The organism is Halorubrum amylolyticum (assembly GCF_004114995.1).
Lineage (GTDB): Archaea > Halobacteriota > Halobacteria > Halobacteriales > Haloferacaceae > Halorubrum > Halorubrum amylolyticum.
This window is the reverse complement of record NZ_SDJP01000001.1, coordinates 1-55,886: the sequence shown is the minus strand read 5'-3', so window position 1 is coordinate 55,886 and position 55,886 is coordinate 1. Positions and strand designations below refer to the sequence as shown.

Annotated in this window: 57 protein-coding genes and 1 tRNA gene (1 of these 58 running past the window's edge); 37 read left to right on the top strand and 21 right to left on the bottom strand. The window is 70.3% G+C overall.

All coding sequences use genetic code 11. From position 1 onward, the window contains the following. From ESO89_RS00275 to ESO89_RS00265, 3 genes are all read left to right on the top strand, one after another. On the top strand, positions 1–335 hold the 3' end of the coding sequence (locus tag ESO89_RS00275; protein WP_128903694.1) for a methyl-accepting chemotaxis protein. Its footprint begins 2,122 nt before the window's first position; the window shows 335 of its 2,457 coding nt (coding positions 2,123–2,457); its start codon lies off the left edge, out of view; it ends in the stop codon at positions 333–335. A 105-nt stretch (positions 336–440) separates the two neighbouring features. Further along, the gene (gene hisS / locus ESO89_RS00270; RefSeq protein ID WP_128903693.1) at positions 441–1,763 is read left to right on the top strand and encodes a histidine--tRNA ligase; all 1,323 of its coding nucleotides are present in this window, start codon (positions 441–443) and stop codon (positions 1,761–1,763) included. 88 nt (positions 1,764–1,851) lie between these two features. Then, positions 1,852–3,003 (top strand): CobW family GTP-binding protein, encoded by a 1,152-nt coding sequence (locus ESO89_RS00265; RefSeq protein ID WP_128903692.1) that lies wholly within the window; start codon positions 1,852–1,854, stop codon positions 3,001–3,003. 10 nt (positions 3,004–3,013) lie between these two features. On the opposite strand, the gene ESO89_RS18330 is transcribed toward ESO89_RS00265, so the two are convergent. After that, positions 3,014–3,166 (bottom strand): hypothetical protein, encoded by a 153-nt coding sequence (locus tag ESO89_RS18330; protein ID WP_164932720.1) that lies wholly within the window; start codon positions 3,164–3,166, stop codon positions 3,014–3,016. Positions 3,167–3,305: 139 nt separating this feature from the next. Here ESO89_RS18330 and ESO89_RS18325 point away from each other — a divergent pair, with 139 nt between their 5' ends. Continuing rightward, entirely contained in the window at positions 3,306–3,473 is a 168-nt protein-coding gene (locus tag ESO89_RS18325; protein WP_164932719.1) for a hypothetical protein, read from the top strand. A gap of 59 nt (positions 3,474–3,532) precedes the next feature. On the opposite strand, the gene ESO89_RS00260 is transcribed toward ESO89_RS18325, so the two are convergent. Next, positions 3,533–4,702: a glutathione-independent formaldehyde dehydrogenase gene (locus tag ESO89_RS00260; protein ID WP_128903691.1), complete on the bottom strand. Its 1,170-nt coding sequence runs from the start codon at positions 4,700–4,702 to the stop codon at positions 3,533–3,535. Positions 4,703–4,843: 141 nt separating this feature from the next. Beyond that, on the bottom strand, positions 4,844–7,324 hold the full coding sequence (locus ESO89_RS00255) for a methyl-accepting chemotaxis protein (RefSeq protein ID WP_128903690.1): 2,481 nt from the start codon (positions 7,322–7,324) through the stop codon (positions 4,844–4,846). 274 nt (positions 7,325–7,598) lie between these two features. Here ESO89_RS00255 and ESO89_RS00250 point away from each other — a divergent pair, with 274 nt between their 5' ends. From ESO89_RS00250 to ESO89_RS00240, 3 genes are all read left to right on the top strand, one after another. Next, entirely contained in the window at positions 7,599–7,916 is a 318-nt protein-coding gene (locus tag ESO89_RS00250) for a DUF5785 family protein (RefSeq protein WP_128903689.1), read from the top strand. A 153-nt stretch (positions 7,917–8,069) separates the two neighbouring features. Then, positions 8,070–9,161: a DUF1611 domain-containing protein gene (locus tag ESO89_RS00245; RefSeq protein ID WP_128903688.1), complete on the top strand. Its 1,092-nt coding sequence runs from the start codon at positions 8,070–8,072 to the stop codon at positions 9,159–9,161. Next, a complete protein-coding gene (locus tag ESO89_RS00240; protein ID WP_128903687.1) occupies positions 9,158–10,204 on the top strand; it encodes a dipeptide epimerase in 1,047 nt (348 codons plus the stop codon). Before ESO89_RS00245 ends, ESO89_RS00240 begins: the two co-directional genes overlap by 4 nt. 48 nt (positions 10,205–10,252) lie before the next feature. Here the strand turns inward: ESO89_RS00240 and ESO89_RS00235 are convergent, their stop codons facing one another. Both ESO89_RS00235 and ESO89_RS00230 read right to left on the bottom strand, forming a co-directional pair. After that, positions 10,253–11,149, bottom strand: a complete 897-nt coding sequence (locus tag ESO89_RS00235) for a PspA/IM30 family protein (protein ID WP_128903686.1) — start codon at positions 11,147–11,149, stop codon at positions 10,253–10,255. Positions 11,150–11,322: 173 nt separating this feature from the next. After that, positions 11,323–11,772 (bottom strand): hypothetical protein, encoded by a 450-nt coding sequence (locus ESO89_RS00230; RefSeq protein WP_128903685.1) that lies wholly within the window; start codon positions 11,770–11,772, stop codon positions 11,323–11,325. Positions 11,773–11,987: 215 nt separating this feature from the next. On the opposite strand from ESO89_RS00230, the gene ESO89_RS00225 reads away from it, so the two are divergent. The 7 genes from ESO89_RS00225 to ESO89_RS00195 all read left to right on the top strand — a co-directional run bounded on the left by ESO89_RS00225 (position 11,988) and on the right by ESO89_RS00195 (position 21,069). After that, positions 11,988–13,895 (top strand): cytochrome D1 domain-containing protein, encoded by a 1,908-nt coding sequence (locus ESO89_RS00225; RefSeq protein ID WP_128903684.1) that lies wholly within the window; start codon positions 11,988–11,990, stop codon positions 13,893–13,895. Positions 13,896–13,905: 10 nt separating this feature from the next. Further along, positions 13,906–15,042, top strand: coding sequence for a beta-propeller fold lactonase family protein (locus ESO89_RS00220; protein ID WP_128903683.1), 1,137 nt, complete (start codon positions 13,906–13,908; stop codon positions 15,040–15,042). Beyond that, complete coding sequence (locus tag ESO89_RS00215; RefSeq protein ID WP_128903682.1) at positions 15,039–16,223, top strand: YncE family protein; 1,185 nt, start codon at positions 15,039–15,041, stop codon at positions 16,221–16,223. Before ESO89_RS00220 ends, ESO89_RS00215 begins: the two co-directional genes overlap by 4 nt. Then, positions 16,220–17,431 carry a radical SAM/SPASM domain-containing protein gene (locus ESO89_RS00210; protein WP_128903681.1) on the top strand — a complete coding sequence of 404 codons (1,212 nt, stop codon included), beginning with the start codon at positions 16,220–16,222 and terminating at the stop codon, positions 17,429–17,431. Before ESO89_RS00215 ends, ESO89_RS00210 begins: the two co-directional genes overlap by 4 nt. 8 nt (positions 17,432–17,439) lie before the next feature. After that, positions 17,440–18,789, top strand: a complete 1,350-nt coding sequence (locus ESO89_RS00205; protein WP_128903680.1) for a glutamyl-tRNA reductase — start codon at positions 17,440–17,442, stop codon at positions 18,787–18,789. An 81-nt stretch (positions 18,790–18,870) separates the two neighbouring features. Then, on the top strand, positions 18,871–19,839 hold the full coding sequence (locus ESO89_RS00200; RefSeq protein ID WP_128903679.1) for a sugar phosphate isomerase/epimerase family protein: 969 nt from the start codon (positions 18,871–18,873) through the stop codon (positions 19,837–19,839). A gap of 105 nt (positions 19,840–19,944) precedes the next feature. After that, entirely contained in the window at positions 19,945–21,069 is a 1,125-nt protein-coding gene (locus ESO89_RS00195; protein WP_128903678.1) for a Gfo/Idh/MocA family protein, read from the top strand. A gap of 16 nt (positions 21,070–21,085) precedes the next feature. On the opposite strand, the gene ESO89_RS00190 is transcribed toward ESO89_RS00195, so the two are convergent. Continuing rightward, the gene (locus tag ESO89_RS00190; RefSeq protein WP_128903677.1) at positions 21,086–21,541 is read right to left on the bottom strand and encodes a type IV pilin; all 456 of its coding nucleotides are present in this window, start codon (positions 21,539–21,541) and stop codon (positions 21,086–21,088) included. A gap of 153 nt (positions 21,542–21,694) precedes the next feature. On the opposite strand from ESO89_RS00190, the gene ESO89_RS00185 reads away from it, so the two are divergent. Together ESO89_RS00185 and ESO89_RS00180 are read left to right on the top strand one after the other, a co-directional pair. After that, a complete protein-coding gene (locus ESO89_RS00185; protein ID WP_128903676.1) occupies positions 21,695–22,309 on the top strand; it encodes a YIP1 family protein in 615 nt (204 codons plus the stop codon). Between the two features lie 175 nt (positions 22,310–22,484). Next, positions 22,485–24,779, top strand: a complete 2,295-nt coding sequence (locus ESO89_RS00180; RefSeq protein WP_128903675.1) for a DHH family phosphoesterase — start codon at positions 22,485–22,487, stop codon at positions 24,777–24,779. A gap of 33 nt (positions 24,780–24,812) precedes the next feature. Here ESO89_RS00180 and fer (ESO89_RS00175) read toward each other — a convergent pair whose 3' ends face one another. Continuing rightward, complete coding sequence (fer, locus tag ESO89_RS00175; protein ID WP_128903674.1) at positions 24,813–25,469, bottom strand: ferredoxin Fer; 657 nt, start codon at positions 25,467–25,469, stop codon at positions 24,813–24,815. A gap of 74 nt (positions 25,470–25,543) precedes the next feature. Beyond that, positions 25,544–26,011: a hypothetical protein gene (locus ESO89_RS00170; RefSeq protein ID WP_241686079.1), complete on the bottom strand. Its 468-nt coding sequence runs from the start codon at positions 26,009–26,011 to the stop codon at positions 25,544–25,546. A gap of 134 nt (positions 26,012–26,145) precedes the next feature. On the opposite strand from ESO89_RS00170, the gene fen reads away from it, so the two are divergent. The 4 genes from fen (at position 26,146) to gcvPB (ending at position 30,589) form a co-directional block, all read left to right on the top strand. After that, positions 26,146–27,123, top strand: a complete 978-nt coding sequence (fen, locus tag ESO89_RS00165; protein WP_128903673.1) for a flap endonuclease-1 — start codon at positions 26,146–26,148, stop codon at positions 27,121–27,123. 163 nt (positions 27,124–27,286) lie between these two features. Beyond that, positions 27,287–27,670, top strand: coding sequence for a glycine cleavage system protein GcvH (gcvH, locus tag ESO89_RS00160; RefSeq protein ID WP_128903672.1), 384 nt, complete (start codon positions 27,287–27,289; stop codon positions 27,668–27,670). Positions 27,671–27,820: 150 nt separating this feature from the next. Then, positions 27,821–29,158, top strand: coding sequence for an aminomethyl-transferring glycine dehydrogenase subunit GcvPA (gcvPA, locus tag ESO89_RS00155; RefSeq protein ID WP_128903671.1), 1,338 nt, complete (start codon positions 27,821–27,823; stop codon positions 29,156–29,158). Continuing rightward, positions 29,159–30,589, top strand: a complete 1,431-nt coding sequence (gene gcvPB / locus ESO89_RS00150; RefSeq protein ID WP_128903670.1) for an aminomethyl-transferring glycine dehydrogenase subunit GcvPB — start codon at positions 29,159–29,161, stop codon at positions 30,587–30,589. Between the two features lie 6 nt (positions 30,590–30,595). Here gcvPB and ESO89_RS00145 read toward each other — a convergent pair whose 3' ends face one another. Beyond that, positions 30,596–31,357, bottom strand: a complete 762-nt coding sequence (locus ESO89_RS00145) for a helix-turn-helix domain-containing protein (RefSeq protein WP_128903669.1) — start codon at positions 31,355–31,357, stop codon at positions 30,596–30,598. Between the two features lie 238 nt (positions 31,358–31,595). Beyond that, a complete protein-coding gene (locus tag ESO89_RS00140) occupies positions 31,596–32,072 on the bottom strand; it encodes a cupin domain-containing protein (protein ID WP_128903668.1) in 477 nt (158 codons plus the stop codon). 177 nt (positions 32,073–32,249) lie between these two features. Here ESO89_RS00140 and ESO89_RS00135 point away from each other — a divergent pair, with 177 nt between their 5' ends. Both ESO89_RS00135 and ESO89_RS00130 read left to right on the top strand, forming a co-directional pair. Next, positions 32,250–33,176 (top strand): decarboxylating 6-phosphogluconate dehydrogenase, encoded by a 927-nt coding sequence (locus tag ESO89_RS00135; protein WP_128903667.1) that lies wholly within the window; start codon positions 32,250–32,252, stop codon positions 33,174–33,176. A gap of 158 nt (positions 33,177–33,334) precedes the next feature. After that, positions 33,335–33,679, top strand: coding sequence for a DUF5802 family protein (locus ESO89_RS00130; protein ID WP_128903666.1), 345 nt, complete (start codon positions 33,335–33,337; stop codon positions 33,677–33,679). 84 nt (positions 33,680–33,763) lie between these two features. Here the strand turns inward: ESO89_RS00130 and ESO89_RS00125 are convergent, their stop codons facing one another. Both ESO89_RS00125 and ESO89_RS00120 read right to left on the bottom strand, forming a co-directional pair. Then, on the bottom strand, positions 33,764–34,348 hold the full coding sequence (locus ESO89_RS00125) for an NAD(P)/FAD-dependent oxidoreductase (protein ID WP_128903665.1): 585 nt from the start codon (positions 34,346–34,348) through the stop codon (positions 33,764–33,766). 108 nt (positions 34,349–34,456) lie between these two features. Further along, positions 34,457–35,335, bottom strand: coding sequence for a hypothetical protein (locus ESO89_RS00120; RefSeq protein WP_128903664.1), 879 nt, complete (start codon positions 35,333–35,335; stop codon positions 34,457–34,459). A gap of 140 nt (positions 35,336–35,475) precedes the next feature. On the opposite strand from ESO89_RS00120, the gene ESO89_RS00115 reads away from it, so the two are divergent. Further along, positions 35,476–35,549 (top strand) — tRNA-Tyr (locus ESO89_RS00115). 259 nt (positions 35,550–35,808) lie between these two features. Here ESO89_RS00115 and ESO89_RS00110 read toward each other — a convergent pair. Continuing rightward, entirely contained in the window at positions 35,809–37,383 is a 1,575-nt protein-coding gene (locus tag ESO89_RS00110; RefSeq protein WP_128903663.1) for a heme-binding protein, read from the bottom strand. Positions 37,384–37,546: 163 nt separating this feature from the next. Here ESO89_RS00110 and ESO89_RS00105 point away from each other — a divergent pair, with 163 nt between their 5' ends. From ESO89_RS00105 to ESO89_RS00100, 3 genes are all read left to right on the top strand, one after another. After that, positions 37,547–38,743 (top strand): UbiA family prenyltransferase, encoded by a 1,197-nt coding sequence (locus tag ESO89_RS00105; protein ID WP_128903662.1) that lies wholly within the window; start codon positions 37,547–37,549, stop codon positions 38,741–38,743. 38 nt (positions 38,744–38,781) lie between these two features. Continuing rightward, on the top strand, positions 38,782–38,922 hold the full coding sequence (locus tag ESO89_RS18725) for a hypothetical protein (protein WP_206731708.1): 141 nt from the start codon (positions 38,782–38,784) through the stop codon (positions 38,920–38,922). Between the two features lie 94 nt (positions 38,923–39,016). After that, entirely contained in the window at positions 39,017–39,223 is a 207-nt protein-coding gene (locus ESO89_RS00100) for a hypothetical protein (RefSeq protein WP_128903661.1), read from the top strand. A gap of 16 nt (positions 39,224–39,239) precedes the next feature. Here the strand turns inward: ESO89_RS00100 and ESO89_RS00095 are convergent, their stop codons facing one another. After that, positions 39,240–39,470, bottom strand: a complete 231-nt coding sequence (locus tag ESO89_RS00095; protein ID WP_128903660.1) for a hypothetical protein — start codon at positions 39,468–39,470, stop codon at positions 39,240–39,242. A 95-nt stretch (positions 39,471–39,565) separates the two neighbouring features. Further along, positions 39,566–40,339: a GTP cyclohydrolase III gene (locus ESO89_RS00090; protein ID WP_128903659.1), complete on the bottom strand. Its 774-nt coding sequence runs from the start codon at positions 40,337–40,339 to the stop codon at positions 39,566–39,568. A 164-nt stretch (positions 40,340–40,503) separates the two neighbouring features. Here ESO89_RS00090 and ESO89_RS00085 point away from each other — a divergent pair, with 164 nt between their 5' ends. From ESO89_RS00085 to ESO89_RS00050, 8 genes are all read left to right on the top strand, one after another. Beyond that, positions 40,504–41,283, top strand: coding sequence for an HAD-IIA family hydrolase (locus ESO89_RS00085; RefSeq protein WP_128903658.1), 780 nt, complete (start codon positions 40,504–40,506; stop codon positions 41,281–41,283). 346 nt (positions 41,284–41,629) lie between these two features. Continuing rightward, the gene (locus tag ESO89_RS00080) at positions 41,630–42,964 is read left to right on the top strand and encodes a DUF92 domain-containing protein (RefSeq protein ID WP_206731707.1); all 1,335 of its coding nucleotides are present in this window, start codon (positions 41,630–41,632) and stop codon (positions 42,962–42,964) included. Between the two features lies 1 nt (position 42,965). Then, complete coding sequence (locus tag ESO89_RS00075) at positions 42,966–43,445, top strand: GNAT family N-acetyltransferase (RefSeq protein WP_128903657.1); 480 nt, start codon at positions 42,966–42,968, stop codon at positions 43,443–43,445. Between the two features lie 47 nt (positions 43,446–43,492). Further along, on the top strand, positions 43,493–43,876 hold the full coding sequence (gene hisI, locus ESO89_RS00070) for a phosphoribosyl-AMP cyclohydrolase (RefSeq protein WP_128903656.1): 384 nt from the start codon (positions 43,493–43,495) through the stop codon (positions 43,874–43,876). Continuing rightward, positions 43,877–45,040 carry a DUF7118 family protein gene (locus ESO89_RS00065; RefSeq protein WP_128903655.1) on the top strand — a complete coding sequence of 388 codons (1,164 nt, stop codon included), beginning with the start codon at positions 43,877–43,879 and terminating at the stop codon, positions 45,038–45,040. Between the two features lie 35 nt (positions 45,041–45,075). Continuing rightward, a complete protein-coding gene (locus ESO89_RS00060; protein ID WP_128903654.1) occupies positions 45,076–45,474 on the top strand; it encodes a hypothetical protein in 399 nt (132 codons plus the stop codon). Between the two features lie 61 nt (positions 45,475–45,535). Next, entirely contained in the window at positions 45,536–46,093 is a 558-nt protein-coding gene (locus ESO89_RS00055) for a sugar O-acetyltransferase (protein WP_128903653.1), read from the top strand. Positions 46,094–46,406: 313 nt separating this feature from the next. After that, a complete protein-coding gene (locus tag ESO89_RS00050) occupies positions 46,407–47,573 on the top strand; it encodes an MFS transporter (protein ID WP_128903652.1) in 1,167 nt (388 codons plus the stop codon). A gap of 217 nt (positions 47,574–47,790) precedes the next feature. Here the strand turns inward: ESO89_RS00050 and prs are convergent, their stop codons facing one another. Further along, positions 47,791–48,645 carry a ribose-phosphate diphosphokinase gene (gene prs, locus ESO89_RS00045; RefSeq protein ID WP_128903651.1) on the bottom strand — a complete coding sequence of 285 codons (855 nt, stop codon included), beginning with the start codon at positions 48,643–48,645 and terminating at the stop codon, positions 47,791–47,793. A 166-nt stretch (positions 48,646–48,811) separates the two neighbouring features. Between prs and ESO89_RS00040 the strand changes: the two genes are divergently transcribed. Continuing rightward, positions 48,812–49,462, top strand: coding sequence for an HVO_0476 family zinc finger protein (locus tag ESO89_RS00040; RefSeq protein ID WP_128903650.1), 651 nt, complete (start codon positions 48,812–48,814; stop codon positions 49,460–49,462). Positions 49,463–49,590: 128 nt separating this feature from the next. Here ESO89_RS00040 and fer (ESO89_RS00035) read toward each other — a convergent pair whose 3' ends face one another. Beyond that, positions 49,591–49,980, bottom strand: a complete 390-nt coding sequence (gene fer / locus ESO89_RS00035) for a ferredoxin Fer (protein ID WP_128903649.1) — start codon at positions 49,978–49,980, stop codon at positions 49,591–49,593. A 267-nt stretch (positions 49,981–50,247) separates the two neighbouring features. Between fer (ESO89_RS00035) and ESO89_RS00030 the strand changes: the two genes are divergently transcribed. Beyond that, entirely contained in the window at positions 50,248–50,922 is a 675-nt protein-coding gene (locus tag ESO89_RS00030) for a TVP38/TMEM64 family protein (protein WP_128903648.1), read from the top strand. Positions 50,923–51,206: 284 nt separating this feature from the next. Here the strand turns inward: ESO89_RS00030 and ESO89_RS00025 are convergent, their stop codons facing one another. From ESO89_RS00025 to aspS, 3 genes are all read right to left on the bottom strand, one after another. After that, a complete protein-coding gene (locus ESO89_RS00025) occupies positions 51,207–51,926 on the bottom strand; it encodes a DUF4382 domain-containing protein (protein WP_128903647.1) in 720 nt (239 codons plus the stop codon). Position 51,927: 1 nt separating this feature from the next. Continuing rightward, a complete protein-coding gene (locus ESO89_RS00020) occupies positions 51,928–52,224 on the bottom strand; it encodes a hypothetical protein (RefSeq protein WP_128903646.1) in 297 nt (98 codons plus the stop codon). Positions 52,225–52,485: 261 nt separating this feature from the next. Beyond that, positions 52,486–53,790, bottom strand: coding sequence for an aspartate--tRNA(Asn) ligase (aspS, locus tag ESO89_RS00015; protein ID WP_128903645.1), 1,305 nt, complete (start codon positions 53,788–53,790; stop codon positions 52,486–52,488). 539 nt (positions 53,791–54,329) lie between these two features. Here aspS and ESO89_RS00010 point away from each other — a divergent pair. Next, complete coding sequence (locus tag ESO89_RS00010) at positions 54,330–54,638, top strand: hypothetical protein (protein ID WP_128903644.1); 309 nt, start codon at positions 54,330–54,332, stop codon at positions 54,636–54,638. A 36-nt stretch (positions 54,639–54,674) separates the two neighbouring features. Here ESO89_RS00010 and larC read toward each other — a convergent pair. After that, the coding region (gene larC / locus ESO89_RS00005) for a nickel pincer cofactor biosynthesis protein LarC (RefSeq protein ID WP_128903643.1) at positions 54,675–55,886 on the bottom strand (1,212 nt) is incomplete at its 5' end.

The following is a 55,886-nucleotide window of genomic DNA, read 5'->3' as shown; positions in this document are numbered from 1 at the left end:
TGGCCGACGAGGTGGCGACGATCAGCGAAGAGACCGCATCCGAGGCTGACAACGTCGCCGCGGCCGCCGAGGAGCAGACCACCTCGCTCACCGAGGTCTCGAAGTCCGTCTCGTCGCTCTCCGAGCGCGCCGCCCGGCTCTCGGAGACGCTCGATCGGTTCGAGACGGACGCCGACGTGGAACCGGCGGACGGCGAGGAGGGCTCTCTCGGTTCCCTCGCGTCCGGCACCGCCCCCACTGACCCGGAGGCCGCCGACCCCGGCGCCGCCGACCCCGCACCCACTGACCCGGGCGCCGCTGACCCCGCCCCGACGGGCGAAGCGGACTCGGACTGACGGCTCGGGTCTCGCTTCCCGCTTTCGCCCTCTCTTCGTGTCTGCCGGGCCGGCGGTCGCCCCCGAAAGGATGCTTTCAAGCGGGCGCTCGCCGAACCGACGTGCATGTACGACGGCCTCAAGGGATTCCGCGACTTCTACCCCGGCGAGCAGTCGGCCCGCCGCGAGGTGACGGACGCGATCGAGGACGCCGCGAGCCGGTACGGCTTCCGCGAGATCGCCACCCCAGCCTTGGAGCGGACGGAGATGTACGTCGACAAGTCCGGCGAGGAGATCGTCGAGGAGCTGTACGCCTTCGACGACAAGGGCGGCCGCGGCGTCTCGCTCACGCCGGAACTCACGCCCACCGTCGCTCGAATGGTGGTCGCGAAGGGACAGGAGCTCTCGAAACCGATCAAGTGGGTCTCCACCCGCCCGTTCTGGCGCTACGAGCAGGTCCAGCAGGGCCGGTTCCGCGAGTTCTACCAGACGAACATCGACGTGTTCGGCTCCTCGGCGCCCGAGGCCGACGCCGAGGTGCTCGCGGTCGCCGCCGACGCGCTCACGAGCCTGGGACTCACCGGCGACGACTTCGAGTTCCGCGTCTCGCACCGCGACATCCTCGGCGGCCTCGTCCGCGCGCTCGCGGACGACCCGGACGCGGTCGACACCGCGGCCGCGATCCGCGCGGTCGACAAGCGCGCGAAGGTCGACGACGGCGAGTACCTCGGGCTCCTCTCGGACGCCGGGCTCGACCGCGCGACCGCCCGCGAGTTCGACGACCTCATCTCGGGCGTCGACGCCCCCGAGGACCTCGACGCGGTCGCCGAGGCCGGCGGCGAGGAGGTCGAGGCCGCCGTCGAGAACCTCCGGAACGTGCTCGCCGCCGCCAACGACTTCGGCGCGGGCGAGTTCTGCGACGTGTCGCTGACGACCGCCCGCGGGCTCGACTACTACACCGGCGTCGTCTTCGAGTGCTTTGACTCCACCGGCGAGGTGTCGCGCTCCGTCTTCGGCGGCGGGCGCTACGACGACCTCATCGAGAGCTTCGGCGGCCAGCCCACCCCCGCGGTCGGGGTCGCGCCCGGCCACGCCACGCTCAAGCTCCTCTGTCAGCGGGCCGGCGTCTGGCCCGACGAGGAGCTGACGACCGACTACTACGTGCTCAGCGTGGGCGACACGCGTTCCGAGGCGGCCGCGCTCGCGAGCGACCTCCGCGCGCTCGGCGACGACGTGGTCGTCGAGCAGGACGTCTCCGACCGGTCGTTCGGCGCCCAGCTCGGCTACGCCGACTCGATCAACGCCGAGACGGTCGTGGTCGTCGGCGAGCGCGACTTGGAGAACGGCGAGTACACGGTGAAAGACATGGAAAGCGGCGACGAGACGACCGTGCCGGTCGCGGAGTTCCCGCCCGAGGAGGGGCTGCCGACCTACGAAGACTACGAGTAGCGAGGCGGCACGGTCGCCCTCGCCGACCGCCGACAGGACCATCCCGATCGATCGTTTCATACTGATAGCACGTCTCACGGTAACACGTATGAGCGACGACCGGATTCCCGTGACCGTTCTCAGCGGATACCTCGGCGCCGGGAAGACGACGATGGTGAACCACCTGCTCGCGAACCCCGGCGACAGGCGGATCGCCGTCATCCTGAACGACATGGGCGAGGTGAACGTCGACGCCGAGCTCGTCGCGCGCGAGAACGACGAAGAGGGGATCGTCGACCTCTCGAACGGCTGCATCTGCTGTCGGCTGCAGGACGACCTGTTGAGCGAGGCCGCGGCGCTCGCGGCGTCGCGGGAGTTCGACTACCTCCTCGTCGAGTCGTCGGGCATCTCCCAGCCGATCCCGGTCGCGCGGGCGTTCACGGAGGGGACCGACGAGTCGGAGATCGAGCCGACCGAGCGCTTCCGGCTCGACACGATGGTGACCGTCCTCGACACCTACGGGTTCTGGAAGGAATTCGACGCGGGCGAGAGCCTGCCGGGCGACGGGGAGCCGGCGGCGGACCGGCCCCTCGCGGACGTGCTCGTCGAGGGGATCGAGTTCTGCGACGTCCTCGTGTTGAACAAGACGGACATGGTCCCCGACGACGTGCTCGACGAGATCGAGTCGGTCGCCGAACGGCTCGGCCCGCGCGCGAAGCGCATCCGAACGAGCTACTCCGAGGTCGACCCCGGCGACGTGCTCGACACGGGACGGTTCGACTTCGAGACGGCCAAGCGGTCGCCGGGGTGGAAGCGCGCGATCGCGGAAAGCGAGGGCGACGGTCACGAACACGGAGGGACGGAAGAGGGCCACGAACACGGAGGGACGGAAGAGGGCCACGCCCACAACCACGCCGAGGGCGCCGCCGCGGCCCACGGCGTCGACTCGTTCGTCTACCGGTCCGCCGACGCGCTCGATCCCGAGTCGTTCGCCGACTGGCTCGACGACTGGGACGGCGCCATCGTTCGGGCGAAGGGGGTCGCCAACGTCGCGGGCACCGACGAGGTCATCGGCGTGAGTCAGGCCGGCCCCTCGGTGCAGGCGGGGCCGATCGGCGAGTGGGGGCCCGACGACGACCGGCGCACGCGGCTCGTCTTCATCGGCAGCGAGATGGACGAAGCGCGGATTCGCGGGGAGCTCGACGCGCTGGCGGCGTCGGACGCGGACCAGGCGTCGGCCGCCGACGCCTTCCCGCTCTGAGGCCGCCGAGTCAGATCTCCAGCTCCGCCTGCAGGTCGTCCCAGTCCTCGTGGAACCCGTGAGTGGACTCGGTCTCGGCGCCGACCGCCGACTGGTAGACGTCGTCGTACTTCAACAGCTCCCCCCAGCCGTCGTGGAACGCCCAGTTGCAGTACTTACACATACGGGCCGCAACGCGCGGGACGGACATACCGGTTTCGGCGGTCCGGACGCCGGGGAGTAGCTCTCCGAGCGCCGACAGAGTGAACCCCGTCCGTGGCGTACGGTACCCATCGGCGCGGTCGGACCGCGACGAGACACTCATGGTCACGTACAGGCGCGGCGGATACGTTCAGGGGGACGACGACGCGGTCGAACGCACCTGCGAGCACTGCGGCTGGCACTGCGTCGCCGACGGCTACCCGGAGCTCGTCGGGCGGTACCAGTCCCATCTCCGAGACGAGCACCCGAAGGCGTGGCTCCGGGCCTGACGCTCGGAGCGGGTCGAAAAAGTCGGAACGGCGACGGCGAGAGGCAGCGGCTCGGCGGCTCAGGGTTCGAGCAGGACCTTCGTGACGCCCTCTTCGCGGGCGTCGAACGCCTCGTACATCTCGGGCGCCTCGTCGAGGTTGACGCGGTGGGAGACGACCCAGCTCGGGTCGGCGCGGCCCTCGATGATCATGTCGCGGAGGTACCGGTTGTACTCCTTCACGTTACACTGGCCCGTGCCGCACTTGAGCCCCTTCTCGAAGAACTTCCCGAAGTCGATGCCGAGCCGCCCCTGCGCGGCCATGTCGTCGGGTGCGCCCGGGTCCTCCGGCACGTACAGGCCGGGGATGCCGAGTTCGCCCGTCGGTCGGACCACGCGGATCAGGTTGTTGATCACGACCGCCGGGTTCTCCTTGGCCGGCTGGTAGGAGTAGTCCTCGGTGTCGGTGTCGACGTCGTCGGGGTCGGTCGCCTGATACCCGACGGCGTCGACGCCCTTATCGACCATCCCGCCGTGTGCCTCGAGGATCTGGTCGACCGGGTCGCCCTCGGAGAAGTCGATCGTGTGGGCGTCGCAGTGCTCCTCGGCCAGCTCCAGCCGGCTCGGCACCTGATCGACGACGTAGATCTCGGCGGCCCCCTTGATCTTCGCGCTGTAGGCGGCCATCAGCCCGACCGGCCCGGCGCCGAAGATGGCGACGGACTCGCCGGGCTGGAGGTTCGCCAGCTCGGTGCCGTGCCACCCGGTCGGGAAGATGTCCGCGAGCAGCGAGAACGCGTCCTCGTGTTCGCGGCCCTCGGGCAGCTTCAGCGCGTTGTGGTCCGCGTACGGGACGCGCAGTTTCTCCGCCTGTCCGCCCGGATACGGCCCCATCGCGACGTAGCCGTACGCCCCGCCGGCGAAGCCGGGGTTGACGTTGGTACAGAACCCCGTGTACCCCTCCTCGCAGTTCTGACAGAACCCGCAGGAGACGTTAAAGGGCATCACGACGCGGTCGCCCTCCTCTAGCGTCGAGACGGCCTCGCCGACCTCGCTCACGACCCCCATGTTCTCGTGACCGAACACGATCCCCTCCTCGGCGGCGGTCCGACCCTCGTACATGTGGAGGTCGGAGCCGCAGATACACGAGGTCGTGATGTCGACCACGACGTCGTTCGGGTGTTCGATCGCCGGGTCGTCTACCTCCTCGACGGCCACGTCGTACGGGCCTTGGTATACAACAGCTCTCATGTGTGATCCGTGTGATCGATGGGCGTCCCGTATTCTAAACGTTTTTACATTATATTATACTGTTAATAAATTGAGTTACAATTCAATTATACGTCGACTCGTTCGCGCGGCTCCGCCGGCGACGAGGAGAGCGCGGCCCGGTCAGTCGTCGTCCGACGGGACCGAACCGTCGACCGCGTCGACGCCGTCTCGGGAGGACGGGTCCCGAGGCGGATCGCGCGCCTTCGCGGACTCGAATCCGTCGTCGGCTTCCTCGTCGTCGACGGTCGCGTCGGCGGCTTCCTCGTCGTCGCCGTCGGCGTCACCGGCACTCGCGTCGTCGGCGCCCCCGGCGTCGTGGCCGACCTCCGCGTCGCCGGCCCGGTCGTCGCGCGCCTCGAACTCGTCGGCCAGCGTCCGGAGTTCGTCGGCGCGGGCCGACAGCGACTCCGCGCTCGACGAGATCTGGGAGATCGCCGCTGTCTGCTCCTCGGCGGCGGCGGAGACGTTCTGCGCCTCGCTCGCGGTCTCGACGCTCACCTCCGAGACCTCGTCGATCATCGCGACGGCCTCCTGCGTCGAGTCGGCCTGCTCGTCGGTTGCGTCGTTGATCGACTGGATGCCCGCGTTCGCGTCCGACACCTCCTCGGCGATCGCCTCCAGCGTGTCGACCGTGTCGTCGACGATCTCCCGGCCCTGTTCCACGTCCTCTTCCATGGCGAACATGTCCTCCGCGACGGAGTGGGTGGAGTCCTCGACGCCCGCGATGAGCTCCTCGACCTCGGTGGTCGCCGCCGCGGTCTCCTCCGCGAGCTCTTTCACCTCGCGGGCGACGACCGCGAAGCCCTCGCCGGCCTCGCCGGCGCGGGCGGCCTCGATCGAGGCGTTCAGCGCGAGGATGTTCGTCTGCTCGGCGATGTCGTCGATCAGCCCGACCACCTCGCCGATCCGCTCCACCTCGTCGCGGAGGTCGGCCATCTCGTCGACGGTGCTGCCCATCTCGGTGTCGATCCGGTCCATGTGGTCGATCGCGGCGGTCGCCTGCTCGCGGCCGTCCTCGCCGGTCTCGACCGTCGCGGCCGACCGCGCCGCCAGCTCGTCGGTCGAGGAGGCGATCTCCTCGACGGTGGCCGAGAGGTCGTTGAGCTCCGCGGCGGCCGTCGAGAGGTTCTCCTCCTGTTTCTCGGCGCCCACGGAGATCTCCTCGACGCTCTCCGCGACGTCGACGCTGGTCGACTCCACCTCCTCGGCGGACGCGGTCACCGCGGAGCTCTGCTCGCCGACGGTCTCGGCCGCGTCCTGAATGGCGACGACGAGCCCCTCGACGCGGTCGAGCATCCCGTTTACCGAGGTCGCGATCTCGGTCATCGCCTCGCTGTCGCTCTCGGGGTCGAGCCGGCGGGTGAGATCGCCCGCGGCGACCGCGTCGATCTCCTCGCCGTACTCGTCGGCCTTCGCTTCGAGGTGTCCCGAGAGCGCCTCGGCCTCCTCGCGGGCCGCATCGGCCTCCTCTGCGGACTCCTCGACCGCCCCGATCTGCTCGCGCATCGTGTTACGGATGCGGTCGAACAGCCCCGAGAGCTGGCCGAACTCGTCGGCCCGGGACCGATCGATGTCGACGTCGAGGTCGCCCGTCTCGATCGACTCGGCGTACCCGCGGAGCTCGCGGACGGAGCCGTTCACGTCCCGAGAGATGAACGCGCCCACGCCGACGAGCCCGACGATCGCGATGCCGATCAGGAGCAGCACGCTCCGGGTCACGTCGCCGACGGTCCCGTACACCTGACTTTCGGGCGCCGCGACCACGACGGTCCACGGCTTGGTCTCGACCGGAACGCTCGCCGCGACGATCCGGTCCGCGTCGACGACGTTCTGTCCCGCGCCCGAGATCTCGTCGACGCGCGGTTCGTCGCTCGTTGTTTCGAGGTGCGGGAGCTCCTCCATGAGGAAGTACTCTCCGAGGATCGCGTCGCTGTTCGCGGAGAGCGCGACACGCTCCGTCTGCGACGAGACGATCTCCATGTTCGCGCCCTCGACCGGCGCGCTCAGGAGCGCCCCCCGCTCCGCGAGGTTGGTCGTGACCACGATCGCCATCCCCGGCGTGTCACCCACCCGACTGACGAACGCGAGCCGGGTCTCTCCGTCCGCGGCGTACGGCTCGAACGAGCGAACCTGATCGGGACCCGCGAATCCGGCGGGACCGACCGCCCACGGCAGGTCGCTGTCGACCGTGGTATCCTCTCTCCCCGTTGCGGTGCTCACCACGATCTCGTTCGACACCAGATCGTAGTAGTGGATGTCGACGACGTACCCCGGGAGGATTCGGTCGTTGTTGTTGAGTTCGTTGCGAATCACGTTCTCGTTCCCCGACTGAACCCGGCTCTCCGAGGAGATGCGCCGCGCGTGGTCGTTCCCTTCCTCGATGAACCCTTCGATCCCCTCCGCCTCGCGCTCGGCCGACGAGATCAGCGTCTCTCGGGCGTCGGACTGCACGCTCGCTTGGACCTGATCGAACGTGAGCGCGCCCGCCCCGAGCAACACCGCCGAGACGATCAGTATCACCGCTGCGATTTTGAAAATATATCGCCCGCGGAGACGGTCGTAGATTCCCCGAGAGAGGCCGATATCCTCGTCTGTAGGCATTGCGCTGCGCTTCTCGCGTCAGTTTATAAAACCACCCGGCTAGCTATCAGACGTGATAGTTCTCCGGTGTCCGGCCCCGTGGCCGGAACGAACCGCGCCGGGAGGCGCCGAGGTCCGGTCCCCGCGCAGCGGTCGGTCCCCGCGCAGCGGTCCGGTCCCCGCACAGCGGTCCGTGAGGCGCGTCGGAATCGTCGGGCGGGTCGCGAGACGCGTCGCCCGGCTTTCCCCTTGCACTTCCGTAATGACTATGCCCGGTCCCGGCGAACCGCCGCTCATGGACTGGCCACACGACCCCGACGGCGAACAGGGGAGCGAGGGCAGGCGGCAGTACGGGCACGCGGTGCTCGCGAAGAAGATCGACGAGGAGGAGGACTTCCCGCTGTCTGCGGCGGAGTACGTCGAGCAGTACGGCGACCACCCGATCCGGATCGGCTACGAGACGGTCGTCTCCGTCGAGGAGATCTTCGAGAACGTCGAGGAGGAGGAGTTCGCGGACTTCGTCGAGTTCCACCAGGAGCTCGGGCGCGCGATGCGCGAGAGCGGCTACTGGTTCTACGAGGGCGCGGAGCAGTTCGTCGACGGCGGCGCCTGAGCCGGCGGCCTCGCGCACATCCGATTCGATGGGTACCAGTGCGTCCGCGATCATCGAATGGGCCGCCGCGTCCGGTTCGATGGGCCGCCCGCATCGCCGGGCGGACCGACGCACCTCGACCCTTTTAAGCCCTCTCAGGGCGAGCGACCCAGCATGAGCGACGACCAGATCGTCATCCTCGCCCACGAGAAGTTCCCCGACCGTGCGAAGACCGCCCTCGGCGTGATGCGCTACGGCGACCAGGACGTGCGCGCCGTGCTCGACCGCGACCGCGCCGGCGACCGCGTCAGCGACCACGTCCCGGACATCCCGGACGCGCCGATCGTCGAGTCGTTTGAAGACGCGTACGCTGCCGCCGACGGCGACGTGGACGCCCTCTACATCGGGATCGCGCCGATCGGCGGCGGCTTCGACGAGTCGTGGCGCTCCGACGTGGAGGCCGCGATCGAGGCCGGCTGCGACGTGGTGAGCGGGCTCCACTACTTCCTGAACGAGGACGAGGAGCTCGCCGCGCTGGCCGCCGAACACGGCGTCGACCTCGTCGACGTGCGCGAGCCCGACGACGACCTGACGGTGGCGACGGGCGCCTCCGGCGACGTGGACGCCGACGTGGTGTGCACGGTCGGCACCGACTGCTCCGTCGGGAAGATGACCGCCTCGCTGGAGATCGTCGCGGCCGCCCGCGAGCGCGGGATCGACGCCGCGTTCGTCCCGACCGGCCAGACCGGGATCATGATCGCCGGCTGGGGGAACCCGATCGACCGCGTGGTCGCCGACTTCGCCGCCGGCGCGGTCGAGGAGATGCTCGTCGCGGTCGGCGACGACCACGACCTCCTCGTCGTCGAGGGGCAGGGGAGCATCGTCCACCCCGCCTACTCGGCGGTCACCTGCGGCATCCTCCACGGCTCGATGGCGGACGGGCTCGTCCTCTGTCACGCCGCGGACCGCGAGGTCATCCACGGCTACGAGTCGTTCTCGCTCCCGCCGCTGTCCGACTACGTCGACCTCTACGAGGGGCTCGCGGCGCCGGTCCGCGAGGCGAGCGTCGTCGCCGGCGCGCTCAACACGAAGGACGTCGACGACGACGCGGCCGCCGCGGACGCGGTCGCCGAGTTCGGCGACGAGGCCGGCGTCCCGGCCGCCGACCCGGTCCGCGACGGCGCTGACCGAATCGTGGACGGGATCGTCGACGCGGGGCTCGGCGAGGGTGCTGCGACCGCCGAGGGAGGGGCCGCCGGCGAATGAGCCTCGACGCGACCTTCGAGCGGGCGTCGCTCCCCTTGGAGAACCCGTTCACGATCGCCCGGGGCACCCAGACGGACGCCGAGAACGTGATCGTTCAGATCGCGGACGAGGCCGGAATGACCGGCGTCGGCGGCGCGGCCCCCTCCGCCCACTACGGCGAGACCGCCGACACGGTCGAGGCCGTGCTTCCGGATCTGCTCGACGCCGTCGAGCGCGTCGGCGACCCCCACGCCCTCCACGAGATCGAAGGCGAGCTGGCGACCGCCGTCAACGACAACCCGGCCGCCCGCGCCGCCGTCTCGATCGCGGTCCACGACCTCGCCGCGAAACGCCTCGGCGTCCCGCTCCACCGCCTCTGGGGGCTCGACCCGTCGGCCGCGCCCGCGACCTCCTACACGATCGGACTGGACGAGACGGAGCGCGTGCGCGAGAAGGCCGAGGAAGCGGTCGAGGCCGGCTACCGGGTCCTCAAGATCAAGCTCGGCACCGACCGGGACCGCGAGCTGATCGACGCGGTCCGCGAGGCCGCGCCCGACGCCCGGCTCCGCGTCGACGCCAACGAGGCGTGGACGCCCCGCGAGGCGGTCGACAAGACCGAGTGGCTCGCAGAGCGCGACGTGGCGTTCGTCGAGCAGCCGGTGCCCGCGGAAGACCCCGAGGGCCTCCGGTTCGTCTACGAGCGGTCCGCGCTCCCCATCGCCGCCGACGAGTCGTGCGTGACGCTCTCCGATATCCCCGCGATCGCCGATCGCTGCGACATCGCGAACCTGAAGCTGATGAAGACCGGCGGCCTGCTGGAGGCGAGGCGGATGATCGCCGCCGCGCGCGCTCACGGCCTGGAAGTGATGTGCGGCTGCATGATCGAGTCGAACGCGTCGATCGCCGCGGCCGCGCAGCTCGCGCCCCTGCTCGACTACGCCGACCTCGACGGGTCGCTGCTGCTCGCCGAGGACCCGTACGACGGCGTGGACCTTTCCGGCGGCGAGATCCGACTCGGCGACAGCGACCGCGCGGGGACCGGGGCGCGGCCGCGGTCGGAATAACGGCGAAAAGGGGCGTCGCGGGGACCAACCGCTCGAATTGCGCCTCGGTCAGTTTCGCTGCTCGTCGGCGTCGACCTCGGACTCCTCCAGTTCCACGTCGACCTCCTCGGTGGCGTCGCTTTCGAGGTCGGCGTCGCCATCGAGGTCGGCTTCGAGGTCGTCGCTGCCGATCTCTGACTCGATGTCCGCCAGCTCGTCGTCGATCTCCGCGTCGGTGCTCGTCCCGCCGTCGTCGCTCGCGGGCTCGCCCTTCCCGAGATCGCCTTTCAGCGTCTCCAGCTCGGCGTCGACCTCGCTGTTCGTCGAGAGGCTTTCCAGCTCGCGGTCGATGTTATCCTTGTCCGAGAGCGCGTCCTCGAAGGCGCCGGAGTCCTCCAGCTCGTCCATCGCCTCCGCGCGCGCCTCCATCTCCTCGGTGCGCTCCTCGGCGCGGTCGATGGACCGGCTCACGTCCTCCATCTCGTCGCCGACGCCCGTCATCGCCTCCGAGACGCGCGAGGACGCCTCGGCGGCCTCGTAGCGGGCCTTCATCGTCTCCTTCTTCGTGCGGAACTCCTCGATGCGGTTCTGGAGCTTGTTCTTCTTCTCGACGAGCTGCTCCTGCGTGTCGTTCAGGTCCGCGATCTGACCCTCTAGCTCTTCGATCTGGGCCATTTTCGATTTCTTCTTTTCGAGGGCCTTCCGGGCGAGGTCGTCGCGGTCCTGCTGGACCGCCTCGCGGGCCTGCCGGTTGTGCTTCTCGACGTTCTCCTCCAGCTTGCGCTTCTGGATCTCCAGGCGCTTCTTCTGGGTCGTGAGGTCGGCGATCCCCTGTTTCACGTCCTGGAGCTCGTCGCGCATCTGTTCGTACGAGTAGTCGAGCGACTCCGTCGGGTCCTCCGCCCGGTTGAGGAGGGCGTTCACCTTCGAGCGGATGACGTAGGAGGCGCGAGAGAGGATTCCCATACCCGCCTTACACGCTCCACCCGTTAAAACCTCATGTGGTTCGTTGGCGGGCGTCCGCCGCTATCGGTCGGATCGCGCTCCGAACGCGTTCGTCTCAGCCGTTCGGGCGGTCGGTGCTCTGGCGAGACGCGGTCGTCGCTCACGGTCGCGGCGGCGCCGGCTCGGTGGGGCCGTCAGCGCTCGTCCGACGCGTCGGAACGGCCAGCCGGCGCGTTCGGGTCCGCCGTCGACTCCTCCCTCGTCAGCGCCTCGAAGTGGCCGAGCAGCCGTGCGATCCCCTCGGGCTTGACCCACGTCGTCACCGCGTCGTCCGACGCGATCTCCTCGCGGACGCGGTCGGCGTCACGGACCGGAACGGTCAGTTCGGCGGGGGTCTCGAACCGGTCGGCGTGTCCCTCGATCAGCCGTCGGGCCTCCGCGAGTTCGCGGGCCGCGTACTCGTCCGGGTCGAGCGACTCGGTGTCCTCCGCGACGACGACCCGCCTGGTCGTCCCGTCGTCGAGCTCCAGCCGGACCACCGCCTCTTCGACGCGGTCCTCGTCGAGGTACTCCGCGAGCACGTCCTCGAAGAAGGCGGGCGTCATCCGGTCCCCTCGGGGTCCCGTATCGGTCTCTCGAGACATGGCCGACCGTTCGACCCGGTCGTACACGTCGGTACCGCTCGATCCCAGCGCGTGGGAACCGCCCCCGAACGTGAGAGGTGAGCCGTTTACGGACCGGTGGCGACCGTTCATCAAAGTACATCGCTGCGAACATGTTCACTGATTTTCCAACGCGTGTAGAATCATACCGGACCTTTTGCTCAACACTGGACGAACTTGGCCATAGGAGTACCACCATGTCACAGCCCACGACGTCCCCAGAGGCGGAAAAACGGGGGCAGAAGGCGGAACGGGAGCAGAAGGCGGAACGGGAGCAGAAAGAACACCGCGAACGGAAGGCAGACCACGAGGACCGGATCAAACGGCACCTCAGCGCGTCGCGCGAGATCGCGTCGAACCTGGAGTTCGACGACGAGCTCGACTTCGAGATGGGGCTTCCGAAGCCGGATCGCCGGCGGTTCCTCGCCACGAGCGCGGTCGCGGCGGCGGGGGCGTTCGCGGGGTGCAGCGGGGAGTCGGAGCCGCCGGAGGCGAACGAGTCCTCCGAGGAGCCGGCGTCGGAGTCGACGTCGGCCGACGAGAGCGACGCCGCGGGGTCGGAGACCGTCCAGCTGGAGGCACACCAGTACGAGTTCCGGCCGCAGGAGATCCGCGTTCCGCCGAACACCGAGCTCACGATCGAGTTCACGCAGTCCACCTTCGAGCAGAACGAGGACTTCACCGTCCACACGTTCTACCTGGAGGAGCCGTACGACATCGGGCCGGTCGAGCTCCCCGAGAGCACCGACGACGACGTGACCGACTCGGTGACGTTCGTCGCCGACGAGGAGGGCACCTTCGACTTCGAGTGTAACGTCTACTGCGGCGACGGCCACGCCCAGATGAACGGGCAGCTGTACGTCGTCCCCGAGGGGGAGTCGATCGATCAGGTCGACTTTACCGAGATGGAGACGCTGACGGACCGTCACGAGGTGATCACCGAGGAGAGCGAGCTGCCGGCCGAGCCGGAGCACGACCTCGACCTCCGCGACGTCATGGTCGTCACGGAGCGCAACAACGCCTCGGTGGCGATGATCGACACGGTCAACGACGAGCTGCTGGAGCGGGTCGAGGACGTGGGGAAGGCGATCCACGTCCACGACTTCCACCCGGACCTGCCGGAGCAGACCCGCGAGGGCGCGTACGTTTACACCCAGTCCCGACAGGGCGAGATGTACAAGATCGACCTGTTCGGATTCGAGCGCGTCGCGGTCGCGGACGCGGGGACGGACGCGCGCGACATCGCCGTCTCCAGCGACGGCGAGTGGGTGATCGGCGGGTTCTACAACCCGAACCACCTCGTCATCTGCGACGCCGAGACGATGGAGCCGGTCAAGCGCATCCCGACCCACACGGTCAACCCGGACGGCCAGAGCGTCGGGAGCCGGGTGTGCTCGCTGTACGACGTGCCCGAGGAGGGGCTGTTCCTCGCCGGCCTGAAGGAGGGCGGCGAGGTGTGGCTCATCGACTACACCCGGGAGGATTTCCCGGTGGTGGCGACCATCGACTGCGGCCGGACGCTCCACGACGGCTTCTTCACCGACGACGGCCGCTACTTCATGATCGCCTCCCAGACGGACAACCAGATGGACGTGATCGACACCCGGGAGCGCGAGCACGTCGCCGCCATCCCGATGGACGGCGTCCCGCACCCGGGGCCGGGCGCGCTGTACCCCGACGAGGACCTCGCGTTCACGACCCACGCCGGGGCGCCGAGCGTCGGCGTCTGGAACACGACCACCTGGGAAGTCGAGGAGATGATCGACGTCCGCGGTCCGGGGCTGTTCATCCGCAAACACGAGAACAGCGACTACGTGTGGGCCGACGTCATCCTCACCGACACCGAGGACGACGCGTACGTCTACCAGATCGACCCGGAGACCTTGGAGGTTACACAGGAGATCGACTGCAGCCAGTGGGGCGTCACCGGCTCCATCCATCCGGAGTTCAGCCGCGGCGGCGAGAAGGTGTACATCAGCGGCTGGATGGGAGACAACCAGTCGATCCTCGTGTTCGACCCGAACACGGGCGAACTGCTCGACCAGATCGAGGGGCTGCTCGCGCCGACGGGCAAGTTCCTCGGCGTCCGGGCGGAAGGCCACTGATCGCGTGACCATGTCCCGGACCGACACCGACCCGACGGCGGACGAGTCGGCCGCCCCGCGGGGACCGCTCGCGTTCGTCAAGCGGCTCCGCGCGCCCGGGTTCGCGGTCGTCGACGCGACCACGCACGAGCCCGTCGGCCGAGTCGGCTCGGGCCGGCAGCCGCACGGGCTGGTCCGGTCGCCCGGCGGCCGATACGGCTACGTCCCCTACATGGGGTCGAACGAGCTCGAAGTCGTCGACCTGCGGCGGCTGACCGTCGCGAACCGCGTCGAGACCGTCGGCACCGCCCCGGTCGGCGCCGCGGCGACCCGCGGCGGCCGCCACCTGTTCGTGAGCACGTACGGGCCGCTGCCGTCCGGGGACGATCCGGGGGTGATCGTCCTGCGGACGGACGGCGAGGAACTCGCGGTCGCGGCCGAACGCCCGGTAGGGAAGGCCGCCGGGATCGCCGCGGACGCGCGCGACGACGTCTGGGTCGTCGCCGCCGACGCCGACGAGGTGGTCCGGATCGACGGGAGCCCCCCGTTCGAGGTCCGCGACCGGTTCTCGGTCGCCGCCGGGCCGCGGGACCTGACGTACTCGCCGGCGTACGGGCTGGTCGGCGTGAACTGCGTCGACGGCGACCGCGTGACCGTCGTCGACGCGCTCGACGGCCGGGTGCTGGGGTCCGTGCCTGCTCCGAATCCCCGCGGGGGGACGGTCGTGCCGGCGAGCGATCGGTGGATCGTCGGCGACACGGAGGGCGACGGCGTCACCGCGATCGACGCGGCCGCGCTTCGCGACGGCGAGACCGGTCCGGCGGCGGTCGACCGCGTGTCGCTCGGGACCCCGACCGCGTTCACCGACGCGACGCCCGACGGGCGGCTCGTCGCCGTCGACGCCTACGCGGACGACCGCGTCGCCTTCCTCGATCCGGACGCGCTGTCGGTCGTCGACCGCGTACCGGTCGGGGAGACGCCGCGCCACCCGCGGTTCGGCGCCGACGGCCGCGTCTGTTACGTCCCCAGCGTCGACGGCGACCGCGTGACCGTCGTCGAGACGGCCGCGGTCGGGACCGACGGCGACCCCGTGGTCGCGACGGTCCCGTTCGAGGAGGGAGTCGCGCCGGCCGGCTGTTTCAGAACGGACAGAGGTGAGCAACGATGACACAACGACACGACGCAGCGATCGACGGCACCGCATCGGCGGCGACGCCGACGATAGTGAAAAACGCCGCGAGCGACCACTTCAGCGTCCTCGACCTGTCGCGGGGCGAGGTGGTCGGCGAGGTCGGCGACGGCCGGTACCCGCACACCGCCGTCTTCGACCGCGACGCCGGCGTGGCGTACCTGCTGTACATCGCCAGCGCCCACCTCGAAGTGGTCGACCTCGACCGGCTGGAGACCCGCCAGCGGATCGACCGCCTCGGGACGATGCCGGTCGGCAGCGCGTTCGCGCCCGACGAGGGGCTGTTCTTCGTCGGCACCGGCGTGAGCCTCCCCGACCGCGACGACCCGGGCGTGCTCGCGTTCGCGGTCGACGGCGAGGGACGCCTCGAACCGGTCGGGAGCCGGGCGCTGTCGCGGTGTGCCGGCATGGGTATCGGTCCGGACGGTCGGCTCTTCGTCGGCCTGAAGGCCGCCGGCGAGGTCGCGGTCCTCACTGTCGACTCGACGCTCGACGTGGCCGCCCGGATTCCGGTCGGCCCGGAGCCGCACGACCTGTACCCGCTGCCGGAGGAGGCGCTGATCGCGGTGAACAACGCCGGGGCGTCCCGCGTGTCGTTCGTCGACCCCGCCGCCGAGACCGTCCGCGCGACCGCGACGACCGGGGAGAACCCGCACGGGCTCGCCGTCGGCGACGGACCGAACGGCCGCTACGCGGTCGTTCCCGCGCGCGACGACGACCGGGTGGCGATCGTCGATCTGGACGCGGTCGCCGCGGGAACCGCCGGCATCGCGGACGCCGCGGGCGAGTCCGACCCGACGACGGGGTCCGACCCGACGGCGCACCTCGTCGACGTCGGGACGCCGACGGGATTCGCGGCGACGATCCCGGACGGGCGCTACGCGCTCGTCGACGCCTACGCGGACGACCGCGTCACCGTCCTCGACCCGGCGGCCGGCGAGGTCGTCGGGCGCGTGACGGTCGGCGGCGAACCGCTCCACCTCGTCTTCGGACCGGACGGCGACCGCTGTTACGTCGGCAACATGGAGCGGCGGGAGGTGGCCGTCCTCGACGCCGCGCCGCTCCGCGAGGGCCGTCCCGAGGACGTTCGCGTCGTCGACCGCATCGGGGGACTCGGCGAGAAGCCGAGCGGCATCTTCCGCCCGGAGGTGGACGCATGATCGACCTGACGCGGCTGATCCGCGGCCTCGACAACCGCCCGGAGGAGATCCGGTACGAGCGGCGGCGGTCGAGCGACGCCGTCGTGCCGCTCGTCGTCTGGAACGTCACCGAGGCGTGCAACCTCGCGTGTCGCCACTGCTACTTCGGCGCGTGCGACGGACGCGACGAGCGAGAGCTGTCGACCGCGGAGGCGAAGGCGTTCATCGACTCGCTGGCGGAGATGGACGTTCCCGTGCTGGTGTTCAGCGGCGGCGAGCCGTTCGTCCGCGAGGATCTGGCGGAGTTGACCGAGCACGCGACCGACCGCGGAATCCGCCCCATCGCGTCGAGCAACGGGACGTTCCTCACGGCGGATCGGGCCGCGGAGCTGGCCGACGCGGGGCTCCGATACGTCGGCGTCTCACTCGACGGCGTCGGGGCGACGAACGACGAGTTCCGCGGCGTCGACGGCGCGTTCGACCGCGCCCTGGAGGGGCTCCGTAACGCCCGCGACGCCGGGATGAGCGTCGGGGTCCGCACGACGATGACGCGCGGGACCGTCGACGACGTGCCGGACGTGATCGACCTGGCGGTCGAGGAAGGGGTCGACCGGATCAACGTGTTCCACCTCATCTACTCCGGCCGCGGCGGCGACATCACGGACGCCGACCTCCCGTTCGACCGGACGCGCGAGGCCGTCGACTACCTCTACGAGCGGACGACGGAGTTCGCGGAGACGCACCCGGACACCCAGGTGCTCACCGCCGGCAACTACGCGGACGCGGTGTATCTCTACCGCCGCATCCGCGAGGAGTCGCCGGAGCGCGCCGAGCGGGCGCGCCGGCTGCTGTTCGACGACGGCCCCGGCCGCGTCGTGAAGAACGGCGACGCCGGCCCGAAGGTGGTCAACGTCGACCACCTCGGGAACGTCCACCCGAGCATGTTCCTCTCGCAGTACACGCTCGGGAACGTCCGGGAGCGGTCGCTCGACGAGATACTGGCCGACAGCGACCTGTGGGACCGGCTCGCCGAGCCGTCCGCACACCTGAAGGGGGCGTGCGGGGAGTGCCCGTGGAAGGAGGTGTGCGGCGGGAACTCCCGCGCCCGGGCCGCGGCGGTCCACGACGACCTGTGGGCCGAGGACCCCCGCTGTTACCTCACCGACGCGGAGCGCCGCGCCGACCTCCCCGACGAGGGGCCGGTCGAAGCGCCGATCACCTCCGACTGACTCCCACCATGCCCGCACTCGAACGCGACGCGAGCGAGGCGGACGCGGAGCCGGCCGGACGCGAGGGGGCCGCCGATCGAACCGCACGCGGCGGGGACGCCGAGCGACGCGCCCGCGCCGAACCGGTCCCCGAGAGCGTGCGGCGGCTCGCGTGCTGTCGGGTCACCGGTTCGGACCGCTCCGCGGCGGCCGTCGGCCGGGCGATCGACGACCCGGTCGCGGCGGCTCGCCGGGTCGCCGATGCGGACCGCGTGACGGAGGCGGTCGCCGTCGAGACGTGCGAACGGGCCGCGGTGTTCGTCGCCACGCGCACCGCCGCGGACCGCGAGAGGGGGATTCGAGCGGCCCGCGAGGCGCTCGGCGTCCCGGACCCGCGCGTGGAGCGCGGCCGGGCCACCGTCGAGCACCTGACGCGGGTCGCGTGCGGGCTGGAGAGCCCGATCCTCGGCGAGGATCACGTGCTCGGACAGCTCCGACGCGCGTTCGAGACCGCCCGGGATGCGGACCTCGCCGGCGGCGTCCTCACCCGCGCGGCCGACGCCGCGCTCGCCGCGGGGCGGTCGGTCCGCGACGAGACGCGGATCAACGAGGGGACCGTCGACTACGGGAGCGCCGCCTGCGACGTCGTCGCCGACCGCTCGGGGGCGCCCGACCGCCTCGTGGTCGTCGGCACCGGCGAGATGAGCGACGAGGCCGTCGCGGCGGCGACGGCCCGCTGGGACCTCCGCGTCGACGCCGTGAGCCGGTCCGCGGAGAGCGACCTGCCCGCCGGCGGCGGCGAGACGCTGTCGCACGACGCCCTCCCGCGGGCCGTCGCCGACGCCGACGCGGTCGTCACCGCCACCGGAGCGAGCGACCCGGTGTTCGGGACCGAGGCGGCCGCGGCCCTCCCGCGGACGGCGACCGTGGTCGATCTGGCGACGCCTCCCGACGTGGCCCCCGCGGTCCGGGAGAACGACCCGCGCGTCGTCGGGCTGGACGCCATCAGCGCCCGGGTCGCCGACGCGCTATCGGTCCGGCGGGCGGCCGCGCCCGCGGTCGAGCGGCGCGTCGCGGCCGCCGTCGAGCGCTTCATCGACCGCGAACTGGAGAACCGCGCGGAGGACACGCTCCGGGCGCTCCACCGCGAGGCGAAGGCCGTTCGGGAGGCGGAGCTCGAACGCGCCCGGAGCCGGCTCGACGCGTCCGACGCCGACGCCGAGACGGTGCTGGAGGACGCGATGGGGTCGCTGACGGCCTCGCTGTTGGCGACCCCGACCGAGCGGCTCAAGGAGGCGGCGCGGGCGGGCGACGACGAGACGATCGCCGCGGCCGGCCGCCTGTTCGACCTCGACGAGACGAACGGTCGTGGCGGGTAGCTCCCAACGTCGGTGCGGGACCACCTCGGCGCGGATGACGTTTCCTGAAGATTTATTCGGGGTGTTGTACTATCCTCTCGCATGGACATTGGTGTGCTAACCGTTCCCTTGGGCGGCGAATCGGTCGACGACGCGGTCGCGTACCTCGACGAAATCGGCGTCGACGCGGTCGAACTGGGTGTCGGCGGGTGGCCCGGCGAGGACCACGTCGACCGCGAGGCGCTCCTCGACGACGACGCGGCGCAGGCGGAGCTCCGGGACCTGCTCGACGACCACGGGCTCCGAATCTCCGCCCTCGCGACGCACAACAACCCCCTCCACCCCGACGAGGAGCGCGCCGCGGCGGCCGACCGGGAGCTCCGGGAGGCGATCGAGCTGGCCGACCGGCTCGACGTGGACACGGTCACCTGCTTCTCCGGGCTCCCCGGCGGCGCGCCGGGCGACTCGACGCCGAACTGGATCACGGCCCCGTGGCCGACCGAACACGCCGACGCGCTCGACTACCAGTGGGACGAGGTCGCGGTCCCGTACTGGCGGGAGCTGGCGGAACACGCCGAGGGCCACGGCGTCGATGTCGCCATCGAGATGCACCCGAACATGCTCGTGTACGAGCCGACCGGAATGCTCGCGCTGCGGGAGGCGACGAACGAGCGGATCGGCGCCAACTTCGACCCCTCGCACCTCTACTGGCAGGGGATCGACGTGACCGAAGCGATCCGCTTCCTCGGTGAGCACGACGCGATTCACCATTTCCACGCGAAGGACACCAAGGTGTACGACGCGAACGCTCGCGTGAAAGGCGTGCTCGACACGACCGGCTACACCGAGGAGTCCGAGCGCTCGTGGCTGTTCCGCTCGATCGGCTACGGCCACGACGAGGGCCACTGGAAGGACGTGGTCTCGACGCTCCGGATGGTCGGCTACGAGGGCGCCCTGTCGATCGAACACGAGGACTCGCTCACCTCCTCGCGGGAGGGGTTAGAGAAGGCGGTCGACGTGCTCGACCGCGCCGTCTTCGAGACCCGCCCGGGCGACGCCTACTGGGCGTGAGGCTCGGACTCGAGGTCGTCGAGGGGCGTCGCGTCGGCGCAAAACCATACCGATCCGGGCAAAAAAACACCCACACTCAATACCCGTTACGGAGTACACCGGGGCATGACGCTCAACATCGGCGTGCTGGGGTATCGATTCATGGGCAGGGCGCACGCGAACGCGCTCGCGCGGCTGCCGATGTTCTTCCCGGACGCGCCCGACATCGAGCGGCACACGCTCGTCGGACGCGACGAGGCGGCGCTCTCGGACGCCGCGGAGCGGTTCGGGTTCTCGCACACCGCGACCGACTGGGAGGACGCCATCGACGAGGTGGACGTCTTCTACAACCTCGGACCGAACCACGTCCACGCGGAGCCGTCGATCGCGGCCCTCGACGCCGGCGTCCCCGTCCTCTGTGAGAAGCCGCTCGCGCCGACCCTCGACGAGGTCGCGGCGATGCGCGACGCCGCGGCCGACGCCGACGTGCCCGCGGGCACCGCGTTCAACTACCGGTTCGTCCCCGCGATCCGGTACGCGAAGGGACTGATCGAGGACGGCGAGCTCGGCGAGATCCGACAGGTCCGCGGGCGGTACCTCCAGGACTGGCTCGTCGACCCCGAGGCGCCGTGGGCGTGGCGGCTGGACGCCGACATGGCGGGCTCCGGCGCGCTTGGCGACCTCGGCGCGCACACGCTCGACCTCGCGGACTTCCTGGTCGGCGACGCTGTCGGCGGGGTCGACCGCGTCTCCGGCCACCTGCAGACGTTCGTCGACGAGCGCCCGGTCTACGACGACGACGGGGCCGTCGAGGAGTATCGGGACGTGACCGTCGACGACGCCTACACCGCGCAGGTCGCCTACGAGTCGGGCGCGATCGGGAACTTCGAGGCGACGCGGTTCGCGGACGGCCACAAGAACGACCACGCGATCGAGGTGCACGGCTCGAAGGGGAGCCTGCAGTTCTCCTTGGAGCGGCTCAACGAGCTGGAGGTGCTCCGTGAGGGCGACCGCGGGTACCAGACCGTCTTGGTCACCGACGAGACCGACCCGTACGTCGACCACTGGTGGCCCCCGGGACATGTGATCGGGTGGGAGCACACGTTCGTTCACGAGAACTTCGAGTTCCTCTCGGCGGTCGCCGAGGGCGGCGAGTTCGAGCCGTCGTTCGAGCAGGGGTACGCGGTTCAGACGCTCCTCGACGCGATCGTCCGCGCCGACGAGCGCGGCGAGTGGGTGTCGGTCGAGTAGCCTCGCGAGCGCTCTTTCAAACTCCGGTCGTGCCGAGCGGGTCCCGACCGGAGCTGCCCTCGATCGCCGAGTCCTCGCCGTCGTAGGTGCCGAGCGTCTCGTGCGTGTCGAAGGCGACTGGCTCCCAGACGACCTCGAAGTTCTCGTTTCCGGTCCCGTTGGGCACGGTCACCCGATCGCCCGGTTGCACGACGCCGTCGCCGGGCCACGCGCCGAACTGCACCGCCTCGTCGGGGTCCTCGCCGCGGACGTACAGCTCCTCGGCCGGGACCGGCTCGGGGCCGACCGCGACGACCACGAGGTCGCTCCCCTCCTTCTCGATCTGGAACTCCGCGTCCGGGGGCGCGACGCCGTCGATCAGCCCGAAGACCGCGGCGCCGACGAGCGCGAGGAGGACCACGACGATGCCGACGAGCATCCCCGAGCCGGCCATCGGCGTGAACCCTCGTTCGTCGTTCCGGAGCGCGCGCATTCGCGTTCCCCTTCGCGAGGGGCGGTATAAGGCTTTGTGCGCCGGCTATCAGCGGAGATAACGGCGGGCGTGGAACGACGAGCCGGACGCGCCCCGGTCCGATCGACCGGCGCGAACCGGAACCCCGTTATTCCGCCCGCCCGAAGGGCGCCCGTGACATCGTGGATCGAGGCTCCGGAGGGCGGACGGGCTCGCGGGGCGCGGGCGCTCGCTCGGGCGTGGGTCGAGGCGCTGATCCGGCCGCGCCGCCTCTTCGCGAACGGCGTGGCGCCCGGCGATCAGGCGCCGGCGCTGACGTTCGCCGTCGCCGTCGCCGCCGCCTACGCGCTCGGCTGGATCGTCTCGGACCCGGGGGTCGTCCCCGGAGTCGTCGCGTCCGTTCCCGTCTCCGCGGCGATCGCCTTCCTCGTGGTGGTCGTGTTGGTCGCGCCGGTGGGGCTCCACCTGACCGCGGCGGTCGCGACGCTGTCGGTGATCCTTGCCAGCGTCGAGTACGACGACGGGATCGCCCTGCGCGACCGGGGCGGCGTCAGCGAGACGGTACAGGTGGTCGCGTACGCCAGTTCGCCGATGGCGATGGCTGGTCCCCCTATCCCGGCGCTGCGGGTCGTCTGCGGCGCCTACGCGGCGGTGCTACTGCTGGCCGGGTTCCGCACCGTCCACGGGACGACCCCGCTCCGGACGCTCGTCGCCGGGCTCCCGCCCGCCCTCCTCGGGTACGGCGTCGGCTACCGCGTCGTCGCCGCGGTCCGGTCCCTGATCGGGTGACGCGCCAGCAACGCCCGCCGTCGGGCGACCGAACGACGGGATCGCTCGGGGCGACTCCGCCCGTCGCGCCGAACGCGGATATCGGGAACACGCCGCGACGGCGCCAGTATCCGGCCGTTCGCTCCCGAGAGGGTTTCGACAACCGTTTTAAGCCCGAGGCTCTCGGTGTACTCAAATGGGATCCTGTATCATCTGTGGCGTCGACGTCGACGGCGGCGGTCGCATCTGCGATCCGCACCAGGAGGATGTCGTGTTCGACTTCCGAGGCGACTCCCCGGATCAGATCGCATCGAATCGCTTCTACCGCGGCGTCGTCGACGGCTACGCCGAGTTCGGCGTGTTCGTCGACCTCGCGTCCGGCGTGACCGGGCTCCTCCACCGGTCGGAGCTCGACCAGCGGCTCGACAGCCTCGACTGGGAGCCGGGCGACGAGGTGTTCGTGCAGGTGAAAGGCGTTCGCGACAACGGGAACATCGACCTCGCGTGGTCGATCCGGCAGGTCGACCGCGAGTTCCGCGGCGTGCTCGTGCAGGACGGTGACACCGAGTACCTCCCCGAGGAGGACGGCGAAGAAGACGACGCGGAGCCGGACGCGGGAACCAACGCGGAGTCGGATTCGCCCGACGTGAGCGGCGACGAGCCGGTCGACTCCGGCGTGAACGACGACGAACACGGCGACGCCGGCGTGAGCGACGACGAACACGGCGACGCCGGCGTGAACGACGACGAACCGGTCGCTGTCGACGAGGCCGCCGAGGTCGCCGAGGTCGACGAAGCCGATCGCGACGAGGCCGCCGAGGCCGACGAAGCCGACGAAGCTGGTAGCGACGAGGCCGCCGAGGTCGACGAAGCCGACGAAGCCGACGAAGCCGATCGCGACGAGGCCGCCGAGGGCGTCACCGAGGAGGACGAGTCCGCCGACGAGACCGCCGAAGACACCGATGAGACCGCCGAGGACGACCTCGACGACGACCGCGAGCGCGTCGGGATCGGCACCCTCGCGGACGCCGTCGGCGACGCGGTGCGGATCGACGGCGAGGTCGTCAGCGTCCGACAGACCGGCGGCCCGACCGTCTTCGAGGTCCGCGACGAGACGGGCGTCGTCGACGTGGCCGCGTTCGTCGAGCCGGGGGTCCGCGCGTACCCGGACGTCGAGGTCGGCGACGCGGTCCGGATCGACGGCGAGGTCGAGAGCCACCGCGGCGACGTGCAGGTCGAGTCCGAGGCGCTCGTCCTCTTAGAGGGCGAGGAGGCCGAGGCCGTCCGCCGCCGGCTCGCCGAGGCGCTCACCGCCGAGGCCCGTCCGGAGGGGCTCCAGCCGCTCGCGGGCGACGAGGTCGTCGCGGAGCTCGCCGACGGGCTCCTCGACGCCGCGGAGGCGATCCGCCGCGCCGTCCTCGAATCGCGCCCGATCGTCGTGCGCCACCCGGCCACCGCCGACGGCTACGTCGCCGGCGCCGCGGTCGAGCGCGCCGTGCTCCCGCTGATCCGCGAGGAGCACGCGAAGAGCGACGCCGAGTACCACTACTTCACCCGCCGGCCGCTCGACGACCCGGTGTACGGGATGGACGCGGCGACGAACGACGCGACCCGCATGCTGCAGGACCGCGACCGCCACGACGAGCAGCTCCCGCTGTTCCTGCTTGTCGGCACCGGCTCCACGGTCGAGTCCGCCGACGGGATCGACCTGCTGTCCGTCTACGGGGTCGACGCGGTCGTCGTCGACGCCGAGGTCGCCGATCCCGAGACGCGCGAGGCCGTCGACACGCTGGTCTCGCCCGAGATCGACGGCGTCGACGCCGACCTCTCGACGGGCGCGCTCGTCGCCTCGCTCGCTTCGGCGGTCAACGACGAAGTCCGCGACGGCCTCCGGCACCTGCCCGCGGTGAGCTACTGGGAGGAGACCCCCGACCGCTACGTCGAACTCGCCCGCAACGGGGGCTACGACGCCGAGCGCGTCGCGGAGCTCCGCGAGGCGGTCGCCCTGGAGGCGTACTACCAGTCGTACCAGGACAAACGCGAGCTCGTCGCCGACCTCCTCTTCGAGGACGGCGGCAACCTCGCGGCCCACGTCTCCGAGCAGTTCCGCGAGAAGCTGGAGACGGAGGTCGAGACTGCGACCGAGAACGTCGTCACCGAGGCGGTCGACGGCGTCGAGTTCGCCGTGCTCGACACCGACGGCTACACCCACCGCTACGACTTCCCGCCGACGCCGCTCCTGCTCGACGACCTCCACCGCCGGAACGCGAACGGCGAGGCGTACGCGACCGTCGGCATCGGCACCGACGAGCTGTACGTTCGGACGACCGCGGACGTGTCGGTCCGCGGCGTGGCCGAGCGCGCGGCCGAGCTGGCGCCCGGGGCCGACGTCGCCACCGCCGGCCTCCGCGAGGGGAAGATCGAGTTCCTCTCCGGCGAGCGCGACGCGGTCGAGGACGCGGTCGTCGCAGCCGTCGCCGAGTCGTTCTAGAGCGACTCGGGCGCAGGATCGGGTGGCACGGTGTCACCGCCGGGTGAACGGCCCCGGCGGGAGGATGAGGTCGTCGAGTTCTGCGAGCTGCTTGACGTTGAACACGACTTTTAGCTCGTCGCTCACCGGGTAGCCGTTACAGGAGAGCCGGAACCCCCGCTCCGCCAGCTCCTCGGGCATGATGTGGTCGGTCGGCTGCGACAGCTCCCCCTCCACGAGGTAGACGGCGCAGTTCGCGCACGCGCCGCCGCGACAGGAGAACGGCCAGCCGAACCCGCGGTTCTCGGCCGCCTCCAGCAGACTCTCGTCGGGCTGGACCAACAGCCGACCGTGTGCCGACCCGTCGAGGTCGGCGTGCGACGCCTTTCGGAACAGGTCGGCGTCGTCGAGCGACCACCCGTAGTCGTCGATCGCCTCGTAATCGAGGAACTCGACGCGGGCCGGCTGCACCGCGTCGGCCTCTCCCTCGTCGTCGGTGAGGTCGATGTCGGCGGGATCGACTCCGTTCTCGGCCGCGCCGTTCCGGTCCCGCTCGTCGAGCTCGCGGTAGGCGCGCCTGACGAGCTGGAACTCCTCGACGGTCCCGCCCCGGTCCGGGTGGGCCTCTTTCACGCGGTCGCGGTAGGCGCGCTCGATGGCCGCCTCGTCGGCGTCCTCGTCGACGTCCAGCACATCGAACGGCGAGACCATTCGGTACCGAAGGTAGTCGGCTCACACACATAAACGCCCCACAAGCCGGCAGGCCGGGGCGTCCCCGGAAGGGGTCAGCCGCCCCCCCAGAGTCGCCGGAGCCCGCCCACCCCCACGAGCCGATCGGTCCCGACCCTGATCACCGCTTCGACCGCCCCCGCCCCGAGCACGACGGCGAACAGCAGCGGCCAGACGGTCAGGTGCGAGGAGAGCGGGTGGAGATGGGTCCCGTACGCCCACTGGTACGCCGTGTTCCCCAGCGCCCAGCCGGTCGCGAGCAGGGGCGCCGCCAGCGACGCGCGGCCGAGCAGGTACAGCGGGACGGCCGCCATCAGCCACAGTCCGAAGACGCCGTAGCCGACGGCGAACGCCGTCGAAATCGGGTCCCCGGCCGCGAAGTACACGCCGTTCGAGAGCATCCACGCGAGGACGGCGACCGCGTAGACGACGCCGCCGGCGGCGGCCACCGCGCGGAGGTCGAGTCGACGGGGGTCGAGCGAGAGGGAGTCGAGCGAGAGGGAGTCGGGTCGGAGGGGAGACATCGATCGGTCGTTCGGCGGTTGCGTCGACTCCCACTTCAATCGTGTCGACCGTTCACGCTCGGAACGCGGCGGTCGCGGCCGGGTCGACCGCCCCGAATCGATCCTTTAAGAGCCGCGGCGGCGAACGATCGGTGATGGGAAACGCGGACCTGCGCGACCTCGCGGCGATCCGCGACGTGGCCTTCGCGGAGATCGAGGGGAGCGTCGTCGCCGTCGACGCGCACAACTGGCTGTACCGGTACCTCACGACGACGGTGAAGTGGACGAGCGACGAGGCGTACACCACCGCCGACGGCGTCGAGGTCGCCAACCTGATCGGCGTCGTGCAGGGGCTCCCGAAGTTCTTCGAACACGACCTGATCCCCGTGATGGTGTTCGACGGGGCCGTGACCGACCTCAAGGCCGACGAGGTCGCCGATCGCCGCGAGAAGCGCGAGAAGGCGGAGGAGCGCCGGGCGGCCGCGGAGGAGCGCGGCGACGCGGTCGAGGCGGCTCGACTGGAGGCCCGAACGCAGCGGCTCACCGACACGATTCAGGAGACGACCCGGGAGCTGCTCCGCCTGCTCGACGTGCCGATCGTCGAGGCGCCGGCGGAGGGGGAAGCGCAGTGCGCGCACATGGCGGCGACGGGGACCGTCGACCACGCCGGCAGCGAGGACTACGACACGCTGCTGTTCGGCGCGTCGACGACCCTCCGCCAGCTCACGAGCAAGGGCGACCCGGAGCTGATGGATCTGGCGGCGACGCTCGACGACCTCGGCTTCGACCGGCAGGCGCTCGTCGACGCCGCGATGCTCTGCGGCACCGACTTCAACGAGGGGGTCCGCGGGATCGGGCCGAAGACGGCGGTGACGGCGGTGCGCGAGCACGGCAACCTGTGGGGCGTCCTCGACGCGCAAGGCGCCGAGATCCCGAACGCGGCCGAGATCCGAGAGCTGTTCATGAACCCCCCGGCGATCGACGCCGACGTGGACGCGACGGTGAACCCCGACGTGGACGCTGCCCGCGAGTACGTCGTCGACGAGTGGGGCGTCGCCGCCGCCGAGGTCGAGCGAGGGTTCGAGCGCATCGAGGAGTCGCAGGTCCAGACCGGGCTCGACCGGTGGACCTGACGCGGGAGGACCGCCGCGAACACACCTTTTATTTCCTCGTCGTCAGAAGGGTGACGCACACGTGTCGCGGACCGCGTTTCGACGCCGGACCTCGCTCGGGACGGCCCGACGGGCGGGACCCGGCGCCGGCGGCGCGGGAGGCGGACCGCGGCGACCCTGACCAATGAGCTTCGAAGTACCCGACGACAGGCGGTATCTGGAATCGCACGAGTGGGCGACGACCGGCGGCGACGCCGTTCGGATCGGCGTCTCCGACTTCGCGCAGGACGAGCTCGGCGACGTGGTGTTCGTCGAGCTGCCCGAGGTCGGCGACGAGATCGCCGCCGGCGAGGCGTTCGGCGTCGTCGAGTCGATCAAGGCCGTCTCGGACCTGTACCCGCCGGTCTCCGGCGAGGTCGTCGCCGTCAACGAGGCGCTGTTCGACCGCCCGGAGCTCGTCAACGAGGACCCGTACGGGGACGGGTGGATGCTCGAAGTCGACCCCGTCGAGGGCGGCGACGCAGAGGGGCTGCTCGACGCCGACGAGTACGACGACCAGATCGCTTGACTGCGCCGGTAGCAACCGCGCGAGATCAACCGTGCGACCAGACAGCGGACACACGACCATGATCACGTCACCCTTCGACTCCACGCCACCCTTCGACGGACGACCCGGTACCGGACGACAGAGCGACGGCGGACGCGCGGGAGCGCTCCGATGAGCGGGGCCGGCGACACCAGTGGTACGCCGTACGCCCCCCACACCGACGCCGAGACCGCGGCGATGCTTTCGGCGATCGGCGCCGACGACGAGGAGGCGCTGTTCGACATCCCCGACGCCGTCGCGTTCGACGGCGAGTTCGGGATCGAGCCGCGCTCGGAGCGGGAGATCCGCGCGGAGTGCTCGCGGATCTTCGCGCGCAACGACGACCTGACCGAATTCCTCGGCCGGGGTCATTACGGCCACTACGTGCCGAGCGTCGTCGACCACCTCGCCGACCGCGCGGAATTCCTCACGAGCTACACCCAGTACCAGCCGGAGGTGTCGCAGGGGTTCCTGCAGGCGCTGTTCGAGTACCAGTCGATGCTCGTGGAGCTGACTGGGCTCCCGGTCGCGAACTGCTCGATGTACGACGCGGCGACCGCGCTCGGCGAGGCGGCGACGCTCGCCGACCGGGTCCGGTCGACCTCGGGCGACACCGTTCTCGTCCCCGAGCACCTCCGCGAGGGGAAGCGCGACGTGCTTTCGAACTACTGTGCGGGCGCCGACCTGACCGTCGAGTCGTACCCGATGGCCGACGGCAACGCCGACGTCGACGCCCTCGCCGACCGCGCCGGCGACGACGCGGTCATGGTGTACGCCGAGAACCCGACCGTCCGCGGCTGCATCGAGGAGCGGCTCGCCGCGATCGGCGACCTCGCGGACGACGCCGACGCGCTGTTCGCGCTCGGTTCCGACCCGATCTCGCTGTCGGTGCTCGAAGAGCCCGCGAGCGTCGACGCCGACGTGGTCGTGGGCGAGGCGGGCGCGCTCGGGCTCCCCACCGCGTACGGGATGGGGCTCGGCCTCTTCGCCTGCCGCGAGGAGTTCCTCCGACAGGTGCCGGGACGGCTCGTCGGCGCCGCCGAGGACGCTGCGGGCGACCGCGCGTTCACGCTCACGCTCCAGACGCGCGAACAGCACATCCGGAAGGAGCGGGCGACCTCGAACATCTGCACGAACCAGGCGTGGGTCGCGCTTCGCGCTGCGATCCACGCGGCGACGCTCGGCCCCGACGGCCTCGTCGACCTCGCGAACGACTGCGTCCGCGAGGCGGCCGCGCTCGCCGACCGGATCGACGAGCTGAAGGGGGCGACCGCGCCGGTCCACGACCGCCACCACCTCCGCGAGTTCGCCGTGAGCGTCGACCAGCCCGCGGCGGCCATCGTCGAGGACCTGGAGGCCGAGGGGTTCGCGGTCCACGCGATCGGCGAACACCTGCTGCAGGTGTGCGTCACCGACCTGAACGCGGGGCGGACCGACGGGCTCGTCGCCGCCTTCGAGGAGGTGATCTGAGTGATCCACGACCAGGCCGATTACGCCCGCGAGGGCGAGGACGTTCACGAACCGCTGCTCTCGGAGAAGGACGAGACGACCGTCGACGTGCGCGAGGCGTCGCCGCTGCCCGACGACCTGACGCGCGACGAACTCACGCTGCCGGCGCCCTCGGAGCCGGAGATAGCCCGCCACTACACCCGGCTCTCGCAGATGAACTGGGCGATCGACTCGGGGCCGTACCCGCTCGGGAGCTGCACGATGAAGTACAACCCGAAATTCACCGAGGACGTGGCCGCGGACCCGAACGCGGCGATCCACCCGGACCGCTCGGCGCGGGCCGCGCAGGGGAACCTCGAACTCCGGTACCGCCTGCAGGAGTACCTCGGCGAGATCGGCGGGATGGACGCGGTCACGCTCCAGCCGCCCGCGGGCGCGGCCGGCGAGTTCACCGGTATCGCGGTCGCGAAGGCGTACCACGAGCACCACGGCAACGACCGGTCCGAGGTCGTGATCCCCGCCTCCGCGCACGGAACCAACTTCGCGACCGCCGCGATGGCGGGCTACGACGTGGTCGAGCTGCCGTCCGGTGAGGACGGGCGGGTCGACGTGGAGGCGCTGGAGGCCGCCGTCGGCGACGACACCGCCGCCCTGATGTTGACCAACCCGAACACGGTCGGGCTCTTCGAGCGCGACATCACCGAGATAGCCGAGATCGTCCACGACGCCGGCGGGTTGCTCTACTACGACGGCGCGAACCTCAACGCCCTGCTCGGCCGCGGCCGCCCCGGCGACATGGGGTTCGACGTGATGCACTACAACGTCCACAAGACGTTCGCAACCCCGCACGGCGGCGGCGGGCCGGGCGCCGGTCCGGTCGGCGTCGTCGACGAGCTCGCCGAGTTCCTTCCTGCCCCGCGGGTCCGCGAGCGGGAGGGCGGAAGCGGCTACGAGCCCTTCGAGCCCGCCGAGACGATCGGGAAGGTCCACGGCTTCGGCGGCAACTGGCTCGTCCTCGTCAAGACGTACGCGTACATCGCCCGCCTCGGCGACGAGGGGCTCGCCGACGCGGCAGCGAAGGCGGTGCTCAACGCGAACTACCTCGCCGAGCGGCTCGACCTCGACGTGCCGTACGGCCCCTTCCACCACGAGTTCGCGGCGACAGCGGGCGACCGCGACGCCGCCGACGTGGCGAAGCGCATGCTCGACTTCGGCGTCCACCCGCCGACGACGAAGTGGCCGGAGATGGTCCCCGAGGCGATGCTAACGGAGCCGACCGAGATCGAGGGCCGGTCGTCGCTCGACGACCTCGCGGAGGCCTTTAACCTCGCGTACGCCGACACGGACGAGGCGCTCGACGCGGCCCCGAATCGCACGGCCGCGAGCCGGATCGATCAGGTCGCCGCCGCGCGGAATCCCCGGCTCTCGTGGCAGGCGCTGGACGGGGAGTAGCGGTCCTCAGGGATCGGTGGCGACCTCGACCGGCTCCGACCGGTCGTGTTCGGGCTCCCGGTCGATATCGCCGTCGCGGGCGTTTTCGGATCTCTCGTTTTCGGCAGTCGCCCTCTCTCCGCCCTCTCGACGGTCAGCGACGTCGAACGCGCCGTTCACGAACCGGCGCAGTACCCGCCCCTCGGCGCGGTGGAGCGTCTCGCTGCACGTCGACTTCGCGAGGTCGCGCGCCTCGGCGAGCTCCGTGAGCGTACACTCCCGCGGGGTGTCGTAGTACCCGGCCGCGACGGCGGCGAGGACGAGGTCGCGCTGGGCGTCGGTCAGGATGGCCCCCTCGCCGGCGTCGCTCGCCGCGATCCCCACGGTGACGCCCTCGCCCGTGAGCCGCCGCCCGAAGGCGGTGAGCCGAGAGCGATCGCCGACGACGTCGACGGTCGCGCGGCCGTCCGTCACCGCGACCGCCTCCTCGATCGGGAGGCCGACCTCTCGCGCGGCCGCGACGTGCGGCGGCGGCGCGGGGGCGACGATTCGGAGCCGCGTTGCCGGCCCGGTCCGGTCGACGACGTCGACCCGGTCCACGCGGTCGTGCTCGCGCAACGCTGCCACCGTCGCCGCGCGGTCGGTGCCGGCGAGGGCGAGCGCGGTCACCTCCCCCTCCGGAGCGGCGACCGTCTCGGTCGCGCGGAGCGTCGCGTCGGGGTGGCCCCGCGACACGTCGCCGAGCCACGAGCCGCTCGGGAAGTCGAGCCGCAGCGTCAGTCGGGTCATGCACGGGGGTAGGGACCGCCACGCCCTCTCGTTGCCCCTTCATTCGTTTCGGGTTTAAAGCCGGTGCGCTGCGCGCGCACCTCGGCGAGCGGGAGGTGGGGGAGCGCGGAAGGCGGCGACGAAGAGCGGAGGGCGGCAGACAGAGGCGGGGGGCGGCAGGCAGAGGGGGCGGCAGGCAGAGGGGGCGGCGACAGAGCGCCGAGCGACGACACCGCCTCGTGAGGCACCGCCCGCCCGGCTACATCTCCCAGTAGTCGACGTCGCCGTCGATCTCGTAGTACCCCTCCAGAGCGCGCTCCTCGCGGCCGCCCGGCGGCGACCCGACGTACACGCCGAACGTCTCTGAGTCCGGATACACCGTCACGTCCGGTTCGGTCATCGTCGACACGGCGAGGTACCGAACCGGCTCCTCGCCCTCGTTGACGATCCGGTGCGCGCCGGACTTGTCCGCCGCGAACGCGACGTAGTCGCCCGCCTCGATCGCTTCCGTCTCGCCGTCGTGGCGGAGCGTCGCCTCGCCCGCGAGGACGTAGATCGCCTCCTCGTTGGCGGTGTGATAGTGGTACGGCCACGACTTCGCCCCGGCGGGGAGCTCGTAGAGGCTGCAGCCGATCCCCTCGCCGTCGGCCGCCTCGGCGAGTTGCTTCCGGCGGAACCGCGTCTCGCCGCGCTCGGTGTCGGTCCAGTTGAGCTCGTCCTCGTGAACGCGTCCCATGGTCGGGGGACGCGGGGCGCGGGCAAAACGGTTCGGGGGCCGCGGGGCCGTCTGACCGTGCAGTCGCCTGACCGTGCGAACCGTCCCGTCGTCGAGGCCCCGGTCGGCGAGTCGAGGCGGTGACGCGCCGACCACCGAACCGGAACCACTACGGCGGGCGGTCGCCACCCCTCGAGCATGGAACTCGGCGTCATCGGACTCGGGCGGATGGGGCAGATCGTGGTGAATCGATCGCTCGACGCGGGCCACGACGTGGTCGCGTTCGACCTCTCGGCGGAGGCGACGGCGACCGCGGCGGAGGCGGGCGCGACGGCCGCGGACTCGGTCGCGGACCTGTGCGACCGGCTCGACGGGTCGGGAGAGGAAGCCGGTGACGGCAAGCGCATCTGGCTCATGGTCCCCGCGGGTGACGCGGTCGACGCCACGCTCGCCGACTTGGAGCCGCACCTCGGCGCCGACGACGTGGTCGTCGACGGCGGGAACTCGCAGTTCCAGGCGTCGGTCCGGCGCGCCGGGGAGACGGACGCCGCGTACCTCGACTGCGGCACGTCGGGCGGCCCCGCCAGCGCCGAGGCGGGGTTCTCGCTGATGGTCGGCGGCCCCGAGTGGGCCTACGAGGCGCTCACCCCCGTCTTCGACGCGGTCGCGACCGGCCCGGACGGCCACGACCGCATGGGCGAGTCGGGGTCGGGCCACTACGTGAAGATGGTCCACAACGGCGTCGAGTACGCGCTGATGCAGGCGTACGGCGAGGGGTTCGAACTGCTGACCGAGGGCCGCTACGACCTCGACATGGAGTCGGTGGCGCGGACGTGGAACAACGGCGCCGTGATCCGGTCGTGGCTCTTGGAGCTGTGCGAGGAGGCGTTCCGCGAGGAGGGGTCCGACCTCGGCGACGTGGCGGACCACGTCGCCGGCGGCTCGACGGGAACGTGGACGGTGCAGGAGGCGCTCGAACAGGAGGTCTCCGTGCCGATCATCTATCAGGCGCTCGCGGAGCGGTTCGACTCCCGGAACGAGGGGCGCTTCTCGCGGCGGCTCGCGAACCGGCTCCGGTACGGGTTCGGCCGTCACGAGGTCGCGCGGCGATCCGAGGGCGAGTGAGATGGTGCGGACAGAGTGAGCCGACAGGCGGGAGCGACCCGCCGCGGCCGAGCGATCGGTTCCGAACCGACGCCGACGGGTACACCGCCTAATTATCACGGTGGATCACGCCCGAGAAACACTTATGTCTGTCCGTGCCAGATATTACCACTCATACCATGTTCGAGCGATTCTCGAGCGGGTACTATCTGGGGGAACTGTACGTGGAACCCCACGACGGCGAGCGCGCCGTCATCCAGCGGGTCGACCACGAGCGCGTCAACGAGCAGCTGTACGCGGACGGCGAGGGGATCGAGCGGCTCGACGCCCCCCTCGTGATGAAGGTCGGCGGCGGTCACATCCCGGTCGCCGGCGACGACGACGTACCGAGCGGCACGCTCGCGATCCCTCAGGCGCTCGCGGACGACGCCCTTCCGGACCGACGGAACGTGCTGCTCGCGGACGCGGACCGCGCCGAAACGCTGTTGCGGTGGGAGGGCTGGGAGCCGTACGCGAACGCGTAGCCCGGATCGACGTGCGTGAACCCGATCCGACGAGTCCGGTTACGCTCCCGGTCGAAAGCGAAAGAAAACGGTCCGGTCGGGCGCTTACTCGTCGTCGATCAGGCCGCCGAACACCGAGGTCGCGGTGTCGGGCACGTCGAAGTCGTGGTAGTGCTCGCCCTTCTCGTTCGAGAGGATGTTGAGGGCCGCGGCGGCGCCGTCGCCCGCCGAGATGACCGCCTGCCACTCCTCGGCGCGGACCATCGCGCCGGCCGCGTACGCGCCCGCGACGCTCGTCTCCATCGAGACGCCGACGTCGACGAGGTCGCCGTCGAACTCGCAGCCGAGCGACTCGGCGAGGTCGCGGTTCGCGCCCGTCGCCAGCACCACGTAGTCGGCCTCGTACTCGTCCGCCTCGGTCGTCACGACGAAGCCGTCGCCGGCCTCCTCGACCGCGGTGACCTCCTCGCCCTGCTTCCGGTCGACCCCGAAGTCGTCGGCCTGCTGGCGGAGGGTCGCGAGGAACTCGCTGCCGCCGACCGAGCCGATCCCGGGGTAGTTGAACAGGTGCGCCTTGTGCATCCAGGTGCCGTCCGTGTCGAACAGGACCGCGTCGAGCCCGTTCTTGCCCGCGAACAGTCCCGCGCTGAGCCCTGCCGGTCCGCCGCCGACGATTGCTACGTCTGCCATACCCGTTGTATCGTGCGCACATTCATAAGGACTGGCGAAAGCGGTCATCGAGGCGGCGGGCGGGCGGAGGGACGGTAACGCGAACCCGGGAGTTCCGCCGCCGCGATGCTACTCCGAGAAGTCGGACAGCGAGCCGCGGCGGTCAGACCCGGCGTCACCGTCGGCGTCGTCCCCAGAATCGATGTCGCCCTCGGCGGACGAGACGCTCTCGTCCTCCTCGCCGCTGCCGTCGCGCCACGGATTCTCGGGGTCAACAGGCTCGACGGCGCGGTCGAGGTCATCGGCGGAGTAGTCGGTCTCGTCGTCGAGGAGCATCGCGAGCCGCTGCCAGCGGGCGCTCTGCTCGTCTTCGCCCTCCGGACCGACCCGGGCGCCGTGGGTCTTGAAAAAGTGCGTCTCGCGGTCGCGCCGCGCGCCCTCGCCGGTGTGCCCGTCGAAGACCGCGTCGAACGGTCCCTCCGGTTCGAGGTCGCCCACGGGGAAGTCGTGGGCGGGCTCCTCGCCGTGCTCGCGGGCCTCCGCGCGCACCTCGGCGACGGCGGAGAAGTAGGCGTCGGCGTTCGAGGCCTCGCGGGTCGAGCGCGCCCGGGCGGCCGCCAGCGCGGCGTGGATCGCGCAGAGCCGCCCCTTCCACTCGGCGGGCTCCCAGCGCCCGGTGGCGAGCGCCTCGTAGCGCTCGATCGTGAGGGCCGCGTCGCTGCCCGCGCGGAGGTCCTCGACGACGTAGAGGTTGAGGCGGTCCCAGAGGTTCCACGCGTAGCCGGAGCGGGCCAGCTCCCACGCGGCCCACGCGGCGGCCTCCTCGTCGGAGCGGCGCACCGCCTTCTGGAGGAGGCTGGAGACGACGTACCGGCTGTACCCGCCGTCGGTCTCGTTGGCCTCTTTCGGCTCGCCGAAGTCGTTCTCGCCGGTCGCGTCCGGCGTCGTGTCGGTCTCCAAGCTCCCGTCCGACCCGAACGTCGCCTGTCTGTCGTCGCCGTCGGCCATACCCCCGCTCCCGCCGCGAGCGACTTAAAAACCGCGCGCGGCGAGCGCGGTTCGGATTCCCGAGGTGTCCGCGGTACGGCGGATCACACCCGATCTGAAAGGGAACCCTTAAGTCGAATCCGGCGGGTAGAATACGGTAACCGCCCTTAGCTCAGCCTGGTAGAGCAGTCGACTGTAGATCGACTTGTCCCCCGTTCAATTCGGGGAGGGCGGACTTCTGTTCCAGCCGATCTGTAATCGACCGTAGATCGGCTTCGCTCCCGTTCTCGTGAATCGAAGGGAAATCGGTAGGTGCGCGCAGCGCGTGTCTTTCGGCGTTCGATTCGGGAGGGGAGACTGAACCTCAGCGCTCGCGAGCGACAGCGGGCGGACGCTGACGCTGGGGAACGAGCCAACGCACGCCGGGAGACGGGAAACACCACCGGGGCTCCGTCCCGCTTGCGATCCGACCGCCGCGGCCGCTCAACGGCGACTCACGCCAAGAAGACGTGGCGCGGGCGGTCGGCCAGCACCTCGCGGCCCCACTCGACCGTCTCGCGGAACTCGTCGGAGCCGAAGAACTCCATCGCGTCCTCCTGCGCGCGCCACTGGCTCGCGATGAACATGTCGTTCTCGTCTTTGACGTTCACCATCAGGTCGGTCTCGACGTGGCCGTCCATCTCCGCGAGGATCTCCCCCACGTCGTCGAACGTGTCGGTGAAGTCCCCTTGGTGCTCCGGCTTGACGGTGTAGAACATCCCCATCGTGCCGAAGCCGGACTCCTCGCCGGCGCGGGCGACGATCCCCGGCAGCTCCGAGAGGAAGCCGGCCGCGGTCTCGGCTGCGGAGGCCGTGTCCCAGATGGAGACGACCGCGGCGCGGTCCGTGTGGCGACCCTCGTACACCGCGGTCTTGACGTGGGTGCCGTAGTGGTCGAAGTTGCCGCGCAGCCCCTCGACCTCGTCGAACAGCTCGTCCACGTCGGCCTCGCTGTAGAGCACGGTCGCGTACACGTCCTCGCCGTGGGGCTTGCCGGCGTAGATGTCCAGGTCGGCGAGTTCGCCGCGGATGTCCGCGTCAGCGTCTCCACCCTCCTCTCCGTGGGGATGGTCGCCCTCCCCGCTCGCCTCTTCGCCGTGGGGGTGGTCGCCGTGCGCGGAGCCGCCGCCGGAGGCGGCGTGGTCGTGGCCGTGGCCGTGGCCGTGACCGTGGTCGTCCTCACCGTGGTGTCCCGCTTCGCCGTGAGCGTGACCGTGCCCGCCTTCGCCGTGAGCATGGCCGTCGCCGTCCGGTGTCGGCACCGACTCGCCAGCGAGGTAGGCGCCGAGGTCCGCGGGCGGGAACCGGCGACCGATGTAGAAGTCGCCGAACTCGCCGTACCGCGAGGAGGCGGGGTCGAACCGCATCTCGTAGACGATGTCCTTGATGTCCGTCGGGTCCGAGCCGAACAGGGTGACGCCCCACTCGTGGCTATCGAAGCCGACGGAGGAGGCGATCACCTGCTTGATCCTGCCGGCGTACTCCTTGCCGACCTCGCCGTGGTCGGCCATGAGGTCGGCGCGGTCCTCGAAGGAGAGGTCGTACCAGTTGTACTCCTCGCCGCGGCGCTTGCTCATCGGGTAGAAGCAGACGTACTCGTCGTCGGGGATCTCCGGCGTTAGTTTCCCTTCGATGTAGCGTTTGAGACCCGTATCGACCGACTCGGGGTCCTCGAAGTACTCGTCGGAGACGTAGCCCGAGACCTCGGTGACGGAGACGTAGGAGGTGGTTTGCTCCGTGAACTCCGCGAGCGCGGTGTTCTCGAACCGGCGCTCGATCGACGACAGGTCGTCGAGCGAGGGGCGGAAGTGGACGAACAGGAGGTCGGCCTTGTGGCCGAGCACGGAGAACAGCCCGGAGTCGCCCGCCTCGGCGTCGGCGACCCGTTCCCGGTCGTTCAGGAAGGCCTTCCCCTCCTCGATCGCCCGTTTCCGCTCTCGCTCGGGGGCGTCGCGCCACGCGTCCCAGTCGATGGATCGGAAGTCGTGCAGCGCGAACCACCCTTCCTCCGTCTGTGGTGCCTCGACCATACGGCGGCTTGGGTCGCCGGGACTTAGGGGTTTGTGAGTCGTCGGCGTCGGTGCGTGCGCAGAACCGTGTCCGGGACCGTGACCGGAGTCGCCTCGACGAGCTGCGCGGCCACACCTGTGAACCCTCCAACAACGTTAATCGCTATTAGTATGTTGGTAACATATGGCAATCGCTCGGCACGAACGCGGACTGCGGGCCGATCTGCGGGCGCTGCTCTCGCAGGTCCATCCGGTGTTCATGTTGCCGCCGCTCGCGGCCTCGTGGTTCGGGGCCGCCGTCGCCGGCGAGTTCGCGCTCGCGGTGGGCGCGATCCACATGACCGCGATCTTCTTCGCGGTGTACACGGCGCACGTGAAGGACGGCTACGTCGACTTCCACCGGCGCGGCGAGGACGACGACCACCCGATGACGGTCCGCGGCTGTCGCCTCTGCCTCCTCGCCGCCGGCGTCGGCTTCGCCGCCTGTACGCTCGCGCTGGGCGTGCTCGTCGGTCCGGGCGCCGCGCTCGTCACGCTTCCGACCTGGTTCGTCGGATACCTCCACGCGCCGCAGCTCGACACGAACCCGATCACCACGACGCTGGGGTACCCGACCGGTATCGCGCTCGCGCTGCTCGGCGGGTTCTACGTCCAGACGACCGAGGTGACCGCGACGGTACTCGGGTTCGCGCTCGTCTTCCTCGTGACGCTCGCCGGGGTGAAGATCATCGACGACGAGCAGGACTACGCGTACGACCGGTCGATCGACAAGCGGACCGTCTCGGTGCTGCTCGGCCGACCACGAGCCCGGACGCTGGCGTTCTCCCTGTTGATGGCCGGACTCGTCGGCGTTCTCTGGGGGACGGTCGGCGGGCTGTTCCCCCCGTCGGCGCCGGCCGCGGCGCTCGCGTTCGGCTCGGTAGCGCTGGTCGCCAGGCGGGCCGGTCCGACGATCGCCACGATGCTGCTGATCCGCGGCGCCTACGTCTTCTTGGCCCTCCTGCTCGTGGCCGTCTGGTTCCGACCGCTGTCCGGGGCCTCGCTTCCGGACATCACGGTTCTCGGGCCGTACACGTACCTCGCCACCGAGGTCGTCTTCGGCGCGCTCGCGTTCGGTCTGCTCCGCTACGCCGGCGCGCTCCGTCAGGCGGCCCGGACGATCGCCGCCCTGTACCCGGTCGCGTACTTCTGGGACTGGTACACGCTGGAGGTCGGCGTCTTCGAGATCGCGATGCGCACCGGGCACGACCTGTTCGGAATCCCGATCGAGGAGCACCTTTTCATGATCGTCGTGCCGGCGCTCGTCATCGGCGTTCACGAGACCGTCCGAACGCTCTCAGCCGAGTCGGACGACGTGTCTCGAAGCGATTCACACACGTGAACGCGCCCACGGTTCGACTGCAGTTCGACCGCCGATCGGTGTCACGACCGAAACCCTTCACGACGACTCAGAAACGTAGGGAGGGCGGTGAAGAGGCCGACCCCGCCGCAGACGGCGAGAGATCAGACGCAGACGACGCCGAGGACACCGAGTCCGCGTCGTCGGGGGCGGCGGACTGACGGAGGCGGGCCGGCGGCGAGAGCCGGCCGGCGGGACCGGGGTCGGAACTCCCGTCCCGAAGGTCTATACGGGTCACCCGCGACTACCCGGACGATGTCCACCGACGAACCGTCCGTCCCGATCGTGTGCACCGAATGCGAGACGGAGACCAGCGTCCCGCTCTCCGACGTGGCGGACACGCTCGCCAAACATAACGACGGGAAACACGACGGGGAAGAGATCGCGGAGGTCGACCCCGCACTGAAGGACCGACTCGCCGACCTCGTCGCGGAGGACCTCGGCCTCTTCGACGAGGCGTGAGACGCGGCGCGAGCGGTCAGTCGTTCTGCGCGAGCGCGCCTTTCGGGTGGCCCTTGTGCTGGAGGTTCCGGTTGTCGCGCTTCCGCGTCGCCGTTGCGGGGATGACCTCCTCGACCTCGTCGCGCGGGCGCCCGGTATACCCGTGGTCGGGCTGCTCGGCGCAGTGAGCCATCGCATCGTGAGACCCCTCCCAAGCCCCCTCGTCGCAGTCGGCCGCCGTGCAGACGAACACTATCTCATCGGACATGTTAGCCGAGGGTACCGGTGCGGCGTATAAAAACGTCACAGCCACATTATCACGCATGATATCTCTGTCGGAGAGACGGAAAGAGAGGGCGACCGTCAGTCGCCGAGCACCGGAACGCCCGAGAGCTCGACGCTCGTGCCGGCGTTGCGGCAATCCTCCAGCGCGTGTTTGGCCGCGAACCCCGCCTCGTGGGCGGAGGCGCCGCGACCGACGCCGACCTGAAGCTCGATGTCGACGTCGTCGGCCACGTGCGCGACCGCGTCCGCGAACGCTCGTTCGGGGAGGTCCGGACAGACGGCGACGACGTTGTCGCCGCCGACGAAAAAGGATAGGGCGCCGTGCGTCTCGCGGAGGTACCGCGTCAGCGAGCCGTAGGCGCGATCGACGTGCAGGAACGTGTCGAACTCGTTGAGGCGGTCGGTGTACTTCCCGGTCACGTTCACCACGTCGAAGTGGGCGATCTGGAGGTCCGATGGATTTGTCTCGGTGAGGTAGTCGCCGGCGAGCACCTCGGTCCGGCTCGCGTCCTGCGCGCTCCCCTCGGTCTGGAGCAGGCGGTTCGCGGCCTCCAAGGCGTCGATCGGTCGCTCGGCGACCCCGGTCCCGAGGCTGACGCTCACGGGGTAGCGGTTCCCGATCGACTCCTGTAGCGCCGCGTGGGCCGCGCCGTCGAGGCCGTTCGTCACGGCGATCATGTTGTCGTAGCGGGTGGAGAAGACGTAGGCGTCCCGCGGACCCATGAACTGGGCGATATCGGCGAAGAGCCGCGACTGGAGCGCCTGCAGGTCCATCTCCCGGCGGGGCTCCGGCGTCACCGTCCACGGCCCGTAGTTGTCGATCTGGACCAGCGTCACCTGAGTCGTCGTCACAGTGAGCGTGGATTGGGAACGACCCCGCTTTACGCTTCCGTTATCCCGAAGGTGGAACTGGTACCGGATATGAAACGGGAGGACGGTTCCGGAGCGGAGCGCCGGGGCGAAGCGCCGGAACCGAGCGCCGCAACCACTACGGCCGTGGCGCTCCGAGTCCTCCCATGGAGTTCAGCGGCGCCGTCCTCGACGTGGACGGCACGGTCGTGCGAGGCGACGACCCCATCCCGGGCGCGCCGGCGGGCTACCGCCGGCTCCGCGAGGCCGGGATCGAGACGCTGTTCGTCTCGAACAACCCGACGAAGGCCCCGCCGGCGTACGTCGACCGACTCGGAGGCGCGGGCTACGAGATCGACGCGGACCGGGTGTTCACGGCCGGGAGCGTGACGACGCGGTACCTGCGCGAGCAACACGCGGACGACGAGCTGCTGTGCATCGGCGCCCCGGGGCTGGTCGACCAGTTCGAGGCGGCCGGGCTCGCGACGACCGACGACGTCGACGCCGCGGACGCGCTCGTCGCCTCGATCGACCGCGAGTTCGACTACGGCGATCTCTGTACGGCGCTGTGGGCGCTCGAACGCGACATCCCCTTCATCGGCACCGATCCCGACGTGGTCATCCCGGCGCCCGAGCGCGACGTGCCGGGCTCCGGGGCCGTGATCAACGCGATCGCGGGCGTCGCCGAGCGCGAGCCGGACGCCGTCCTCGGGAAGCCATCGGACACGGCGATCGAGATGGTCCGCGAGCGGCTGCCGTACCCCCCGGAGGAGTGTCTCGTCGTCGGCGACCGGCTCGACACCGACATCGCGCTCGGCGAGCGCGCCGGGATGACCACCGCGCTCGTGCTGTCCGGCGTCACCGACGAGGATGCGGTCGCGGACGCGAGCGTCTCGCCGGACTACGTGCTCGACGGCCTCGGCGACGTCGGCCGCGTCATCGGCTGACGAGACGGTCGGTGCGGCACCGCGACGGCCGACCGACCCCCGACCGCCGATCCCGGCGTTGAGTCGCTGTGACGGCGACCCCGGGTGCGACCACGTTCGCGCTGTGGGAAACGCTTATCAGACCTGACATCCATCGCTCGAATATGAGTGAGGTTGCCTCACACGAGAACCGGACGGGCGACGACGAGGACCCGGAGGAGACCGTCCGCGTGATCGAGGGGCACGCGGTACAGTTCACCGAGTACCGTTACTGAACGCCGGGGACCGCGCGACGGCGGCGAGCCTCCGCCGACGGGGACGGGGCGCTGTCGGGAGCGTTAAGTGCGCGTCGCGGGTATCCGAGCGTGTGATACGGAGGCTTCGACGGGCGAGCGTCTTCGCCGCGGTGGCCGCGGTCGCCGTCCTCGCGCCGGCGCTCGGCGACGCCGCCGCCGTGCCGTTCCTCGCCGCCGCCGGCCTCGTCTTTTTCGGGGTCCGCGACGGCGAGTGGTTCGAGACGCTCGCCCTGCCTGGCGACCGCGAGGAGGAACGCCTCTACGGCTTCGTCGCGTTCGCACTCGCGGCCGCCGGCCTCGCGCTGTTCGCCTCCCTCCCCCGCGCCCCGCTCCCGTACGAGGCGTTCGCCTCGGCGGCGCTCGCGGTGGGCTGCGGCCGTCTCGGCCGCGCGGTCGTCGCCGAGCGTGCCGCCGTCGACGAGTTCTCCCTCGTGGCGGGGTACGTCGCCGGCGGCACGCTCGGCGCGCTCGCCGGACAGGTCGGCGTACTCCTTCAGACCGGCAGGTCGGGTCTCGTCGACGGGCTCCCCGAAATCGTCTTCCTCGCGGCCGTGGCCGCGCTCGCGGCGGCGCTCGTCAGGTCGCTCGTGTTCGACCGGGACGCGCACATCACGGTCATCCTCGTCGCGTTCGCCGTCTGGGGATTCGTCGCGCTGGACCCGACCGTCACCGTCCCGCTCGTCGCCTTCGGGCTGGCGGTGACCGGCGCGCTCGGCTACGTCTCGTTCGCGCTCGGCACGGCCTCCGTCCCCGGCATGTTGACGGGTGTGCTGTCCGCGCTGCTGGCCGTCGTCCTCGGCGGCGTCGGCTGGTTTGCCACGCTCATCTCGTTTTACGCGATCGGCGGGTTGGCCTCGAAGTACCGCTTCGACGAGAAGGCGGACCGTGGCGTCGCACAGGAGAACGAGGGTGCCCGCGGCACCGGGAACGTGCTGGCGAACTCCGCGGTCGCGCTCGTCGCCGTCGTCGGCTACGCGGCGACCGCCCGCGTCGGCGTGCCGGGCGCGCTCTTCGGCTTCGCGTTCGCTGGCGCGACCGCGACCGCGATGGCGGACACGCTCTCCTCCGAGATCGGGGGGCTCTACGACGGTCCCCGCCTCGTGACCACCCTGCAACGCGTCGAACCGGGCACCGACGGCGCGGTGACGTGGCAGGGCGAACTGGCCGGACTCGCGGGCGCGCTCCTCGTCGCCGGGCTCGCGGCGTTCGGGATGGCGATCGGCGATCCGGCAGTCGGCGGGGGGATCGTCGTCCTCGCGGGCGTGGCGGGGATGACCGTCGACAGCCTCCTCGGCGCGCTGGTCGAGGGCGAGCGGATCGGCAATCAGGCGGTGAACTTCCTCGCGACGCTGTCGGGGGCGATGGTCGCCGTCGCCGCCGCCGTCGCGCTCGGGGTGGGCGCGTGAGATGACGGGGGAGTCGTCCGACTTCGGGGACGGGGCCGACGAATCCGAAGCGGCGGGCCATCCCGCTCCCGATCCCAGGGTCCGCGCCGCCCGCCCGGCCGACGCCGCCCGGATTCGGGAACTCCAAGACCACCTCCGACAGCCCAACCCGGACCTGCTGGAGTACGGGCTCGCGGTCGGGTCGGCGCTCGTCAGCGTCGCCGACGGGCGAGCGGTCGGCTATCTGCTCCCGGTCGACGCGCCGAACCGCCCGGGCGTCCACCTCGCCGAACTCGTCGTCGATCCGGACCATCGCCGTGAGGGACGCGCTCGCGGACTCCTCTCGGCCGTCCTCGCCGACGCGACCGGCCCCGTGACGCTGCAGGCGCACCCCGACAACGACGCCGCCCTGTCCCTGTACGAGGGGCTGGGGTTCGAGGTCGTCGACCGGCGCGCCGACGCGTACGCCGACGGCGACGCGCTGGTGTTGCGCCGGGAGTAGGGGGGACAGACAAAAGGCCTATTCGAGCCCCACGCGTCCGGCGAGACATGACCGACGCCGACGCGGGAGAGGAGGCGATCGAGGTCGACTTCGGCGACGACGGGCTCGTCCCCGCGATCGCGCAGGACGCCGACTCGGGCGAGGTGCTGATGCTCGCGTACGTCTCGCCGGCGGCGCTCGAACGGACCCGCGAGACGGGCGAGGCGCACTACTACTCGCGGTCGCGCGACGAGCTGTGGCGCAAGGGCGGCTCCTCCGGACACACGCAGGAGGTCCGCGAGGTCCGCGTCGACTGCGACGCCGACACCCTGCTGTACCTCGTCGACCAGAACGTGGGGGCGTGTCACACCGGCCACCGCTCCTGTTTCCACCGAACGATCGACGGCGAGCACGTCGGCGAGCGCGTCTTCGACCCGGACGAGGTGTACTGAATGAGCGGCGCGGGAGCGACGACCGACGCGGACGAGGCCGACCCCGTCCGCGAGGCGGGCGAGGCGGCCGCGACGCTGCGCGAGCGCTACGACGGGCTCGCCCGGATCGAGGCGCGGATCGCCGACCTCGGCCGGGACCGGATCGAGACCGCCGCCGACGCCTACCGCCGGGCGCACCGCGTGCTCGACCAGTACGAGGAGGACGCGATCGGCACCGGCGACTTCGGCTCCTACGTCCAGTTCCGGGGGGAGTTCGGGGAGGCGGTCGACGCCGCCGCCGACGCGCTCGCGGCCGACGCGTTCGCCGCCGCGGACGAGGCGGTCGACAAGCGCCGGCTCTCCGAGGCCGACTTCGCGGCCGCCCGGGAGGCGCTGGAGCCGGCCGGCGAGTACGTCGACCTGCTCGCCGACCGCGACGCGGCCCTCGACGACTACCGGGCCGCGCGCAAGGCCGCGCGCGAGGCGAAGAAGGCGCTCGACGCCCGCCTCGACGAGCTGCGCGCGGTCGCCGACATGGCCGACGCCGACCTCGACGCCGACGTGGACCGGCTCCGGGAGCCGATCGAGTCGTACACCGACGCGGTCCGCGAGGCGTTCGACGAGTTCTACGAGTCGGCGTCCGCCCGGGACGCCTTCGCCTTCCTCGACCGCGCCGACGGCACGCCGTTCGTCGACGCGGACGTGCCGCCGACGGACCTGCGCGAGTACGTCGACGAGTACGAGGCGGGCGAGGAGCCGCTCCCGACCCTGTTGGAGTACGCCGATTACTCGAACTCGAAGCTGGAACACTACGTCGACGACCCCGGCGCCCTCCGGACCGCGGTCGCGGTCCACCGCACCTACGTCGAACGGCTCGACGCCGAGCCGCTGACGCTTGACTGGCCGCCGGCGGAGGGCGACGAGCTGGCCTACGAGATCGACGAGCTGATCCCCCTCGTCTCGCGGATCGCCGACGACGAGACGGTGGCGACGCTCCGGTCGGTCCGCGACCTCGCGCGCGACGAGGAGTACGAGCGGCTCCGCCGCGCGGCCGCGGTGCGCGACGCGCTCGACGACCCCGAGCTCGACCTACTGGACCGCGGCGTCATCGACGACCGGGTGCGCGAGGCGGAGCGGACCCTGTCGGTCGTCGAGGACGTGTTAGCGGAGACGAAACGGGAGTAGTCCTTTTTATGAGTCGGCGGCGGCGACATGCGGGCATGACCAGATTCGACGCCGCGACCGAGAGAGAGCGGCTGAAGCTGTTCGCGGACGCGGCGACCGCCCACCGCGCCCGGTCGAGCGAGGTGATGACCGTCGACGTGGACCCCGACAGCGACACCACCGAGGGCGGCGAGGTGCCGCCGTGGGTCCAGCTCGCGGGTACGGAGCTGATCTTGGACTGCACCGACGACGAACTGGACCGGCTGAAGGACCTGCTCGGGGAGTTCCCGGAGTTCCGGATCGACGAGCTGGTGAGCCCGGAGGAGGCCGAGGGGACGAACGCCGTCGTCACCGCCCGGTCGGACGCGAACCGCGTGGCGGGGTTCGTCGAGCGCGCCTTCCGCGAGGTGTACGGGCTCGACGACGACTACCGGGCGTGGGTGACGGCGGTTTAAAAGGGAGATAGACCTCGCGCCCGACGGAAACGGCTATCCGACCGCGCGCGCTCGGTCGGGTATGCCCACCGAGACGGAGCGGATGCTCGCCGGAGAGCCCTACGACCCGAGCGCGCCCGAACTGGTCGCCGACCGGGAGCGCGCCAGCGACCTCGCTCGGCGGTATAACGCGACGACCGAGGCGGAAGCGGCGCGGCGCGAGACGCTCCTGCGGGGGCTGTTCGACGCGGTCGGCGACGATCCGATCGTCGAGCCGCCGTTCCGGTGCGACTACGGCTACAACGTCGCGGTCGGCGACGGCTTCTTCGCGAACTACGGCTGCGTGTTCCTCGACACCAACCCGATCTCGTTCGGCGACCGGTGTCTGCTCGGGCCGGGCGTTCACGTCTACACGCCGACGCACCCGATCGACCCCGAGGAGCGCGCGACCGGCCGCGAGCGCGCCGAGCCGGTGACCGTCGGCGACGACGCCTGGATCGGGGGCCGCGCCGTGCTCAATCCGGGCGTGACGGTCGGCGACGGCGCGGTGATCGCCTCGGGCGCGGTCGTCACGAAGGACGTGCCGGACCGCGTCGTGGTCGGCGGGAACCCGGCGCGGGTGATTCGAGAAATCGAGTAGGTGGCTCTGTTGAAACCCTCCAAAACTGAGAGGAACGACTCGATGGATACGGAGGATGTAGTCAGCAGGGTAACTGCATTATTTTCTCCAAAATGGGTCCTGAATCTGCCGATAAAACAAGCCTGCATACTGAATGCCGTTTCCCAAGCGAGATTCCTGAAAATGTCGTACTGATGTTGTAATCGTCCCCGGTTGGTACCGATCTCAACATCTGCCCGCCAGTGTGATGTGAGAATTCATTCCCATGGTATGCTAAACACATACTTATAATATTTTCGACAATTTCTTAGGTACAAGAGAGCGCCTACGTTGTATGTGTCTTCGAGATTTCCATCCGGCTGTCCTTGCAACAGCACTCGCTACATTCGTTTCCTTCCTTGGAATCGGAGTCGTCGATCCGATCTTGCCCAGTATCGCGCGTGAGCTGGGAGCGTCTCATTTCATGGTGATGTTTCTATTCACGAGCTACCTCCTAGTGATGGGACTCGCCAATCTGGTCGCGGGCACGCTCGCCACGCGAATCGGGAGCAAGAACACGATGCTTCTCGGGATCGGAACCGTCGCCGTGTTCGCGGGGGCTTGTGCACTCGTCTCGACAATTGAATCGCTGGCGATCCTCCGCGGCTTCTGGGGACTCGGAAACGCGCTGTTCACCACGACGGCGCTCGCTATCATCGTTGGAGTGGCCGGGGGCAGCAGTAAGAGCGCCATCTCTCTCTACGAAGCAGCACTCGGCTTCGGCATCGCTTGTGGACCACTCCTCGGTGGTTTATTGGGCGCACAGTCGTGGCGATTACCGTTCGCCGGGACGAGTATTCTGATGATCGTCGCGTTCGGGTTCGTCGTCGCAACAGTCACCGAACCGGACACCGAACGCCAGCAAGGGATTCGCGATATCGTCGGGACGTTCCGTCATACGGGCGTGCTCACGAATGCGGTCATCGGTATGCTCTACACCTTTGGCTTCTTCACGCTGCTCGCGTACACCCCGCTCGTCCTCGGCCTCCGCACGGTTCAAATCGGTCTCGTATTCTTCGGCTGGGGACTGTTCGTAATCGTGGGGGCAACCGTCCTTTCGCCGCGTCTGAACCGGCGGTTCGGAACGCCTGAAACGACCAGTGGTGCTCTCGCCGTCTTCGCAGGCATTCTATGTCTGATGTGGCTTTCGAGTACCACCAAGGTGCTCTCTGGGCTCGTCATCCTTGGTGGGCTCCTCTGTGGAATCTTGAACGCGAACCTGTCGACGCTCGCAATGGAGATTTCCTCCCACAGCCGGTCGGCAGCTTCGGGGGCGTTCAACAGTCTCCGATTCACCGGCGGTGCATTCGCGCCGATCACCGCAGGGTATCTCGGCCAGAACTACGGTGCGACCCTTCCATTCCTGCTCGGCGCGGTCGTCGTCGTCGTCGGATTCGTCGTACTGTTGGGTCGGTTCAGTGAGTTCGGTTTCTCCAGCCCGGAATCAGTCACCAGTCACTGATAGCGTCTCGGATACCACCTCTCCGACAATCACTGAGCTTGCGGGGCGGATTGAACGTGAGAATGAGTCTGGGGTGCAAATCGGACAGTGTATCGTCTGTGTTGACCGATCCACTCTGATCGAATTGGGATTGATTCTGTGCGAGATACGCGCCGTGTATTCAGCACGGATACTGAAGCCTATCACCAGTTGAGGATTTCAGCAGAGCCGAGTGGACTTATTCGAGCGCGTCGGCGAGAACGGGCGCGACGCTGACGACGCTACAGCCGCGTTCGAGCGTGTCGCTGCCGACGATGCGGTCGACGCCGGCCGCGCGAAGCTTCGTCACGGCGTTGGCCGCGAGCATGGGGTGGACGCAGGCCGCGAGCACCCGCGCCGCGCCGCGGTCGTTCAGCACGGCGACCGACTCGCTCATCGTCGACCCGGTGGCGACGATGTCGTCGACGACGACCACGTCCCGTCCCTCGACGGTGGCGTCCGAGGGCGACACCTCGATCGCGCCCGTGTCGCGGTCGCGGTGCTTCTCGAAGTAGTCCGTCTCGCCCGCGCCGTACGCGTCCCGGACCGTCTCCGCGATGCCGACCGCGCCCTCGTCGGGCGCGAGGAACAGGGGGTCCGCGAGGTCGGCCGGTAGGGGCTCCGCGAGCACATCGGCGGCGTCGACCGTCTCGACCGGTGCGTCGTAGAAGTCGGCGACGCCGGCCTCGTGGGGGTTGACGAGGACGACGCGGTCGGTCCCCGTGGAGACCGCTCGGGCCATCGCCCGCGCCGAGACCGGCTCGCCGTCGCCGAACGACTGGTCCTGTCGGGCGTACCCCATGTAGGGGATCACCGTCGTCACGCGCTCGGCACCGGCCCCGCGGACGGCGTCTTGGAGCTGGAGCAGTTCGACCCACGCCGCGTCGGAGTCGGTCGCGGCGACGACCGTGGCTTCGTCGCCCGCGAAGTCGGGGGCCGCGGCGAGCCCCTCGCCGTCCGGGAACCGGTCGTAGGTCGGCGTCGCCAGCTGCCGGCCCGTCTCCTCGGCGAGCGCGGCCGCGAGCAGCTGTGAGCTTGATCCGGGTACGATCATGGGCGTCCGTACCCCAGACACCGGTAAACCAGTTTCCTTACTCGTTCGCCTCGCGGGGCGGACCATTCCGCTCCCGACGCAACCCTCGACCGAGCGCCACGCGAGCGTGTGACGCACCGCAGCCACAGGGGCGGATATTTACGCGAGCGGCGGATACGACGCCGTAATGACCGAAACAGGAGACCGAGTCGGTCTCGCCTGCCCGTCGTGTTCGCCGGGCGAGGAGACCGTCCACGAAGTGTTGCGCCCCGGCGGGCAGGCGACCGTCCGCTGTACCGAGTGCGATCACACGCACAAAGCGGAGATCCCCGAGGAGGAGACCGTCCGGCTGACCGTCGTCGTCTCGCAGGACGGCGAGTCGTTCTCGACAGAGATGGACGTGCCCGCGGACACCCACGTCGCCACGGGCGAGGAGTTCGTCGTCGACTCCCCCGACGCCCTGATGCAGGTCCGGGTGACCGGCATCGAGGTCGGCCCCGAACAGCGCGTCGAGGAGGCCGACATCGAGGCCGTCGAGACGCTGTGGACCCGCGCGGTCGACAACGTCTCCGTCCCGGTGACGCTGCACCCGAAGGACGGGAACGCCGACCAGACGCGCTCGCTGCAGGTGAACGTCCCCGGTGACTACGAGTTCACCGTCGGCGAGACCGAGGTCTTCGGCGAGGAGGAGTTCACCGTCGAGGGCGTCCAGATCCGCGAGGACGCCCCCGAGTACCGCCACGAGAAGCTGGACCACGAGGGCGACTTCGCGTACGCCAAGGACTGCAAGCGGGTGTACGCCCGCGACGAGAGTCTGACGGCGTGGTCGGCCTGGTAAGCGGGAGAGAGATTTAGGGTCGAGCGAGCGCTCTGCAGAACGGGCCTTCGAAAAAACGGTGGCATCGATGGGGATGACCCACATCGAACACCGTCTGTGAATACGACCGCGACGTGGTCGGAGCGGCGTTAGATGACGCGGTTCTGCAGGTAGTCGAGGTGTTTCGCGTTGTAGACGATCTTGACCTCGTCGGTCGCCGGGCTGCCGATGCAGGTCAGGCGGACGTCCTTCTCCTCGACCTCCTCGTCGGAGAGGATCTGCTGCATGTCCATCTCGATGTCGCCCTTCTTGACGATGGAGGCGCAGTTCGCGCAGGCGCCGGCGCGGCACGAGAAAGGCCAGTCGTAGCCCTGAGCCTCGGCGGACTCGAGGATGTACTCGCCCTGATTCACTTCGAGGGTACCGTAGTCCTCGTCGTCGAGGTCGGCGGCGGCGGCCTCCTCGAACAGGTCGTCGTCGTCCATCGACCAGCCGTGGTCGTCGAGCACTTCGTAGTTGAGGTATTCTACTGTGGGCATCACCCGCCGGTTTGATGCCCACCTCATTAGGCTTTGCTGTTCCTCGTTTCCGTCGCGCGATCGGACCGCCGCGGAGGGGTGAACACGTTCGTTTTGACGGCGGTTCAAGGGGGATGCCCGACCCGTTGGCGCGTTTGAGCTCTGCTCCGTGACAGCGCGTCGCCGTGTCTTCGCCCGCGGAGCGCCTTCGAGGTCGGCCACCCGCCGGTCGCGCCGCTCCCGCGGCGGTCCACAAAGCGTTTATCGCCTCAGGGAACACGACCCCTCGTGAACAGCCGGACCGCCGTCTTCGGATACGTCTTCGCGGGCGTCGCGCTGGCCGCGCTCGCGGCGGTCGCGTGGGTCGCCTCGCCACACGCCGTGCTCGACCCGCTGTCGTGGCTCGCCGACGATCCGGTCCGGTTCGGCGCCGCGCTGCTCGCGCTGACGGCCGTCAGACCGCTCCTCGCGTGGCCGACGACGCTTCTCGCCGTCGTCGCCGGCTTCGGGTACGGATGGGCCGGGCTCCCGCTCGGCGTCGCCGCGATGGTGGCGACCGCGCTCCCCCCGTACTGGCTCGCCCGGGCGGGGCGCGTCCGCGTCCGCGAGACGTTTCGGATCGCCGACCGGCTCTGCGACGCCGGCGAGCGGCTGGCCGACGCCACCGGCGGCGTCCGGGCCGTCACCGCGACCCGCCTGCTGCCGGTCCCCTCGGACGCCGTCTCCGTCGCCGCGGGCGGGTCCGGAGTCCGGCTCCGATCGCTGCTCGTCGGCACCGCGCTCGGGGAGCTCCCGTGGGCGATCGTGGGCGTCGCGATGGGCGTCTCCGTCGACCGGCTCGCGGACGGCGGCGCCGAGATCGCTCCGACCGCGTTGGTCGCGATGGCGGGCCTCGGAGCGATGTTGCTCGCCGGACCGCTGTATCGAACGTTCTTAAGAGATCGCGCGTCGACGACGGCGTGATCGGCGTCGACAACGGCGGGCGTCCGCGCGGCGAGCGCCGCTTCGCTGCGTCACGTCGAACGAACCCGACCGTCCCGACGCGTCGGACCGCGGCGGGACGATCGAACGGGTCGTGTGCCTCCGACGGGGGACCGATGCCAGCGTGCATTCCCCTGGTCCCCGAATCCCGGGACCGCTCCCAGCCCTGACCCCGAAGCCGCGGTCGGCTACGGCCGGACCGACCGTCGATCGGTGCGTCCGAACCGCGGCTCCAACGGGGGACCGAGGGAAACGCGACGCGCTGTCTATCCCGTCTCCTCGTAGTCGACTTCGATCCCGCTCGGCACCGGTCGGAGGAGGTACCGCCCGTTACCTCGCAGCACCGGCGCGAAGTCGGCCGTGAACGTCGTCCGCGCGTTCTCGCGGATCTCGAACGCCGCGTTGAACTTGAGCGGCGCGTTGCCGGGCAGGTCGACCGTCGCGTCGCTCCCGTCTGTGAGCGTCCCGTCGGCCGCCGAGACGTCGAGCTGGAGATACGGGTAGGTGCCGACCGCCAGTTCCCGCTCGTCGATCAGCTGCGTCTCCCCGTTCTGGAGTTCGACGAGGTCGGCCTCCTGCGGTTCGTCGAACTCGTGGTACTCGCGGCCGTCGGGGGCGTCCTCCTCACCGCCGCTCCCGTCGTCACCGTCGGTTTCGTTGCCGGCGGCGTCGGTGTCGTCGCCGTCGTCGCTCTCGTTGCCGCTTTCGTCGCTCTCGTTGCCGCCGTCGGTTTTGTCGTCGGCCTCTGGCTCAGCGCCCTCCGGGCCGAGCCAGATCCCCTCGACCGTGACCACGAGCGACTCGAAGTCGCCGATGTCGGCGGGCTGGTCGGTGACGGCGGTCGCGAGCGTTCCGGTCGCGCGACCGACGCAGCCGGCGAGCCCGGCCGCACCGAGCGCGGCGGCGCCCGTCGCCCGCAGGTAGGTCCGCCGGTCGAGCGAGGTCCGCCGGTCGAGCGCGTCGAGGCCGTGCGTGCGGTCCGACACGTTACGGCGCCTCCCCGTCGCCCGAACCGGACCCGCCGTTCTCACCGCCCCCGTCACCGGCGATGTCGCTGACGGTTTCACCGAGGTCGTCGACGCCGCCGGAGAGGAAGTCGTTGACACTATCCAAGATGCCGCCGACGAACTCCGGCACCTGATCCGGCAGGTCGCTCGGCGGTCCCGCGTCGCCCGGTGCGTCGTCCGGGCCGGGGGCCGCCGCGACGGCGCCGGCGGCCGCGCCGGTCCCGATCAGTATCACCGCGGCGAGCGCCACGATCAGCGTCGTTCGGATCGCGTTCATGACGGTCCCCGCTCGGACCGCTGTCGCCTTTAATACCCCAAGCCGTTCAGCCGAATTGCGCCCGGTTTAATTCGGATTAATCGGCGGCAGGAGGCTCGACGACGCCGTCCCGCCGATATCGACGGCTGCTTATAAAGGAGCGGGTAGGACGGCCGACCGCGCGGCCGCGGCCGCGGACCGCATCAGGAATGAGGACTCTGCGCGCGCCGCGGACCGGATCGACTCTGTCGGGGCGTCGATCCGGTCAAGAATTTGCCCTCGTCAGGGCTCCAGCCGGTTCGGGTCGCGCGGGAACATGATCGCCTCCTTGATGTTGTCGAGGTCGGCGACCTTCTGGACGAGCCGGTCGATGCCGAGCCCGTAGCCGCCGTGGGGCGGGGTGCCGAAGCTGAGCGCCTCGATGTAGAACTCGAAGTTGGCCGTCTCGACGCCCTCCTCCTCCATGACCTCGACCATTCGGTCGGCGTCGTGCTCGCGCTGGCCGCCCGAGGAGAGCTCCTGACCCTTGTAGATGAGGTCGAACTTCCGGGAGGCGATGTCGTCGTCCGGCACGTCCTGCATGTAGTAGAACTTCTCGTCGGGGTAGCCGACGACGAAGAACGCGGGGTGGCCCTGCTCCTCGAAGTGCTGGCCGAGCAGCTTCTCGCCCTTCGTGTCGAGGTCGGTCGGGTCGTCCGGGAAGTGACCGAACTCGGTCTCGAGGATGTCGAGCGTCTCGTCGAAGGTGATCCGCGGGAAGTCCTCGTCGGGCACGTCGAGGTCGACGTCGAGCAGGTCGAGTTCGCGCTCGGCGTTCTCGGCGGCCTCGCGAAGCGCGTGGCGCAGCGACTCCTCCTGTACGTCCATCACGTCGTTGTGATCGTCGATGTACGCGAGTTCAACGTCAAACATCGCGATCTCGGAGACGTGCCGGGAGGTGGCGAAGTCCTCGGCGCGGAACGCGGTGCCCGTTTCGTAGACGGCCTCGTAGCCCGACGCCATCAGCATCTGCTTGTACAGCTGGGGGCTCTGCGACAGGAACGCGTCCTGGTTGTAGTAGAGGATCGGGAACAGCTCCGCGCCGCCCTCGGCGCCGCCCTTCGAGATGAGCGGCGTCTTGATGTCGACGAACCCCTCGTCGTCGAACCACTCTTCCATCGCCGTCATCAGCTTCGAGCGCAGGGTGAACACGGCGAGCGTCTCCGGCTTGCGGAGGTCGAGCGCGCGGTTGTCGAGCCGGGTCGAGAGGTCGACCTCGATGTCCTTCGAGATCTCGAGCGGGAGCGGGGAGTCCGCCTCGTCGATGACCTCGTACTCGGTCGGCGCGATCTCGACGCCGCCGGGCGCCTGATCGCTCTCCAGCGGCTCGCCGACCACGCGGACCACGTCCTCGGCGCCGACGTCTTGGACCGCCTCGAACAGCTCCGGCTCGCGCTCCTCCTTGAAGACGATCTGGATGAGCCCCTCGCGGTCGCGCACGATGAGGAAGACGAGGCCTCCCAAGTCGCGGATCTCGTGGACGTGGCCGGCGATGGCGACCTCGTCCGCGTCCGGTTCGACGTCCGACGTGTGGATTCGCTCGATCATGACGGTGGCTGCTTACGGGCAACTGGTCGGGCGTTCGTCATAGGCCTGTCGTCTCGCCCTCGCCGGAACCGGCCGATCTGGGTCATCTGAACGGGGTTCGCGGCGGCCACTCGGAGGGACGCCGCCCGTCTGTAAAACGTTCGGTACCACTTCACAGGATCGCCATAGATTTAATAATCACCCGATATATCAAATCGGTAACGGCGCTTCGCGCCGCCGGAGTCCACGTATGACCCGCTTCCGTTCCACCGCCTCGGCGTCCGCCGCCCTTGTCAGCGGCGCGCTCCTCGGCTGGAACGGCTACGGGGCTCCGGAGACACGGTCCGTCCGCCCGACCGCGTGACGCGCGTTGGCTGGGGGAGTTCCCCGCGGGACGGACCGCACCCCTACTTCTCCAGCCGTCGCTGTGTCACCAGACGATCACCGATCGCCGGACGCGACCGTTATCCCCTCGCGAGCGTCGGGTCCGCCGTCGACGGCGGACCCGCGTTCGAGGCCGCGGACCGGTCCGCGCCGCGTTCGACTCGCGGCGAGGGGCTATGGCAGCAGCCATCCACACGCAGACCGTGGAAGCGACCGTGACGGTGCGCGTCTCGCAGGCCGCCGCCGGCGACCTCGCCGCCGGCGCCCGCGCGCAACTGGAGCGGGTCGACGGCATCGACGTCGAGGACCTGTCGATCGCCGGCCTCCAGCCGGGGCTCAACGACACCACCGTCGAGGCGGTCGCGACGCTCTCAGTCGCGGAAGTCAGGGATGCGAATCAGCCGGCAGAGCGCGTCGCCGACCGGCTGTCCGACGGATTCGGCGTCGAACCGGAGCAAGTCGAGCGAGTCGAACCGCCGGGGTGACGGGGTCGCGCTCGGCCTCCGTCACCCACCGACCCCTCACTCGCCGAGCCGATCGCGCACGTCGCTCTCCGCCCGGCGGAGCACGTCGCGGATCGGCAGCCCGGTCGCCTCGCCCACCTCGGCGGCGTCGTCGTACTCGGCGCTCACGTCGTAGGCGTCTCCGTCGGCGGTCGACGCGACCTTCACCGTCACCTCGTGGTCGTCGCCGTCGACCGAGAGGACCGCCGTCTCGAAGTCGCGCTCGGCGATCCACCGGTGGGTCGCGCCGGACTGGCGGACCCCGAGGGTCCCGGTCTCGCGGGCGAGCCGCTCCGCGACGGCCTCGGCGTCCTCCGGCTTGCAGATCGCCTTCACGAGGTGGCCCGGCCGCGACTTCTTCATCGTGGTCGGCACGATCGTCACGTCGCGCGCGCCGGCGCGCTTGAGCGTCTCCTGAAGCCCGCCGAGCACCTCGGGGGCGGCGTCGTCGAGGTTCGTTTCGAGGACCGCGATGTCGTCGCGGACGAGGGCGTGGCCGTGAGCGCTCTCGTCGTCGTGGCCGTGAGAATAGTCGTGAACGTGACCGTGACCCTCAGCCTCCGACTCGCGCCCCTCGCCGACCAGCGCCCGGAGCACGTTCGGATGATCCGGGAAGGTCGCGGCGCCCGCCCCGTAGCCGGCTGCGTCGATAGCGAGATCTGGAATCGCGTCGACGCCCTCGGCGATCGCGGCGAGGATCGCGGCGCCCGTGGGTGTGAGAAGCTCGCGGTCGACCGGCCCGCCGACCACCGCGAAGTCGGCGTCGGCCGCGATCTCGGTCGTCGCCGGCGCGGGAACCGGGTAGACGCCGTGGCTCATCTCGACCTCGCCGCCGCCCGTCGCGACCGGGGTCGTCACGACCCGCTCGGGGTCGAGGTCGTCGAGCAGCAGCGCCGCGCCGACCACGTCGGCGATCGCGTCGTCGGCGCCGACCTCGTGGAAGTGGGTCTCGTTGAGGTCGGTGCCGTGGACCGACGCCTCCGCGCGGCCGAGGCGTTCGAAGGCGTCGAGCGCGACCGACTCGACGGGCTCAGAGAGGTCCATCGACTCGACGAGCGCGACCACCTCGGGGTAGCTGCGGTGGACGCCGGCCCCCTCGGCGTGCTCGGCGTCGTCGTGGGCGTGTTCGGAACCGTCGTGTTCGTGCGAGTGACCGTCGTGGTCGTGTTCGTGCGAGTGACCGTCGTGGTCGTGTTCGTGCGAGTGACCGTCGTGGTCGTGTTCGTGCGA

Coding starts and splice junctions, on each gene's coding strand:
- hisS (WP_128903693.1), top strand. CDS start 441: ATGTACGACGGCCTCAAGGGATTCCGCGACTTCTACCCCGGCGAGCAG.
- ESO89_RS00265 (WP_128903692.1), top strand. CDS start 1,852: ATGAGCGACGACCGGATTCCCGTGACCGTTCTCAGCGGATACCTCGGC.
- ESO89_RS18330 (WP_164932720.1), bottom strand. CDS start 3,166: ATGTGTAAGTACTGCAACTGGGCGTTCCACGACGGCTGGGGGGAGCTG.
- ESO89_RS18325 (WP_164932719.1), top strand. CDS start 3,306: ATGGTCACGTACAGGCGCGGCGGATACGTTCAGGGGGACGACGACGCG.
- ESO89_RS00260 (WP_128903691.1), bottom strand. CDS start 4,702: ATGAGAGCTGTTGTATACCAAGGCCCGTACGACGTGGCCGTCGAGGAG.
- ESO89_RS00255 (WP_128903690.1), bottom strand. CDS start 7,324: ATGCCTACAGACGAGGATATCGGCCTCTCTCGGGGAATCTACGACCGT.
- ESO89_RS00250 (WP_128903689.1), top strand. CDS start 7,599: ATGGACTGGCCACACGACCCCGACGGCGAACAGGGGAGCGAGGGCAGG.
- ESO89_RS00245 (WP_128903688.1), top strand. CDS start 8,070: ATGAGCGACGACCAGATCGTCATCCTCGCCCACGAGAAGTTCCCCGAC.
- ESO89_RS00240 (WP_128903687.1), top strand. CDS start 9,158: ATGAGCCTCGACGCGACCTTCGAGCGGGCGTCGCTCCCCTTGGAGAAC.
- ESO89_RS00235 (WP_128903686.1), bottom strand. CDS start 11,149: ATGGGAATCCTCTCTCGCGCCTCCTACGTCATCCGCTCGAAGGTGAAC.
- ESO89_RS00230 (WP_128903685.1), bottom strand. CDS start 11,772: ATGTCTCGAGAGACCGATACGGGACCCCGAGGGGACCGGATGACGCCC.
- ESO89_RS00225 (WP_128903684.1), top strand. CDS start 11,988: ATGTCACAGCCCACGACGTCCCCAGAGGCGGAAAAACGGGGGCAGAAG.
- ESO89_RS00220 (WP_128903683.1), top strand. CDS start 13,906: ATGTCCCGGACCGACACCGACCCGACGGCGGACGAGTCGGCCGCCCCG.
- ESO89_RS00215 (WP_128903682.1), top strand. CDS start 15,039: ATGACACAACGACACGACGCAGCGATCGACGGCACCGCATCGGCGGCG.
- ESO89_RS00210 (WP_128903681.1), top strand. CDS start 16,220: ATGATCGACCTGACGCGGCTGATCCGCGGCCTCGACAACCGCCCGGAG.
- ESO89_RS00205 (WP_128903680.1), top strand. CDS start 17,440: ATGCCCGCACTCGAACGCGACGCGAGCGAGGCGGACGCGGAGCCGGCC.
- ESO89_RS00200 (WP_128903679.1), top strand. CDS start 18,871: ATGGACATTGGTGTGCTAACCGTTCCCTTGGGCGGCGAATCGGTCGAC.
- ESO89_RS00195 (WP_128903678.1), top strand. CDS start 19,945: ATGACGCTCAACATCGGCGTGCTGGGGTATCGATTCATGGGCAGGGCG.
- ESO89_RS00190 (WP_128903677.1), bottom strand. CDS start 21,541: ATGCGCGCGCTCCGGAACGACGAACGAGGGTTCACGCCGATGGCCGGC.
- ESO89_RS00180 (WP_128903675.1), top strand. CDS start 22,485: ATGGGATCCTGTATCATCTGTGGCGTCGACGTCGACGGCGGCGGTCGC.
- fer (WP_128903674.1), bottom strand. CDS start 25,469: ATGGTCTCGCCGTTCGATGTGCTGGACGTCGACGAGGACGCCGACGAG.
- ESO89_RS00170 (WP_241686079.1), bottom strand. CDS start 26,011: ATGTCTCCCCTCCGACCCGACTCCCTCTCGCTCGACTCCCTCTCGCTC.
- fen (WP_128903673.1), top strand. CDS start 26,146: ATGGGAAACGCGGACCTGCGCGACCTCGCGGCGATCCGCGACGTGGCC.
- gcvH (WP_128903672.1), top strand. CDS start 27,287: ATGAGCTTCGAAGTACCCGACGACAGGCGGTATCTGGAATCGCACGAG.
- gcvPA (WP_128903671.1), top strand. CDS start 27,821: ATGAGCGGGGCCGGCGACACCAGTGGTACGCCGTACGCCCCCCACACC.
- ESO89_RS00145 (WP_128903669.1), bottom strand. CDS start 31,357: ATGACCCGACTGACGCTGCGGCTCGACTTCCCGAGCGGCTCGTGGCTC.
- ESO89_RS00140 (WP_128903668.1), bottom strand. CDS start 32,072: ATGGGACGCGTTCACGAGGACGAGCTCAACTGGACCGACACCGAGCGC.
- ESO89_RS00135 (WP_128903667.1), top strand. CDS start 32,250: ATGGAACTCGGCGTCATCGGACTCGGGCGGATGGGGCAGATCGTGGTG.
- ESO89_RS00130 (WP_128903666.1), top strand. CDS start 33,335: ATGTTCGAGCGATTCTCGAGCGGGTACTATCTGGGGGAACTGTACGTG.
- ESO89_RS00125 (WP_128903665.1), bottom strand. CDS start 34,348: ATGGCAGACGTAGCAATCGTCGGCGGCGGACCGGCAGGGCTCAGCGCG.
- ESO89_RS00120 (WP_128903664.1), bottom strand. CDS start 35,335: ATGGCCGACGGCGACGACAGACAGGCGACGTTCGGGTCGGACGGGAGC.
- ESO89_RS00110 (WP_128903663.1), bottom strand. CDS start 37,383: ATGGTCGAGGCACCACAGACGGAGGAAGGGTGGTTCGCGCTGCACGAC.
- ESO89_RS00105 (WP_128903662.1), top strand. CDS start 37,547: ATGGCAATCGCTCGGCACGAACGCGGACTGCGGGCCGATCTGCGGGCG.
- ESO89_RS00100 (WP_128903661.1), top strand. CDS start 39,017: ATGTCCACCGACGAACCGTCCGTCCCGATCGTGTGCACCGAATGCGAG.
- ESO89_RS00095 (WP_128903660.1), bottom strand. CDS start 39,470: ATGTCCGATGAGATAGTGTTCGTCTGCACGGCGGCCGACTGCGACGAG.
- ESO89_RS00085 (WP_128903658.1), top strand. CDS start 40,504: ATGGAGTTCAGCGGCGCCGTCCTCGACGTGGACGGCACGGTCGTGCGA.
- ESO89_RS00075 (WP_128903657.1), top strand. CDS start 42,966: ATGACGGGGGAGTCGTCCGACTTCGGGGACGGGGCCGACGAATCCGAA.
- hisI (WP_128903656.1), top strand. CDS start 43,493: ATGACCGACGCCGACGCGGGAGAGGAGGCGATCGAGGTCGACTTCGGC.
- ESO89_RS00065 (WP_128903655.1), top strand. CDS start 43,877: ATGAGCGGCGCGGGAGCGACGACCGACGCGGACGAGGCCGACCCCGTC.
- ESO89_RS00060 (WP_128903654.1), top strand. CDS start 45,076: ATGACCAGATTCGACGCCGCGACCGAGAGAGAGCGGCTGAAGCTGTTC.
- ESO89_RS00055 (WP_128903653.1), top strand. CDS start 45,536: ATGCCCACCGAGACGGAGCGGATGCTCGCCGGAGAGCCCTACGACCCG.
- ESO89_RS00050 (WP_128903652.1), top strand. CDS start 46,407: ATGTGTCTTCGAGATTTCCATCCGGCTGTCCTTGCAACAGCACTCGCT.
- prs (WP_128903651.1), bottom strand. CDS start 48,645: ATGATCGTACCCGGATCAAGCTCACAGCTGCTCGCGGCCGCGCTCGCC.
- ESO89_RS00040 (WP_128903650.1), top strand. CDS start 48,812: ATGACCGAAACAGGAGACCGAGTCGGTCTCGCCTGCCCGTCGTGTTCG.
- fer (WP_128903649.1), bottom strand. CDS start 49,980: ATGCCCACAGTAGAATACCTCAACTACGAAGTGCTCGACGACCACGGC.
- ESO89_RS00020 (WP_128903646.1), bottom strand. CDS start 52,224: ATGAACGCGATCCGAACGACGCTGATCGTGGCGCTCGCCGCGGTGATA.
- aspS (WP_128903645.1), bottom strand. CDS start 53,790: ATGATCGAGCGAATCCACACGTCGGACGTCGAACCGGACGCGGACGAG.
- ESO89_RS00010 (WP_128903644.1), top strand. CDS start 54,330: ATGGCAGCAGCCATCCACACGCAGACCGTGGAAGCGACCGTGACGGTG.